The 57,255-nt window shown below is 61.6% G+C and carries 54 protein-coding genes (2 of these 54 running past the window's edge); 40 read left to right on the top strand and 14 right to left on the bottom strand.

The window, feature by feature from the left end:
• From AC244_RS19380 to AC244_RS19280, 21 genes are all read left to right on the top strand, one after another.
• Positions 1-218, top strand: the 3' end of a protein-coding gene (locus AC244_RS19380) for a flagellin (protein ID WP_053250457.1). Its footprint begins 703 nt before the window's first position; only the last 218 of its 921 coding nucleotides appear in the window; the start codon falls outside the window, past its left edge; the stop codon is at positions 216-218.
• A 333-nt stretch (positions 219-551) separates the two neighbouring features.
• A complete protein-coding gene (locus AC244_RS19375) occupies positions 552-1,520 on the top strand; it encodes a flagellin (RefSeq protein WP_053250456.1) in 969 nt (322 codons plus the stop codon).
• 451 nt (positions 1,521-1,971) lie between these two features.
• Positions 1,972-2,625, top strand: a complete 654-nt coding sequence (locus AC244_RS19370; RefSeq protein WP_053250455.1) for a hypothetical protein — start codon at positions 1,972-1,974, stop codon at positions 2,623-2,625.
• Positions 2,622-3,836, top strand: coding sequence for a MotB family protein (locus AC244_RS19365; RefSeq protein WP_053250454.1), 1,215 nt, complete (start codon positions 2,622-2,624; stop codon positions 3,834-3,836). Before AC244_RS19370 ends, AC244_RS19365 begins: the two co-directional genes overlap by 4 nt.
• Positions 3,837-3,841: 5 nt before the next feature.
• Entirely contained in the window at positions 3,842-5,152 is a 1,311-nt protein-coding gene (gene motC / locus AC244_RS19360; protein ID WP_053250453.1) for a chemotaxis protein MotC, read from the top strand.
• Positions 5,149-6,612, top strand: a complete 1,464-nt coding sequence (locus AC244_RS19355; protein WP_053250452.1) for a flagellar hook-length control protein FliK — start codon at positions 5,149-5,151, stop codon at positions 6,610-6,612. The genes motC and AC244_RS19355 overlap by 4 nt, the downstream gene beginning before the upstream one ends.
• Positions 6,563-7,120, top strand: a complete 558-nt coding sequence (locus tag AC244_RS19350) for a transglycosylase SLT domain-containing protein (RefSeq protein WP_053250451.1) — start codon at positions 6,563-6,565, stop codon at positions 7,118-7,120. Before AC244_RS19355 ends, AC244_RS19350 begins: the two co-directional genes overlap by 50 nt.
• A 270-nt stretch (positions 7,121-7,390) precedes the next feature.
• On the top strand, positions 7,391-8,062 hold the full coding sequence (rem, locus tag AC244_RS19345; protein WP_025425938.1) for a transcriptional activator Rem: 672 nt from the start codon (positions 7,391-7,393) through the stop codon (positions 8,060-8,062).
• 92 nt (positions 8,063-8,154) lie between these two features.
• The gene (locus AC244_RS19340) at positions 8,155-9,384 is read left to right on the top strand and encodes a flagellar hook protein FlgE (protein WP_053250450.1); all 1,230 of its coding nucleotides are present in this window, start codon (positions 8,155-8,157) and stop codon (positions 9,382-9,384) included.
• A gap of 23 nt (positions 9,385-9,407) precedes the next feature.
• Positions 9,408-10,823 carry a flagellar hook-associated protein FlgK gene (gene flgK / locus AC244_RS19335; RefSeq protein ID WP_053250449.1) on the top strand — a complete coding sequence of 472 codons (1,416 nt, stop codon included), beginning with the start codon at positions 9,408-9,410 and terminating at the stop codon, positions 10,821-10,823.
• Positions 10,824-10,825: 2 nt separating this feature from the next.
• Positions 10,826-11,878 (top strand): flagellar hook-associated family protein, encoded by a 1,053-nt coding sequence (locus AC244_RS19330; RefSeq protein WP_053250448.1) that lies wholly within the window; start codon positions 10,826-10,828, stop codon positions 11,876-11,878.
• Positions 11,879-11,913: 35 nt separating this feature from the next.
• Positions 11,914-12,261: a flagellar biosynthesis regulator FlaF gene (gene flaF / locus AC244_RS19325; RefSeq protein WP_025425942.1), complete on the top strand. Its 348-nt coding sequence runs from the start codon at positions 11,914-11,916 to the stop codon at positions 12,259-12,261.
• Positions 12,258-12,707, top strand: a complete 450-nt coding sequence (flbT, locus tag AC244_RS19320) for a flagellar biosynthesis repressor FlbT (RefSeq protein WP_034800746.1) — start codon at positions 12,258-12,260, stop codon at positions 12,705-12,707. The genes flaF and flbT overlap by 4 nt, the downstream gene beginning before the upstream one ends.
• A complete protein-coding gene (gene flgD / locus AC244_RS19315) occupies positions 12,698-13,108 on the top strand; it encodes a flagellar hook assembly protein FlgD (protein WP_053250447.1) in 411 nt (136 codons plus the stop codon). Before flbT ends, flgD begins: the two co-directional genes overlap by 10 nt.
• A 7-nt stretch (positions 13,109-13,115) precedes the next feature.
• Positions 13,116-13,382 (top strand): flagellar biosynthesis protein FliQ, encoded by a 267-nt coding sequence (fliQ, locus tag AC244_RS19310; RefSeq protein WP_025425945.1) that lies wholly within the window; start codon positions 13,116-13,118, stop codon positions 13,380-13,382.
• A 112-nt stretch (positions 13,383-13,494) separates the two neighbouring features.
• Positions 13,495-15,582, top strand: a complete 2,088-nt coding sequence (flhA, locus tag AC244_RS19305; protein ID WP_053250446.1) for a flagellar biosynthesis protein FlhA — start codon at positions 13,495-13,497, stop codon at positions 15,580-15,582.
• The gene (gene fliR / locus AC244_RS19300) at positions 15,579-16,331 is read left to right on the top strand and encodes a flagellar biosynthetic protein FliR (protein ID WP_053250445.1); all 753 of its coding nucleotides are present in this window, start codon (positions 15,579-15,581) and stop codon (positions 16,329-16,331) included. The genes flhA and fliR overlap by 4 nt, the downstream gene beginning before the upstream one ends.
• Before the next feature lie 4 nt (positions 16,332-16,335).
• On the top strand, positions 16,336-16,749 hold the full coding sequence (locus AC244_RS19295; protein WP_053250444.1) for a hypothetical protein: 414 nt from the start codon (positions 16,336-16,338) through the stop codon (positions 16,747-16,749).
• A gap of 113 nt (positions 16,750-16,862) precedes the next feature.
• Positions 16,863-17,414, top strand: coding sequence for a rod-binding protein (locus AC244_RS19290; RefSeq protein ID WP_053250443.1), 552 nt, complete (start codon positions 16,863-16,865; stop codon positions 17,412-17,414).
• Between the two features lie 14 nt (positions 17,415-17,428).
• Entirely contained in the window at positions 17,429-17,797 is a 369-nt protein-coding gene (locus AC244_RS19285; RefSeq protein ID WP_053250442.1) for a hypothetical protein, read from the top strand.
• On the top strand, positions 17,797-18,363 hold the full coding sequence (locus AC244_RS19280; protein WP_053250441.1) for a hypothetical protein: 567 nt from the start codon (positions 17,797-17,799) through the stop codon (positions 18,361-18,363). The genes AC244_RS19285 and AC244_RS19280 overlap by 1 nt, the downstream gene beginning before the upstream one ends.
• A gap of 16 nt (positions 18,364-18,379) precedes the next feature.
• Here the strand turns inward: AC244_RS19280 and AC244_RS19275 are convergent, their stop codons facing one another.
• On the bottom strand, positions 18,380-19,369 hold the full coding sequence (locus AC244_RS19275) for a glycosyltransferase family 2 protein (RefSeq protein WP_053250440.1): 990 nt from the start codon (positions 19,367-19,369) through the stop codon (positions 18,380-18,382).
• A 159-nt stretch (positions 19,370-19,528) separates the two neighbouring features.
• Here AC244_RS19275 and AC244_RS19270 point away from each other — a divergent pair, with 159 nt between their 5' ends.
• Genes AC244_RS19270 through AC244_RS19260 form a run of 3 tightly spaced genes read left to right on the top strand, consistent with a single transcriptional unit; the run spans position 19,529 to position 22,463 of the window.
• Positions 19,529-20,761, top strand: coding sequence for a glycosyltransferase (locus AC244_RS19270; protein WP_053250439.1), 1,233 nt, complete (start codon positions 19,529-19,531; stop codon positions 20,759-20,761).
• On the top strand, positions 20,758-21,573 hold the full coding sequence (locus tag AC244_RS19265; protein ID WP_234716982.1) for a WecB/TagA/CpsF family glycosyltransferase: 816 nt from the start codon (positions 20,758-20,760) through the stop codon (positions 21,571-21,573). The genes AC244_RS19270 and AC244_RS19265 overlap by 4 nt, the downstream gene beginning before the upstream one ends.
• Positions 21,567-22,463 carry a DUF6492 family protein gene (locus tag AC244_RS19260; RefSeq protein WP_234716981.1) on the top strand — a complete coding sequence of 299 codons (897 nt, stop codon included), beginning with the start codon at positions 21,567-21,569 and terminating at the stop codon, positions 22,461-22,463. The genes AC244_RS19265 and AC244_RS19260 overlap by 7 nt, the downstream gene beginning before the upstream one ends.
• Positions 22,464-22,476: 13 nt before the next feature.
• Here the strand turns inward: AC244_RS19260 and AC244_RS19255 are convergent, their stop codons facing one another.
• Complete coding sequence (locus tag AC244_RS19255; protein WP_053250438.1) at positions 22,477-23,772, bottom strand: lipopolysaccharide biosynthesis protein; 1,296 nt, start codon at positions 23,770-23,772, stop codon at positions 22,477-22,479.
• A gap of 141 nt (positions 23,773-23,913) precedes the next feature.
• Here AC244_RS19255 and AC244_RS19250 point away from each other — a divergent pair, with 141 nt between their 5' ends.
• Both AC244_RS19250 and folD read left to right on the top strand, forming a co-directional pair.
• The gene (locus tag AC244_RS19250) at positions 23,914-25,938 is read left to right on the top strand and encodes a GumC family protein (protein WP_053250437.1); all 2,025 of its coding nucleotides are present in this window, start codon (positions 23,914-23,916) and stop codon (positions 25,936-25,938) included.
• A gap of 197 nt (positions 25,939-26,135) precedes the next feature.
• Positions 26,136-27,035, top strand: a complete 900-nt coding sequence (gene folD / locus AC244_RS19245; RefSeq protein WP_053250436.1) for a bifunctional methylenetetrahydrofolate dehydrogenase/methenyltetrahydrofolate cyclohydrolase FolD — start codon at positions 26,136-26,138, stop codon at positions 27,033-27,035.
• A 49-nt stretch (positions 27,036-27,084) separates the two neighbouring features.
• Here the strand turns inward: folD and AC244_RS19240 are convergent, their stop codons facing one another.
• Positions 27,085-28,116: a substrate-binding domain-containing protein gene (locus AC244_RS19240; protein WP_053250435.1), complete on the bottom strand. Its 1,032-nt coding sequence runs from the start codon at positions 28,114-28,116 to the stop codon at positions 27,085-27,087.
• 290 nt (positions 28,117-28,406) lie between these two features.
• On the opposite strand from AC244_RS19240, the gene AC244_RS19235 reads away from it, so the two are divergent.
• From AC244_RS19235 to AC244_RS19210, 6 genes are all read left to right on the top strand, one after another.
• Positions 28,407-29,765, top strand: a complete 1,359-nt coding sequence (locus AC244_RS19235) for an ABC transporter substrate-binding protein (RefSeq protein ID WP_053250434.1) — start codon at positions 28,407-28,409, stop codon at positions 29,763-29,765.
• Between the two features lie 138 nt (positions 29,766-29,903).
• Positions 29,904-30,914 (top strand): carbohydrate ABC transporter permease, encoded by a 1,011-nt coding sequence (locus AC244_RS19230; protein ID WP_053250433.1) that lies wholly within the window; start codon positions 29,904-29,906, stop codon positions 30,912-30,914.
• A gap of 1 nt (position 30,915) precedes the next feature.
• The gene (locus AC244_RS19225; protein ID WP_053250432.1) at positions 30,916-32,064 is read left to right on the top strand and encodes a carbohydrate ABC transporter permease; all 1,149 of its coding nucleotides are present in this window, start codon (positions 30,916-30,918) and stop codon (positions 32,062-32,064) included.
• Between the two features lie 29 nt (positions 32,065-32,093).
• A complete protein-coding gene (locus AC244_RS19220) occupies positions 32,094-33,746 on the top strand; it encodes an alpha-glucosidase family protein (RefSeq protein WP_053250507.1) in 1,653 nt (550 codons plus the stop codon).
• A gap of 61 nt (positions 33,747-33,807) precedes the next feature.
• On the top strand, positions 33,808-34,896 hold the full coding sequence (locus tag AC244_RS19215) for an ABC transporter ATP-binding protein (RefSeq protein WP_053250431.1): 1,089 nt from the start codon (positions 33,808-33,810) through the stop codon (positions 34,894-34,896).
• A 134-nt stretch (positions 34,897-35,030) separates the two neighbouring features.
• Positions 35,031-35,441, top strand: coding sequence for a hypothetical protein (locus tag AC244_RS19210; RefSeq protein ID WP_053250430.1), 411 nt, complete (start codon positions 35,031-35,033; stop codon positions 35,439-35,441).
• A 124-nt stretch (positions 35,442-35,565) separates the two neighbouring features.
• On the opposite strand, the gene edd is transcribed toward AC244_RS19210, so the two are convergent.
• The 5 genes from edd to AC244_RS19185 form a co-directional block, all read right to left on the bottom strand.
• Positions 35,566-37,386, bottom strand: a complete 1,821-nt coding sequence (edd, locus tag AC244_RS19205) for a phosphogluconate dehydratase (protein WP_053250429.1) — start codon at positions 37,384-37,386, stop codon at positions 35,566-35,568.
• A gap of 178 nt (positions 37,387-37,564) precedes the next feature.
• Complete coding sequence (gene pgl, locus AC244_RS19200; RefSeq protein WP_053250428.1) at positions 37,565-38,263, bottom strand: 6-phosphogluconolactonase; 699 nt, start codon at positions 38,261-38,263, stop codon at positions 37,565-37,567.
• Between the two features lie 8 nt (positions 38,264-38,271).
• Complete coding sequence (gene zwf / locus AC244_RS19195; RefSeq protein ID WP_053250427.1) at positions 38,272-39,747, bottom strand: glucose-6-phosphate dehydrogenase; 1,476 nt, start codon at positions 39,745-39,747, stop codon at positions 38,272-38,274.
• A 98-nt stretch (positions 39,748-39,845) separates the two neighbouring features.
• Positions 39,846-41,132, bottom strand: coding sequence for an NAD(P)/FAD-dependent oxidoreductase (locus AC244_RS19190; RefSeq protein ID WP_053250426.1), 1,287 nt, complete (start codon positions 41,130-41,132; stop codon positions 39,846-39,848).
• A gap of 16 nt (positions 41,133-41,148) precedes the next feature.
• Complete coding sequence (locus tag AC244_RS19185; RefSeq protein ID WP_053250425.1) at positions 41,149-42,585, bottom strand: glutamine synthetase family protein; 1,437 nt, start codon at positions 42,583-42,585, stop codon at positions 41,149-41,151.
• 123 nt (positions 42,586-42,708) lie between these two features.
• On the opposite strand from AC244_RS19185, the gene AC244_RS19180 reads away from it, so the two are divergent.
• Both AC244_RS19180 and AC244_RS37605 read left to right on the top strand, forming a co-directional pair.
• Positions 42,709-43,893 (top strand): NAD(P)/FAD-dependent oxidoreductase, encoded by a 1,185-nt coding sequence (locus AC244_RS19180; RefSeq protein ID WP_053250424.1) that lies wholly within the window; start codon positions 42,709-42,711, stop codon positions 43,891-43,893.
• Positions 43,894-44,124: 231 nt separating this feature from the next.
• Positions 44,125-44,271 carry a hypothetical protein gene (locus AC244_RS37605; protein ID WP_202596096.1) on the top strand — a complete coding sequence of 49 codons (147 nt, stop codon included), beginning with the start codon at positions 44,125-44,127 and terminating at the stop codon, positions 44,269-44,271.
• A 105-nt stretch (positions 44,272-44,376) separates the two neighbouring features.
• On the opposite strand, the gene AC244_RS19175 is transcribed toward AC244_RS37605, so the two are convergent.
• On the bottom strand, positions 44,377-44,628 hold the full coding sequence (locus tag AC244_RS19175) for a hypothetical protein (protein ID WP_141690489.1): 252 nt from the start codon (positions 44,626-44,628) through the stop codon (positions 44,377-44,379).
• Between AC244_RS19175 and AC244_RS19170 the strand changes: the two genes are divergently transcribed.
• A complete protein-coding gene (locus AC244_RS19170) occupies positions 44,621-47,146 on the top strand; it encodes a methyl-accepting chemotaxis protein (protein ID WP_053250506.1) in 2,526 nt (841 codons plus the stop codon). The two genes, AC244_RS19175 and AC244_RS19170, sit on opposite strands and share 8 nt — an antisense overlap.
• A gap of 96 nt (positions 47,147-47,242) precedes the next feature.
• Here AC244_RS19170 and AC244_RS37195 read toward each other — a convergent pair whose 3' ends face one another.
• Positions 47,243-47,407, bottom strand: a complete 165-nt coding sequence (locus tag AC244_RS37195) for a hypothetical protein (protein WP_161807880.1) — start codon at positions 47,405-47,407, stop codon at positions 47,243-47,245.
• Positions 47,408-47,480: 73 nt separating this feature from the next.
• Here AC244_RS37195 and AC244_RS19165 point away from each other — a divergent pair, with 73 nt between their 5' ends.
• Positions 47,481-48,350, top strand: a complete 870-nt coding sequence (locus tag AC244_RS19165) for a LysR family transcriptional regulator (protein WP_053250422.1) — start codon at positions 47,481-47,483, stop codon at positions 48,348-48,350.
• A gap of 90 nt (positions 48,351-48,440) precedes the next feature.
• Here AC244_RS19165 and AC244_RS19160 read toward each other — a convergent pair whose 3' ends face one another.
• From AC244_RS19160 to aceA, 3 genes are all read right to left on the bottom strand, one after another.
• The gene (locus tag AC244_RS19160) at positions 48,441-49,463 is read right to left on the bottom strand and encodes a hypothetical protein (RefSeq protein ID WP_234716985.1); all 1,023 of its coding nucleotides are present in this window, start codon (positions 49,461-49,463) and stop codon (positions 48,441-48,443) included.
• Positions 49,464-49,736: 273 nt separating this feature from the next.
• Complete coding sequence (locus tag AC244_RS19155; protein WP_053250421.1) at positions 49,737-49,976, bottom strand: hypothetical protein; 240 nt, start codon at positions 49,974-49,976, stop codon at positions 49,737-49,739.
• Between the two features lie 82 nt (positions 49,977-50,058).
• Positions 50,059-51,348 carry an isocitrate lyase gene (gene aceA, locus AC244_RS19150; RefSeq protein WP_053250420.1) on the bottom strand — a complete coding sequence of 430 codons (1,290 nt, stop codon included), beginning with the start codon at positions 51,346-51,348 and terminating at the stop codon, positions 50,059-50,061.
• A gap of 228 nt (positions 51,349-51,576) precedes the next feature.
• Here aceA and AC244_RS19145 point away from each other — a divergent pair, with 228 nt between their 5' ends.
• Positions 51,577-52,986 carry a helix-turn-helix domain-containing protein gene (locus AC244_RS19145; RefSeq protein WP_053250419.1) on the top strand — a complete coding sequence of 470 codons (1,410 nt, stop codon included), beginning with the start codon at positions 51,577-51,579 and terminating at the stop codon, positions 52,984-52,986.
• Here the strand turns inward: AC244_RS19145 and AC244_RS19140 are convergent.
• Complete coding sequence (locus tag AC244_RS19140; protein WP_053250418.1) at positions 52,980-53,933, bottom strand: fatty acid desaturase family protein; 954 nt, start codon at positions 53,931-53,933, stop codon at positions 52,980-52,982. The genes AC244_RS19145 and AC244_RS19140 overlap by 7 nt on opposite strands.
• Before the next feature lie 342 nt (positions 53,934-54,275).
• Here AC244_RS19140 and AC244_RS19135 point away from each other — a divergent pair, with 342 nt between their 5' ends.
• The 3 genes from AC244_RS19135 to AC244_RS19125 all read left to right on the top strand — a co-directional run.
• Complete coding sequence (locus AC244_RS19135) at positions 54,276-55,370, top strand: polyamine ABC transporter substrate-binding protein (protein ID WP_053250417.1); 1,095 nt, start codon at positions 54,276-54,278, stop codon at positions 55,368-55,370.
• Between the two features lie 101 nt (positions 55,371-55,471).
• On the top strand, positions 55,472-56,614 hold the full coding sequence (locus tag AC244_RS19130) for an ABC transporter ATP-binding protein (protein WP_053250505.1): 1,143 nt from the start codon (positions 55,472-55,474) through the stop codon (positions 56,612-56,614).
• Positions 56,615-56,618: 4 nt separating this feature from the next.
• Positions 56,619-57,255, top strand: the 5' portion of a protein-coding gene (locus AC244_RS19125) for an ABC transporter permease subunit (RefSeq protein WP_053250416.1). 275 nt of this gene lie beyond the right edge of the window; the window shows 637 of its 912 coding nt (coding positions 1-637); the start codon lies at positions 56,619-56,621; its stop codon lies beyond the right edge, outside the window.

Genomic DNA, 57,255 nt, shown 5'->3' with positions numbered 1-57,255 from the left:
CAGACCTCGGTGCCATCAACAAGCGCGTCGACCTCCAGAAGGACTTCGTCGACAACCTGATGGACTCGATCGAATCGGGCGTCGGCAAGCTGGTTGATGCCGACATGAACGAAGAGTCGACCCGCCTGAAGGCTCTGCAGACGCAGCAGCAGCTCGGCATCCAGGCTCTGACGATCGCCAACACCAATTCGCAGAACATCCTGTCGCTGTTCCGTTAATCGGCGCACGGGACATGGTGGGCGAGCCTTCGCCCGTCATGATCATGACCTCCGGGAAGCCGCGTCGTCCGAACAGGACGGCGCGGTTTTTCGTTTGGGACGCGCCGCCTTTCGCAATTAACGCCTGCTTCATACTTCCTTATTTTTGTTCACCTTTGTTACCGACTTATGAATGGCGTTAACCGTTTGTTAACCAAACAATCGTTACACATTCGTTAAGAGCGAAGGGTCGCCCCCAGGGCAAAACAGGGGCGGTTCGCATGACGCTAGTCCCGTCGCTGCCGGTCATTCACTCCGGAATGTTCTCAGAAAATCTTTCGGGGCAAGTGACCAATGACCAGCATCATGACCAACACGGCCGCCATGGCCGCACTCCAGACGTTGCGCTCGATCAACACCAACATGGCCGAAGTGCAGGACCGGATCTCGTCCGGGTACCGCGTGCAGACCGCAGCCGACAACGCCGCCTATTGGTCGATCGCGACCACCATGCGCTCGGACAACGCCGCGCTTTCCACCGTTCAGGACGCGCTCGGTCTCGGTGCGGCGAAGGTCGATACCGCCTATGCGGCGATGAAGGCATCCATCGATGTCGTCACCGAAATCAAGACCAAGCTTGTCGCCGCGCGCGAGCCCGGTGTCGATAAGCTCAAGATCAACAAGGAAATCACCGAGCTGAAGAACCAGCTCATGTCCGCTGCGCAATCAGCGTCATTCTCGAGCGAGAACTGGCTCTACAACACCAATACTGCCGCCGTCGGCACAAAGTCGATCGTTGCCTCGTTCAACCGCGATGGCAATGGCAATGTTTCGATCACGACGCTCGACTTCGACACGGCGCAATCGATGCTGATCGACACGGGCAGCTCGGCGCGCGGCCTGCTGACCAGGGCCTACGATGCCGACGCGCTTCTGCAGACGCCGACGGGCACCGCCGATCCGTACTACCTGATCGCCGCCCCGCCCGCTGCACCGCCGACGGGCACCGAAATCACGCTGACTGCGACGACCTCACCTCTCAACATGGACGCGATGATCCGCGTCGTGGACAAGATCCTCGGGCAGTTGACCGATGCCGGTTCGACGCTCGGCGCGATTACCAAGCGCATCGACATGCAGGGAAGCTTCGTCGCCAACCTGATGGATACGATCGACAAGGGCGTCGGTCGTTTGGTCGATGCCGACATGAATGAGGAATCGACGCGGTTGAAGGCGCTGCAGACGCAGCAGCAACTCGGCATTCAGGCGCTGTCGATCGCCAACACCAATTCCGAAAACATACTGCGCCTCTTCCAGCAGTAAGGTTTTAAACCGGTGGCGCTTGCGTGTCGCCGGTTTGAGACCACCCGGCCAAATCCGCCGCAAAGGTGGATGCCGGAACGAATTGAGTTCTGCCACGTCGTCGGTCACGGCACCCGGTGGAAACGGTTGGACCGCGCTAATTGCCCTGGCGCGGTCCAACACATTCATTTTCGCACAAGTTTGACCGCATAGCCTTCCCTCGCAGTCCTGTCAGATGACTGCCGGCCAATATGAGATTTGCGCCGCCGCCTGCATCGGCCCGCCGCCGGAATGAAAATTCCCGCGCGGCCATTGTAAGTCAAAGAATGCAGGGTTCGCCGCTATCGGCGGCGGGACCCGAGGGAGACATTTCAGCAGTGTCAGGATCATCGGAATTCTGCGCCGTAAGGCGGCGCCTGTCAGGCAGACGGGGATCGCCTTCTATCGTGCTGCGCGCATCGAGGTTCCAGCCATGAGCGCGATGCTGTCCCGTTATCTCAAGGATTTCAGCGCGCCGAAAGTCGAATTGTCGATGATGCCGCCGAAGTATTTCCCCGATCTAGATGTCGATTATTCCGACAGCGAACGTCACGCCCCGCGCTCAGTTGCGCCGCAGATCGATGTCGAGGCCGAGCGTCGCGAGGCTTTCGAACAGGGTCGCGCCGAAGCGGCTGCCGAGCTTGCCTTCGAGCACGGCAACCAGATTGCCGACCTCCAGGCGGCCCATGCGGCCGAAATCGAAGCACTGACCAGGCGCCTCGAGGAAGAGGCGGCAAGCCGCATGGCCGAACGCTTTCAGGAAATGACGGAGCAACTGGCCGTGTCTCTGGGCGACCAGACCGCCCGTGTGCTGGCACCTGTCATGGAGGAGGCGCTCCTGCAGCGCGCCGTTGCCGATATGGCGCAGATGATCCGGCAGGGAATTATTGCCGGTGAAGGCTGCGCGATCACCGTCAAGGGTCCGCTTCCTCTGTTCGAAGCCCTGAAGAGCAGCCTCGGCGACAATATGCCGGTGTTCCGCCACGTTGAAACCAACGATATCGACCTCGCCATCGAAATGGACGAGACGATCCTCGTTACAAGAATGGCGGCTTGGGCCGACACTGTCCGGAAGGTTCTGGCATGAGCGACGAAAGCCACCACAACGGCAAGAACGAAATCATCATCGTCAAACGAGTGAGTGGGGGTCATGACGGTCATCACGGCGGCGGGTGGAAGATCGCCTATGCCGACTTCATGACGGCGATGATGGCCTTCTTCCTCGTCATGTGGCTGATCAATGCCGCCAACGAGGAAACCAAGGCGGCGATCGCCTCCTATTTCAATCCGGTGCAATTGACCGACCAGAAGCCCGCCGAGCGTGGCCTGAAGGATCCTGCCAAGGATGCGCAGGGCGAAGAGACGCAGCAGCGATCGAAGGTCGACGGCGAGCAGGAAAAGTCCGGTGGCTCGGCCAAAACAGGCGACCAGCTAACGGCGACCTCGGGCGAGGAAACGAAGTACTCCGACGCCGATTTCTTCGAGAACCCTTATTCGGTGCTTTCGGAAATCGCGCAGGAGGTCGGCCAGCAGGCAAACATCAGCGCCAAGGGTGACGGCGGCGCGGCGCAATCCGGGCCGTCGACCGGCGCGGAAGGCGGCGAGGCCTATCGCGATCCGTTCGACCCGGATTTCTGGACCAAGCAGGTCGAAGTCAAGGATGCCGGCAATACGACCGAGAAGGACGTCGCCTTGGCATCCAAGGCGGCCATGGAAAGCGGCGCAGCGCCACTGCAAAAGACCGCCGAAGAACAAAAGGCCGAAGGGGGGGCGAAGCCTTCCGATGCCGGCAACGCCGACGCTGAAAAGGCTGAGCTTTCGAAGCAGGATGCCGCGGCCCAGGCCGAAGAACTGAAGGCCGAGATCGAGAAGGCACTCGGCGGCGATGCCGGGAAACTGGCCGAGGGGCTCGTCGTGGCGCCGGCCGAAGGCGGTCTTCTGGTAACGATCAGCGAGCAGACGGATTCCCAGATGTTTGCCGTCGGCTCGGCCGTGCCGCAGAAGGAACTGGTCATGGCCATGGAGAAGATCGGCCGGTTGTTGTCTGAGCGCCAGGGCGCCGTCGCCATCCGTGGCCACACCGATGGTCGTCCATTCAAGGACGGTACCTATGACAACTGGCGCCTGTCGGCTGCGCGCGCCCAGAGCGCCTATTACATGCTCGCCCGCGGCGGCCTGAAGGAAGATCGCGTCAGTCAGATCAGCGGCTTTGCCGACCGACGACTGCAGACCCCTGGCGACCCCTATGCCCCCGGCAGCCGCCGCATCGAAATCCTGCTGCAGTCGGCAAAGGGCTAGAACCGATGCTGCGACGCTTGCGATCCACCTTGATGATGTCGGCGCTCGCCATTCCGCTTTCGGCGGGAATGGTTCACGCCAACGACCTCGGGGAGCTTGCACCATTCAAGATGATCCGGTCGCTGCAATATGTGCAGGACTCGGTGGTGCTCGGCGATCATTCGGCCATCGAGATGCAGCGCTTCATGCTCGGCGCGATCGACAAGCGGCTGCGGGCTGCGGATGCGTCCGTGTTCGGCGACCCGCGTAACGTCGATGCGGCGCTCGTCTACGCTATGAGCGGGGGCAACCCGGAGACGCTCAACTATCTCGCCGATCATGATGTCGCCGGCAATTTCGATTCGCGCGTCACCGATGCGCTGAGCCAATATCTCGGCGGCAAGGGCGGCCTGATCGTCGAGAGCCTGTCGAAGGCGGCCCCAGAGTACCGGAACTCCCGTATCGGTCCTTACCTGTTCCTGATCCTCGGCAATGCCACATCGCAGCAGGATCCGGTCGAGGCCATGAAGTTCTACGACTGGGCACGGTTGACCGCTCCGGGAACAATCATTGAAGAGGCCGCACTTCGTCGTTCAGTCTTCCTCGCGGTGCAGGCGAACCTGCCCGACAAGGGCTTTCGTTATGCGCTGAACTACGCCCGCCGCTACCTGACGTCGCCCTATGCCAGCCAATTCGCCGATGTCTTCGTCGAGCTGGCTGTGGGGCATTTCGACGAGGCGGCGCACGAGCGGATTTCCGAAATCCTGACCTTCATGGATGCGCCGCGTCAGCGGGAGGTCTATCTGCGCGTTGCGCGGCGTGCGGCCATCAGCGGCAAACAGACCCTGGCAAAGCTTGCCTCGGAGCGGGCCGAGCAGCTCGCTGCCGATGGCGCCTCCGAGCCGCATGTGCTCGCCAATTTTTACGCCGGGCTGGCGTCGGTACCATCGTCTGACGTCTTCGCCGCGACCCAAAGCATCGCGGCGATCCCGGACGCAGAACTTTCTCCGCGCGATCGCGCCTTGCGTGACGCGGCCAAGGCGGTTGCAGATGCTGTCGTCAGACCACCGGACGATGAAAGCCTCACGCAAGCGTTCTCCGCTAGACCGGTCAGACCAGCCACGCCAGAGGAGCAAATCGACGGCGCGGAAACGGGAAGCGGCATGAGCCCGTTCGGTGAACCGGCGGCACAGGCTGGCGCCCCGACGGCTGGCGAGACGACGCAAGCCAGTGCCGAGACTGCCGCCACCTCCGACCCATCCCATGACGGTTTCGTCGCAAAGGGCCGGTCCAAGGTCGAGGAGATCGATGCGCTGCTAAGGGGAGAAGGCAAATGAGAGCTCTCGACGAAAGCCTGCGTGCACCGCCTCCGACCCAGACGGCCAAGACGGGTGCGCGCGCGGGCGGCAAGGAGCAGGCCCCTGGCGCCTTCGAGGATGCCGTCGCAACCGCTGGGCGCCAGAAGGCAAACGGCCAGGGTGCACAAGGCTCGAGCGAGGGCACCGGCAATGCGGCCGATGGCGAAAACTCGGGAGCGGCGGGCTTGATCGGCAACGGCAGCATCAAAGGCGGAGAAGCCAAGGTCTCGATCACCAAGCCGGCGCACAATCGCGCGCCTGGAGATCTCGAAGATCCATCGCTCGAAAATCACAATGCTCAGAAGGAACGGTTCTCGCTTGCCGAGCGCGAAAGGGACGCCAAGCGTCTTGCTTCCGCCAAGGCGGCACAGGCGCGGGAACATGCGGGTGCATCCGACGCCGCGGGTGAAACGGCCGACCTAGCCGCGCGCATGGCGGCCTTGTCGCGCGGGTTGAACAAGACGCAGGCGAGCGGCGCGCAGGGCGTCGAAGGCAACGGCGAGCCAGCCGATGCGACCGCAGGTTCTGGTGGGAAAACCTCGCCAAGCGCCAGCGTGGACGATCTGCTGACGTTGCTCGGCGGCAACGCGATGCCGTCGACGCATGCAGATGCCCAAGGTGGCGCGGGTGGCGTTCATGCGCTCGGCGAACGCGGAGCGAAGGGCATCGCGCATGGCGAGATGATCGATGCCCATGGTGCAAACGCTGGGGGTGCCGACGGCGAGCAGGAAACCGACCGGCTGTTCCGCTTTGCCCGCGCCGATGGCAAGGGGCAGGCGATCTCGATGAGCATATCGAAGGATGGCGAACGCGCGACTGTCGACGCGGCTCGGTCATCGGCCAAGGCCGAAAACGTTACCGTGCTCGAAGCTCGCCGTTATCTCGGCATTTCGATGAACACCAATTCCACCAATGTCACCAACGCGATCACCGGCGACGCGGGCTTTGCCCAGTCGCTGCAGCCGAGCGCAGCACTCGGCCAGCCGGGCGCCTGGACGCAGGCCGGCAAGACCTTGAACACGCTCAAGATCCAGATGCATCCAATCGAGCTCGGCCTCGTCACCGCAACGTTGCGGTTGAAAGACGACGAGCTGCAGGTCGAACTGAAGGTGGAAAACGGCGAAGCCTTCCGTCAGTTGCGCGACGACCAGAGCGAAATGGTCAAGGCATTGCGGGCCCAAGGCTTCGCGGTCGATCAGATCAACGTCGTGTTCAATTCGGGCAGCGACGCCTCGACCGGCGGCAGTTCCCAACAGCAACAGCAGGCCCAGGCGGGCCAGCAGGGCCGCGAACGCGCCGAGGATGGTGGCGGGCAGGGGCGGCAGCGGCAGGATGGCGACAGCCAGGGTTCAGTGGCGGAAAGGCGGGTTGGCAATGGCGGTACGGATGATGCGGTTGCCGGCACTGAGCGTTCTCGCACTGGTCATGTCTACATGTAGCGCATTCGCCAGCGCTGGCTCTGGCATCTGCGAGCGTGAAATCATCTCGGCAGCGTCGAAATATGGCATCCCCGCCGGGATCCTCTATTCCGTCGGATTGACGGAAACCGGTCGCAAGGGGTCGCTGCAGCCCTACGCGATGAATATCGAGGGCAAGGCCTATTTCGGCACCAGTACGGAGGACGTTCTCGTTCGATTTGCCGACGCCCGGGCGCAGGGTGCCAAGCTGATCGATCTCGGTTGCATGCAGATCAATTACTACTTCCATGGAGATCAGTTCGCATCGCCGACGGAGATGCTTGACCCACGCAAGAATGTCGAATATGCCGCGCGCTTCCTGTCCAACCTTCGCGCGAAGCACGATAGCTGGACCATGGCCGTCGCGCGGTATCACGCCGGCCCGAACAACGACCCGGCGCAGAAGAAATATGTCTGTCGAGTGATCGCGAATCTGGTCGCGACGGGTTACGGCAAGTGGACGCCGAGCGCCACGCAGTTCTGCCAATAAACAACCATTGATTGCTTGATTGCAGGCCATGCCGCATTGTGGCGACAATGCGCAGAGAATGTGACGGCAAGTGGTTTTGTCGCAAGTCGTTAACTTTTCCACATTATTTTAGTGTGATCGTTAACGCTTAGCCACTAGATGTAGATCAAATCGGCGCGATATGGTTAATCAATTATTAATTCCACCCATTAACTTCCTCTAGTTGTTCATGAATCCCTCGATTCGTACCTCTCAATCAGTGCGGTGCCATACTGATTCGGAGGCGGACGAATGATCGTAGTGGTTGACGATAGAGAACTCGTAAAAGACGGCTATACGTCGCTTTTCGGGCGTGAAGGAATTCCCTCGACGGGCTTCGATCCCAAGGAGTTCGGCGAGTGGGTGAATGCGGCGGCAGACTCGGATATCGACGCGGTCGAAGCGTTTCTGATCGGCCAGGGCGATAGCACCTTTGCCTTGCCGCGCGCGATCCGCGATCGGTCGATGGCGCCTGTCATCGCCGTCAGCGATACGCCCTCTCTCGAAAACACGCTGGCGTTGTTTGACTGCGGCGTCGACGATGTCGTTCGCAAGCCGGTTCACCCCCGCGAGATCCTGGCCCGGGTGGCGGCGATCCGCCGCCGCCTGAAAGCCATCAACAACTACACCGACATCGGTCCGATCCGCGTCTTTGCCGATGGCCGCGATCCGGAGATCAACGGCGACGTGTTCGCATTGCCGCGCCGCGAGCGCCGCATTCTCGAATACCTGGTCTCCAACCGCGGGCGCCGGGTGTCCAAGTCTCAGATTTTCAACGCGATTTACGGCATCTTCGATGAAGACGTCGAGGAGAACGTCGTCGAAAGCCACATCAGCAAACTGCGTAAGAAACTGCGCAAGAAGCTCGGCTTCGACCCGATCGATTCCAAGCGTTTCCTCGGCTACTGCATCGACTGGAACTAAGGCGCGCTCAGGCGGCCGAAGGCGGCACCTAAGACAGGTTCACGCAAGGCCCGCTTCCTAGTGTCGCTGCAACGTGGAAATGAGGATACGATATGAGTCTCTATGGCAGCATGAGAACGGGCGTCTCCGGGATGAACGCTCAGTCGAACCGTCTCGGCACTGTGGCTGAAAACATCGCGAATTCGAACACGACCGGCTACAAGCGGGCCTCGACAGAATTCTCATCGATGATCCTGCCTTCGGGCGGCGGCAACTACAATTCCGGCGGCGTCGAGACTCAGGTGCGCTACAGCATCTCGCAGCAGGGCGGCACGAGCTACACGACGTCGGCGAGCGACCTCGCGATCAACGGCGGCGGCTTCTTCATCGTGCAGGGCAACGGCGGCGAGAATTTCCTGACGCGTGCCGGCTCTTTCGTTCCCGACAAGGACGGCAACCTCGTCAACACCGCCGGCTTCAAGCTGATGGGTTACGAATACAAGGCCGGCGCCGACCCAACGGTCGTTGTCAACGGCTTCGACGGCCTGACCGAAGTCAAGCTCAAGGACGAAGGCCTGGTGGCTTCCGGTTCCACCAAGGGCGCGATGGAAGCGAACCTGCCTTCCGGCGCTGCCGTCGGTGACGAGAAGCCGACCTCGCTCGTCGTCTATGACAGCCAGGGCAACACTCGCATCCTCGACTTCGTTTACAAGAAAACGGCTGCCAACAACTGGTCGCTCGAAGTGCGCGACCGTGCCACCTATACTGTCGGCCCGCCGGTGACCGGTGTCATCGGTTCGCAGAGCCTGGTCTTCGACGGAGCCGGCAAGCTGACGACGACGCCGACGACATTGACGACGGCGGCGATCAACAACCTGCCCGGCACCGGCGCAAATCTCGGCGCGCTGACGATCGACTTTACCAAGACATCGCAGCTCGGCGGCGACTTCACCAGCAGCGGTGGCGGCATCGACGGCAGCAAGCCGAGCAAGATGTCGGGCTTCGAGATCGACAAGGAAGGGATCGTCTACGTCAAATACGGCGACGGCAACCTCATTCCGAAGTTCCGCATCGCGCTTGCGACCGTGCAGAGCCCGGACAAGCTCTTGCCGCAGTCGGGCAACGTCTATTCGCAGGGCACCGATTCCGGCGTCATCGTCACCGGTTTTGCCGGCTCCGGCGCTTTCGGCAACATCCAGTCCAAGGCGCTCGAAAACTCGAACGTCGATATCGCCAACGAGCTGACATCGATGATCGAGGCGCAGCGCAACTACACGGCAAACTCCAAGGTGTTCCAGACCGCTTCGGATCTGCTTGAAGTTCTGGTCAACCTGAAACGGTAATTGAAAGAGATACGGTCCGCGTCATGTCGCTGTCCTCCGCAATATCCATCGCACAACAGGCCTTCAGCAACACGGCGCAGCAAACCGCAACCGTGTCGAAGAACATCGCGAATGCGGGCAACGCGGACTACTCGCGTCGGCTTGCTCTGCTTGGGAGCACGGCCAACGGCGCACAGGTCGTATCCATCTACCGTGCCCAGAACGAGGCGCTGCTCAAACAGAGCATCGCCGGCATGGGCGAGGCTTCCGGTCAGGCAAGGCTCCGCGAGGGCCTTGAACTGATGAAGTCGGCGCTCGGTGGCAACAGCTACGAAACGGCGCCATCGAAGCTGCTCGCCGATTTCCGCAACAGCCTTCAGACCTTCGCCGCGACCCCCGGCAACAAGACGATCGCCGCCACCGCGGTCTCCGACGCCGGGGACCTGGCGGATTCGCTGAACAAGGCCTCCAAGTCCGTCCAGGACATGCGCGAGGATGCCGACAAGGAAATCGCGTTGGAGGTTGGCAAGCTGAATGGCTTGCTGGCGGAGTTCGAAAAGGCGAACAATGCCGTCAAGGCGGCAACGGCCCAGGGCACCGATCCGAACGACGCGCTCGATCAGCGCGACAAGATCTTGAAGCAGGTTTCCGAGATCGTCGGCATTTCGACGACCACGCGCGCCAACAACGACACCGTGATCTTCACCACGGATGGTACCGTTCTGTTCGAGACCATCCCGCGCTCGGTCACCTTTGCCCCGCAGACGGTTTATGATGCTTCGACCGTCGGCAACAAGATCTATGTCGACGGCGTGCCGATCGCAGCGGGGACCGGCGCCGACACCACGGCGAAGGGTAAGCTTGCGGCGCTCGTGCAGTTGCGCGACGACGTCGGGCCGAAATTCCAGTCGCAGCTCGACGAGATTGCCCGCGGCCTGGTGACCCTGTTCCAGGAAGGCGGCCAGCCCGGCCTGTTTACCTGGGGAAGTCCCGGTATTCCGCCCGTCGGCATCGTGCCTGGCATGGCGTCGAAGATCACGGTCAATGCGCTTGCCAAGGCAAACCCGCTGATGCTGCGCGACGGTGGTTTCGACGGCACGTCGAACAACCCGACAGGCAACGCAGGCTATACCGATCTGCTGGACGGCTTCATCAACAAGATGGGTGAGAACATGGCGTTCGACCCAGCGTCCGGCCTCGATAACAACAGCAGCATTCTGAATTTCGCCACCAGTTCGGTCGGCTGGCTCGAGCAGTTCCGCAAGACAGCATCGACGGCCGACGACAGCAAGTCGGCGCTGCTGTCGCGCACGGCCGAAGCTCTGAGCAAGCAGACCGGCGTCAGCATCGACGAAGAACTGTCGCTGCTGCTCGATCTCGAACAATCCTACAAAGCATCGGCCAAGCTGGTCAGCACCGTGGACGCCATGATGGCGGCCCTAATGGAAGCTGTGAGGTAATCATGAAGACATCCTTCGTTTCAAACCTGGCGATTCAGACCGCCATGCGCCTGACGATTCAGCAGACTCAAGCCGAGTTGCTGCGACGGACCCAGGAGAGCACGAGCGGCATTCACTACGACGTCGGCCTGACGCTTGGCGCGTCGACGTCGCGATCACTCAACCTGCAGCGCGAGCTGGACAGAATGGGCGCCCTGAAGGGCACCAACGCCGTGGTCACGCAAAGGCTTTCCGCGTCCCAGGGCGCGCTCGAGACGATGCAGAAGGCCGCCGAAAAGGTGCGCGACACGCTTGTGACCTACAAGGGCAACGACAGTGTCGACGCGATGAAGATCCTGAAGTCCGAAGTGAACGGCGCGCTTCAGATCTTCACATCGGCGGCGAATACCTCCTTCAACGGCGAGTTTCTGTTTTCCGGCATCAACACCGACGTCAAGCCGCTGGCCGACTACAACTCCGTGCCCCCGTCTGCGGCCAAGGTCGCATTCGATGCGGCGCTCAGCAGCTACATGTCGGCGAACGGCCTCGCCGACATGAGCCAGTTTACGCCGACCCAGATGCAGGACTTCATCACGACCGAACTCGAGCCGATGTTCATGGGCACGGATTGGGATACCAACTGGTCTGATGCGTCGAACCAGAACATGACAAGCCGCATCAGCGCCAGCGAGGTCATCGAAAGCTCGACCAACGCCAACACCAAGAGCTTCCGGATGTTCGCGCTTGCGAGCGTCATTTCGACGGAACTGATGGACAAGAACGTCAATTCGCAAGTTCGCAGCACGCTCAACAACGCCGCCTTCGGCTACATGGAGCAGGCTATTGCCGGATTGAACGGGGAACGCAGCTCGCTCGGTATCTCCGAGTCGCGCGTCAAGAAGGCGACGACTTCGCTGGAGGCGCAGGAGAAGCTCGTCAAGACCCACATCACCGACATCAATGGCATCGATCCGGAAGAAACGGCGACGCGTGTGAACATGTTGAAGACCCAGCTCGATACATCCTACGCGCTGACGTCGAGACTGCAGCAGATGAGCTTGCTCAACTACCTCTGAGAAGAGGCGACCGGACAAACATGAAGGATGTCTGAATGTACCAATTTTCCTATGCCGAGATCATGGAGGATGGCGTTGCCGACTCCAAGAATCGAGAGCGGCAGGTACTCGATCGCTCGATTGCGCTCCTTGAAGCCGCAAGACAGCAGAACGGGTATTCGCGAGAAGCCATAGAGGCGATCTATTTTACCCGGCGCGTCTGGATCCGCTTCATCGAGGATCTTCGCGCTCCGGAAAACCAGCTCAATGAAGAGCTGCGCGCCAATCTGATTTCGATCGCCATCTGGATACTCAACGAGACGGAAAAGATCCGCAAACGCGAATCCTCCAACTTCCAGGGCATAATTGACATTACCACCATCATCAGGGATGGACTGAAATGAAGAGCACACTGCGTATCTCGCTGAAGTCGGGCGAAAGAATTTTTGTAAACGGCGCGGTGCTTCGCGTTGACCGCAAGGTCGCCGTCGAATTCCTGAATGACGTGACCTTCCTTCTGGAAAACCACGTGCTTCAGCCGGAAGATGCGACGACGCCGCTGAAGCAGCTCTACTTCATCGCCCAGATGATCCTGATCAACCCGGAAGGCGCCGAGCAGTCGACCGCCATGTTCCGCAAGTCGATCGTCATGCTGCTCAACTGCTTCAAGAACGAAGAGATCCTCGCTGAGCTGAAGCGGGTCGATGGCCTGGTCACCAACGGCCGCGCTTTCGAGGCGCTGAAGGCGATCCGCGGGCTCTACGCCATCGAAGACCGCATCCTCAACACGCAGGAAATCACGCCGGCCACGGTCGAGCAGATTCGCAAGGAGATCGCACCATGGCGGTAAGCGGCGTCAGCAACAACGACTACACCCCGATCGTCTCGGGTACCGATTCGGGCAACGACGCCAGCAAGGCGTCGCTGAACTACGAGAGCTTCCTCAAGCTGCTCGTGGCCCAGATGAAGAATCAGGACCCGACGCAGCCGATGGACGCCACGCAGCAGATCGCGCAGCTCGCGACCTTCTCGCAGGTCGAGCAGACGATCAAGACCAACAAGAATCTCGAGAGCCTGCTGCAACGCACGTCGCTCAGCGAGGCGGATGCGGTGATCGGCAAGACTGTCACCAATGCCGACGGTACGGTCACTGGCGTTGTCAAGGAAGTCAAACTATACTCTGACGGAATCATTGCAGTGCTCGATAACGGCAAGGAGCTCGTTATCGGCCCAGGCGTCAAGGTAAAGTGATACCCGTATGAATGAGGCGGATGCCCTCGATATTGTACAGGCTGCGATCTGGACCGTGATCGTGGCCTCGGGGCCTGCCGTTCTTGCCGCGATGATCGTCGGCGTCGTCATCGCCTTCATTCAGGCGCTGACCCAGGTTCAGGAAATGACCCTGACCTTTGTCCCGAAGATCCTTGCCGTGATGATCACGGTCGCCGTTTCCGCGCCCTTCATCGGCGCTCAGATCTCGATCTTCACCGACATCGTTTTCTCTCGAATCCAGTCCGGATTCTGAGCGCGCTTTCGCGCTACCACCTTCGCGCAAGCTTGGGCCTCTATCTCCAGTCTTAAGATTGGGGCAGCGCGTGTGAATGCTGCCCGACCTCTCATGAAGAGACGGAAGAGACATGGCACTGCAAGCAGCGTTGATCATCCCGAAAGTAGCACCAAAGGGCCGGGATATCGGCTTTGCGCTCGGGATCGTCATGATCCTGGCAATTCTCTTCCTGCCGATCCCGCCGTTCCTGATCGATATGGGGCTGGCTTTCTCGATCGCCTTTTCGGTTCTGATCCTGATGGTGGCGCTGTGGATCCAGCGGCCTCTCGAATTCTCGTCCTTTCCGACGATCCTGCTGATTTCGACCATGGTTCGCCTGGCGTTGAACATTGCAACTACGCGCGTCATCCTCTCCCACGGTCACGAAGGCCACGGTGCAGCCGGCGGCGTCATCTCCGGCTTTGCCAGCCTCGTCATGTCCGGCGATTTCGTCATCGGTCTGATCGTCTTCCTGATTCTGATCACGGTGAACTTCATCGTCATCACCAAGGGCGCGACGCGCATCGCCGAAGTCGGTGCGCGTTTCACCCTCGATGCCATTCCCGGCAAGCAGATGGCGATCGACGCCGACCTTTCGGCCGGCCTGATCGACGAGAAGGAAGCGCAGCATCGCCGTCGCGAATTGGAGCAGGAAAGCTCGTTCTTCGGCGCAATGGACGGTGCGTCGAAATTCGTGCGCGGCGACGCGATCGCCGGCCTGATCATCACCGCGATCAACATCTTCGGCGGCATTATCATCGGCTATCTGCGCCACGACATGCCGATCGGCGAAGCCGCCGACGTTTTCGTGAAGCTTTCGGTCGGCGACGGTCTCGTCTCGCAGATCCCGGCGCTGATCGTTTCGCTTGCTGCCGGCCTGCTCGTGTCGCGTGGCGGAACGGCCGGCTCTACCGACCAGGCCGTTGTCGGGCAGCTCGGCGGCTATCCCCGCGCTTTGATGGTTGCTTCTGGACTGATTATCCTGCTTGCGCTGGTTCCGGGCCTGCCGTTTTTCCCGTTTGCCGTTCTCGGCGGCGGCATGGCATTCCTGAGCTGGCTCATTCCGCGGCAGATCGAAGCGGAGAATGCGGCGCGCCGGGTGCAGGAGGCTGCCACGGCGCAGCAGACCAAGGACGGCGAGGCGGATTCGGTCAAGTCGGTGCTGAAGACGGCGGAGATCGAATTGCTGCTGGGCAAGCAGGTGTCGACCCGACTGCTCGGCGCCCACCAGGAACTGGCCTTCCGTGTCGGCAAGATGCGCCGCAAGTTCGCCGGCCAATACGGCCTCGTCATTCCGGAAATCAAGGTTTCCGACGATATCAGCATCCCGGACAAGGCCTATCACGTGCGCATCCACGGCACGACGATCGCCTCCAACACGGTGCGCGTCGGCGAAGTTCTTGTTGTCACCGGCGGCGGCCGTCGTCCGAGCGTGCCGGGAGACGAGATCCGCGAACCCGCCTTCGGCATGCCGGCGGTTTCGATCCTCGAGACATTCACCGAAGACCTGAAACGCGAAGGCTTCCACCCGATCGACAACGTCTCCGTCGTGCTGACGCATCTTTCCGAGGTCATCCGCAACAACCTGCCGCATCTTCTCTCTTACAAGGACGTGAAGGTGCTGATCGATCGGCTGGATCCGGAATACCGCAAGCTGGCCGACGAAATCTGCACGTCGCACATGTCCTATTCCGGGTTGCAGGCGGTCTTGAAGCTGCTGCTGGCGGAGAGGGTATCGATCCGCAACCTGCACCTGATCCTCGAAGCGGTTGCCGAACTGGCGCCGCATGTCCGCAAGACCGAGCAGATCGTCGAGCACGTGCGCGTGCGCATGTCGCAGCAGCTGTGCGGCGACCTCGCCGACAACGGCATCCTGCGCGTCCTGCGCCTCGGCAACAAATGGGACATGGTGTTCCACCAGGCGCTGAAGCGCGACGCCAAGGGTGAGGTCGTCGAGTTCGACATCGATCCCCGGCATCTCGAAGAGTTCAGCGAGCAGGCAACCAAAGTTATCCGTGAACATCTCGATCGGGGCATGCCCTTCGTACTGGTAAGTTCGCCCGAATCCCGCTCTTATGTCCGCATGATCATCGAGCGTCTTTTTGCCACTTTGCCCGTGCTCTCGCATGTCGAGCTTGCCAAGGGACTCGAGATCAAGATCATCGGCTCGATTTCATGATAACCGACCCCGAGGGCACGGTGCTCGCGCTGTTTGCGGCATTCTGCCGGATCGGGGCGTGCATCATGATCATGCCGGGGTTCTCGACCGCACGCATTCCCATGCAGATCCGGCTGTTTACCGCGGTCGCCATCTCCATGGCGATCCTGCCGGTCATGTGGACCGATATCTATCCTGAGGTGACCGGCAAAGGGCACACCTATATCTACCTGATCGCCGCCGAAACCGCCGTCGGCGCGGTCATCGGCCTGGTTGCCCGCTACTACGTGCTTGGCCTTCAATTCGCCGGCACGACGATAACGATGCTGATGGGCTTCAGCCCGCCGCCGTCGTCTGATGTGCTCGAAGACACGGCGGAGAACCAGCTCACCAGCATGATCAGTTTTGCCGGGCTGATGATCCTGTTCATGCTCGACTTCCATCACGTGATGTTCGAAGCGATCGTCCAGTCCTATCGGGTCATGCCGGTCGGCAGCGCCTTCGATCCGCAGGGCGTGCTCATCACCCTGACGGATTCGCTCGAGCAGACCTTCATGATCATGCTCAGGCTTGCGAGCCCCTTCCTGATCTACGGGCTTTTGTTCAACGTCGCGATCGGCATGGTCAACAAGCTGGCGCCGCAGATCCCGATCTACTTCATCTCGCAGCCCTATCTGATCATGGGCGGCATGTTCTTGCTCTATCTCGGTATCGCCGCGATGCTGCGCCTGTTCGGCGACGGTTTTGCACCGGTCATGCAAGGGGGATAGCCAGGTGAAGACGCGGTCGGAAAAACTCAAGCGCCTGGTCGCCGTTCAGCGCCATCTCGAACAGATGGCCGAGGCCGACTTCGTCGAGATGGTGCGACAGCGCGAGGTGCTGGCCGAGACGATCGACGTGGTCGTCGACGCCATGGGCTCGGCGCATCCGATGCATCGCATGTTTTCCGGCCACTATTCCTCGCAGGTCGGGCGCCTCGTGCAGAAGGACCAGATGCTGTTCGGCATCCAGCAGACGCACGAAGCGCGCATGCTGAAGGAGCGGGCCAAGGCCGACCGGCTCGAGGAAAACATGAAGGACGCCCGGCAATGGGAAGACCGGGAAGAGGCCGACAATTCCATCTATGACCTGATCGATCAACACGTTGCCGGCCACGCGCCAGCTTCCGGTAAGGTTGAAGGGCGATAGTGCGGCATCCGGAACGCTCCCCCATGGGGTGGGACGTTCGGTCGAGATGTTGAACGCGCCATTGCGCCGGCCCGATTGGGGTCGCTGCAATGCCGTTGTCGAGAGGATTTGTCATGGCTATCTCTCCGCCCAGCGATCTGGTGATGGACGTCGTTCGCGCGGCCGATCCGGCCGAGGTGCAGGAAGCGCAGGCCCGGCTGAAAGCCAACCGGGCCGCCTTCCAGGCGACGAGCCTTGCGGAAAACGGCAACGGTTTCGCAGCCGCCGTCAACGTTCTCAATTCTTCGGAGGGATCGAGCGGCCTCGGCGACATCAACAATCGGGTCGAACAGAAAAAGGTCCCCGAGACCTATCGCAAGTTCGAAGCGATGATCTTGCAGAATTTCGTGAAGTCCATGCTGCCGAACGACAGCGAGAACGTTTTCGGCAAGGGCACATCCGGCGACATCTGGAAAAGCATGATGGCCGAGCAGATCGGCGATGTCATTTCCAAGAGCGGCGGCATCGGCATCGCCGACCAGCTGGCCGCGGGCGATGCGCGCGAGCGCGTCAATGCCTCGCTCGATGGCAACAGCCGAAACCTGGCCGCAAGCCTCGTGCAGGAATACGAGCGCAAAACGCTCACCGGCTATACGACTGACGACGATAAAAACAAACAAGCTTAATTGGGAGTTCATTTATGGAAGCTGTGGCATCCAACGACGTCCGGATCCAGAACGTGCTCGGCCGGCTGGAAATGATCATCGACAATGAGAACAGCCGCATTGGTGTCGATCCGGAGTTCGATATCAAGACGTCGAACGCGCACAAGAGCCGTTGCCTCTACGAACTGACGATGCTGCACCGCGATACGCTGCCGGGCGAGTTTTCGCCGGCCTTCGCGTCGCAGACCCGTCACCTGCGCGACAAGCTCGAGGTCAATTCGCAGAAGGTCGAAGCCCATCTCGACGCCGTGCGATCCGTCGTCGATCTGCTGAAGGCCGCCGCCCAGGACGCCGATGCCGATGGCATCTATTCCGAAGCGCAGTTCCGCTATAGCGATTTCTAATGCTGAAGCTCATTCTCACCGGTGTCTGGGTCTGCGCCGTCACGCTCGGATCCGTCTATTATTCCATGCAGAGCGCCTCGGCGCCCGTCGTCTCGGATGCAGAAGCAACGCGGCGTGCATCGGAGCAATATGTTCCGGGAGAAATGATCACGGTCCCCGTCATCAAGGACGGGGCCGTACAGGGCTATTTCCTGACCAAGCTTTCCTTCTCCGCAACGAAGGAAGGCATCAACAATCTGCGGGCGCCGCTTCGCCAGATGGTCACCGACGAGCTTTACGACATGCTGGTCGGCTCGCGGTTCATCAACGTCAGCGACACCGGCACGTTCGACCTTTCGACCTTCAAGTCCACGGTCAAGGACGGGCTCAACAAGAAACTTGGCGGCGAAGTGATCACGGAAGTCCTCGTCGAACAGCTCGAATATCTCACCAAGGACGACGTCAAGCGCGTGGCCAATGGCCAGAACGTGCCGCGGCAGAAGCCGGTCGCCATCGTCGACAAGAACGGCAACGTCGCCAACGACAAGCTGCCGGAAGGCGGCGTCAGCGCGAGCAGCGCCCACTGATCGCCGATCGGTAGTCTCAGTTCTTTTCCGGGTTGCGATATTGTTCGTTCACGAAGCCGAACTCCGCCATCAGCCGGCCCACTGCTACATAGAAATGGTAGAGCCCCGCGGCTGCAAGACCGGTCCTTCTCCATAGTTTGACGCCGCGCGGGATGGCGGTGCCAAGCAACGCAAGCGACTTGCAGAAGGTTCTCAACCGCCCAGCGGCGCTTGGATCCCGACGGTGCTCGAGCATCGTCGAAATCGCCCCGTTTCTGAGGCTGCGCGCGCGGATCCATGATGCACTGGTGCGCCGCGCCGGCACAGTTTCTGCCACCCACGCCTCCTTGGCCCAGGCGAACGAGAAACCCTTCTCCTTGCATCGGCTGTAGAAGTCGGCGTCACCGCCGCCGATGAAGTTGAAGGCCGGGTCCAGAAACGGCCGCGGCATGGCGTCGAGAACCCGGCGCGTCACCAACACGTTGCCCGAGGAATAGAGGATCGGTACCGGCCCGGTCGTCTCATAGTGAGGCGTAAACACCGGGTGCCGCTTCCACTTCTGCCCGGTCATATCCTCGAAAACCGGCAGCTGCGGTCCGCCGACCATGTCTGCCTCGGTTGCTTCCTGTGTGGTAATGAGGCAATCGAGCCATTCGGGCGCGGCGATCTCGTCGTCGTCAATGATGGCAATGGCACGCAGGTTGGGATAGTTTTCAAGGGCAGCCGCCCAGCCGGCATTGTAGGCGTAGCAGTTTCCGCGCCGGTGGGCGATGATGACGAGGGAGTCGGACGGGCGTCCGAGAAAGAAATCCTTCGCGGCCGCGGCACCTGCCAGACCCTCATCGTCGTTCTCGACGACGATGGTCGCAAAGGCAACGTCAGGCCGTTGGGAAGCAATGGTTTTCAGCGTTTTGATGACATGTTCCGGCCGGCGAAAGGTCGGTAGCACCACGACGAGTTCGATGTTACCGGCATCTTCCAACTCGGTCCGGAAATAGACGGAAATATCCTGGCCGATAGACGTCATGGTGAAACCTGTGCAAGCGGATTGCTGGCAAGCACTAAAGCAAATCTTCCTAAACAGATACTGAACCGTGAAAATGACTTTTGAAAGAGTGCTTTAAGTGGTCCTTCACCCCACGCTGCTAAAGAAAAGGGCAATGCTCCATCCATGACGTGTGGCAAAATGCATCTGGTCCTGGTTTCCTCGCTCGTACCCGTAGACAATCCCGCCTCCGGTTTCGATATCGCCAATCGTGCAGTGCTTGACGGTCTGCTCGCGCTTGGCCATCGGGTCAGTGTCGTCGGCTTTCTGCAGCCCCGACACAGGCCGGCACCCGGCTGCGAGATGCACCTGCTTGGCGAGCTGGAAGTCACCAATGCCAAAGTCGGTCGCCTGCAAAAGCTGAGCTGGCTCGCGGCCGCCTTTCTCAATCGCACGTCGGTGTCGTCAGCCAAGATGCTCGGCGTGTCGGCAGGTCGGGTCCAGTTGATCCTCGACGGTCTCGCACCTTTCGACGGCGTCGTGCTCAACTCCGTGCAGCTGCCCGCGGCCTTCGCGCAGATCTTCCGTCCCTATCCCTCGATCTACGTTGCCCACAACGTCGAAGCCGATTCCGCTCTGGAGAATGCCGAGCGCGCCAAGGGCGCGATCGAACGGTTCCTCTTTCGGCGCGAGGCATCGTATCTCGAGCGTTACGAGCAGCAACTGGCGCAAAACGCCGTCGCGCTGTGGACCTTCGCCGAGGCGGATCGTCTCGGTTTCGGACGTTCCGTTTCCGATCGTGCATTCGTTCTGCCGCTGGTCACCGGTTGGGACGCGCCGGTTTTCCCGCAAACGGAGCGTCAGCACGACCTCGGCCTGATCGGCACCTGGAGCTGGCGGCCGAACCGGCTCGGGCTGGACTGGTTCCTGGATCAGGTCGTGCCCCATCTTCCCAAGGATATGTCGATCTCGATCGCCGGACAATTGGATGGAACGCCGGTGGTTTCACATCCCGGGATTCGCTTCGTCGGTCGCGTCCCGGACGCCCGCGCGTTCGTTGCAGCCAGCGCCGTCGTGCCGCTCGTCAGCCGCGGCGGGACGGGCGTGCAGCTGAAAAGCATCGAGACATTCGAACTCGGCATGCCGTCGGTTGCCACACAGGCTTCGCTGCGAGGCATCGAAACGATCCCGGAAAATTGCGCGCCAACCGATGATCCCCGGGAGTTTGGCCGGCTGCTGGTTGAGAAAGTCGGCCGCGCGCGGGCCGGCCTTTCGCAGCGCCTGGACGGAGCGGTGTTCCACCAGGCTCAGAAGGCCAGGATGATGCAGGTCATGCGCGACGTGTTGCCCGCGCTTGCCGCAAATGGCGCAAGCGCTGAGGAACGGTTGCAGGTGCGACCACGATTGAAGATCCACGGCGGAGGGCGGTCGTGACCAGATCTGCCGTCGCTTTGAACAGCGCCGTATCGCAGCGCATGATCTTGGGCATGCCGGTCGTCGATCTCGGCTGGGCGAATGCCTTTGCTTTTGCCAGCGAAGCCGTTTCGCGCGCAAGCGGCCAGGTGAGCCTCGCCTTCCTCAATGCGAACAACGCCAACCTGATGATGAAGGACGCCGAATACCGGGAGGTGCTGCACCGCCAGGTCGTGTTTCCCGATGGCCACGGCGTCGATATCGCCTCCTACCTGTTCCATGGGCGCATGTTTCCAGCCAACCTGAACGGGACCGATTTCGTTCCGGCCTTGCTGACCTACATAGAGCGGCCGATGCGGGTCGCGATGATCGGCGCGCGGCCAGACGTGTTGGCGCGGGCGGCCGAGAACTTTCGCAAGCATGCGCCTTGGCATGAGTTCCTGCCCGTTTCGGACGGCTTCTTCGATCGCCGCCGGTCGCGCGAGGTTCTCGCCGACGTGCGGGCTCAGAAGGCTGACATTCTCCTCGTGGCAATGGGCAGCCCGATGCAGGAGAAATGGGTCGATGCCTATGTCGGCCCGCAGGATGCACGGCTGGTGATTACCGTCGGCGCGCTGTTCGATTTCGTCGCCCAGGAATTCCCGCGTGCGCCGAAGCTTCTGCGCAGGCTGAGGCTCGAATGGTTCTACCGGCTGGCAATGGAGCCGAAACGCATGTGGCGCCGCTATGTCCTCGGCAACCCCTTGTTCCTGCTGCATGTCTTTCTCCACAAGCTGACGGGCCGCGCTCGAAAAAGCGTCGGCAGTGCAAGCCTCGGAGCGCGGAAATGCTGACCGGGCCTTCCATGCGAACCGCAATTGTAACGGCATCCTACGCCAATGATTTCGAGCGCTGTCGGCTGATGTGCGAAAGCATGGACCGCCGCTTGCAGGGCGATTGGGTGCATTACCTGCTCGTCGCCGATTTCGATGTGGCGCTGTTCCGGCAGCTCGAGGGCGCGCGGCGGCAGGCCATCAGCGAGCGCGATCTCTTGCCCTGGTGGTTGCGCCCCATCACCGACCCCTTGTCGGGCGGGCGGCGCAAGGTCTGGCTCAGCCCCTTTGGCCTGCCGCTTCGCGGCTGGCACGTTCAGCAGCTTCGGCGTCTGGCGCTTGCCCGCCACATCGATGAGGCGGCGATGTTCGCGGTCGATTCCGATGTCGTATTCCTCCGCGATTTCGACCCCGCCACGCTCTGGCAGGGCGACCGGCTGACGCTCTATCGCAAGGATGCGGCGATTGACGCAAATATGCGTTCCAATCATCTCGCGTGGCTTGCGCATTCCGATCGGCTTCTCGGCATCGGCCCCTACACGCTGCCCGCCAACGACTACATCAATACCTTGATCGCCTGGCGCAGTGACACATGCCGCAAGCTTGTCGACCATGTCGAAGCGCTGCACGGCCGCAACTGGGTGCGTGCCATCACCAAGACCCGCGCCTTCTCCGAATGCACGATCTATGGCCGCTTCGTCGATGAGGTGCTGGGCGGGCAGGGGCACAAGCCGTCACCCGATGCCCTCTGCCACGTGCTCTGGTTCGACGACAGCTATCGGCAGGGCATTGCCGGCCTCAGGGACTTCCTTGGGGATATGGCGCCGCACCAGATCGGTATCGGCGTGCAGTCGTTCGTCGGCCATGATCTGGACGATATCCGCAAGGCGGTCGTTGAGCTCGCGGCTTGATACCGACCGCGCGTCAGATGACCCGGTTGGCCGGTTTGCTTAGCGCGGTATAGGTCAGGCCGACGGATAGCAGGTACAAAACCAGGAAGATCAGGTTGAGCGATGGCGCCCATTCTGCGACATCCGTGGTCGTCGTCAGCAGCAGTGCAAGCAGCCCCACTTTCACCACGCCCGCGACCAGCAGATTGGCCATGCGCCGCACGGTGCGTCCGGTCGCATAAAGCAGTTCCGAATGATACTCGATCAGATTGCGGAACGATGGCACCAGCAGGATCATCGCCATGATCGGTGCGGCGGCCGAGACATTGCGGCCGAGGCCATTCGGGAAAACGTAGAGATAGACCGCCATTGCAGAGATGGCGACGAACGATGCAGCGGCAATCGCAAGCTCGATCGACAAGCGAACCGGCCAGCGGGCGACCGCATCGGGCGTGCGCATGATCCGCTGGACGAGCAGCGTGTTGAACGAGCGCACCGGCAGGGCTGTCAGGTCGGCAAGCCGCATCAGGATCGCATAGATGCCGGAAACGGCGGGCCCGCCGATCGCCAACACCGCGATCTTGTCGAACTCCGACTGGATGTAGAAGAGGATTTCGGCGCCCGCGACCGAGACCGAATCCGCCCAGCGGCGAAAATAGAGCCGTGGCTGCCAGCGAAAACGCACCCTCGGGTAGAACAGCCCAAGTGCCACGACGAGGCTGATGGCGTTGGCGACGAGATAGAACTGCGACCAGGCGCCAAGCGTCTTGACCTGCAGCAGAGCAAACAGCAGCGCCGCTGCCGTGCGGATCGCCGTGGCGATGACGACGAGCAATGCGCCGCGACCGAACCGTCCGAGGCCGTTGAGAACGATGACCGCCGTTTCGAGCCCACGCCAGCAGATGATTTCAGCGGCCATGAAGGCTGCAAAGGTGCCCGCCGACATGTCGCGTGAAAAAAGTGCGATGAACGTGCCGGCGCAGATCAGTGCGATCAGCGGCAGGGAAAGCAGCGCTCCGACGAGAAACCCGGCGCTGTAGGTGCCGACGAGCAGCGGCTTGACCGTCGCCACGCGATAGAGCGGCGACATGAAGCCGAAGGCAAGCGCCCGTGAGATCATGATGCCGGCGGCTGACGCCGTGGCAAAGAGGCCGAAATCGGAAATGGAGAGCGTGTTGGCGACAGCGATGAAATAGGCAAGCGACAACACCAGCCGCCCCGCCGAGCCCCCGGTCATCGAGAGATAGGCGTGAACAAGCGCCCTGTGGCGAAGATAAAGCGCTTTGATGCGGTGGAACACGGTTGAACTTCCAGTCGTCTCTTCCGTCATAGGCGGGAATGTTTAATAAGGCGTGAGATCGGCCGCTCCCATGGCTGTTTCTTTCGCCAAAATTAACGATTTGTTTTCCCTGTTTCCTTAGGTTGAATTCACTATTCGGAATTTGCCGTCTCGGCAGCCGCGGGATAAGTCATGTTCAACGTCGACGACGAAAAACGCCCGGTTCCGCGTGCATCGTTGCTCGATATCGCAGCAGGGAGCCCGCGGGTTTCCGCGCGCACGCAAAAGCCCGCCGCCAAAGGCCGCGGATCCTCCGGCTCGTCGTTGCTCGACCGCTTCGCCGAGGCAGATCAAGCGGCTGCTGAGCCGGGTCATGCCGCGCCGCGGCATGCAGTCCGTCCGGTATCCCAACCCAAGACACCATCGGCATTGAGCGGTGCGGCTGCCAGGCCGCAGCCGAAGCGCGACCTTGGCGGCGCAGACGGAAAAATTGCCCGGTGGCTGGCTGGCCGGGACGCAGACGACGCGTCCGGTCGTTCGCGTGGCGACGCGCCGCCGCCGGGCGATAGGCCGCTCGTAGACATCAAGGCCGTGCTTCGCTCCGTCTGGCAGGTTCGTTTCGTCATTGCCGCCACGACGATACTCGGCGGCGCCGCCGGCGTCGCGATCGCCCTGTCGACACCCAGCATATACCTCTCGGAGAGCAGGCTCTATATCGACCCGCGCGAGGTTCGGCTGACGGATTCCGATCTCTCCAAGCAGTCGCTTGCGACGGAAGGCATTCTTGCGCTTGTCGACAGTCAACTCGAGGTTCTGCGCTCCCGCACCGTGATGGAAAAGGTCGCGCGCGATCTCGATCTGCAGAGCGATGCCGAATTCTCTGGGACCGGGGCGGCGGAAGGCGAAGTCTCTCCACGCACGCTGCAGAAACTGAGCGACGCCATCCGCGTCTGGCGCGACCCCAAGACATTCATCGTCATCGTCGAAGCGCAGAGCAGAAGTCCCGAGAGATCCGCGCTGATCGTCAACCGCTTGGTCGAAACCTTTCTGGGCGAGGAGACGGCGGCACAGTCCGGCTTTTTCCAGAAGACCACGGCGGCGCTCGACCAGCGCCTCGCAGAATTGAAGGCCGAACTCGATACCGCGGAAAAGGCCATCGAAGAATACAAGGCGCGCAACGATATCGTCGGCGCCGGCGGCGAGCTCATCGCCGACAAACAACTGCTCAGCCTCAGCGACCAGGTCGCTGCAGCGCGCAACCGGATTGCCGAGGCAAAGGCGAAGGCCGACGTCTCCGGCAAGGTCCGGCTCGATGACGTGCTGACCGGCGCCTTTCCCGAGGAAATCGGCTCGATGGCGCTCGCCGAGTTGCGTAAGCAGCATGCCGCGACCAGGGCGCAGCTGAGCTCGCTGGATGCAAGCCTTGGTCCCCGTCACCCGCAGCGCATCGCCGCCGTACAATCGCTCGAATCCTCTCGCGCCGAGATCGCCAACGAATTGCGGCGCATCGCGGCCACCGCCCAGACCGAACTCGACCGCGCCGAGAGTGCGGAGCGAGACCTGGTGCGGCAGTTTGCGGCGCAGAAGGCGCGCCAGATCAATTCGTCCGGTGAAATGGTCGAACTGCGCGAGCTGGAAAGAAACGCCGCCGCAACCCGTGAAATCTACGAATCCTTCCTGAAGCGCGCCAGCGAAACGCGTGAGGAAGAAAAGCTGACGGCGAAGAACATCCGTGTCGTTTCGCGGGCAGAGCCTGCGCTGCAGCCCAAGGGGCCATCGCGCAAGATCATCGTCATTGGCGCCACGTTGGCGGGCTTCTTTGCCGGTTTCGGTCTCGGCATCCTGCTCGGGATCTACCGCAGCCTGAATGGGCTGTTTGTCAGCCCGAGGGGCGCGCCGCCCGAAACTGTCGACCCGGATCCGCCGGAGCCGGGCACCGATCCGGATCCGATGCCCGGCACGCGCAGCGAGCAGGAACAGAAGGTGCGCGAAGCAGACCTTCCGCCACCATTCTCCCCGGCCGCCCATCATGCGCAGTCGCTGGCAGCCGCCTATCTCGCCTCGCGCGAGCTGGCAAAGCAGGCCCCTCCGGCAAGACTTTCGTCCCGGAGCATCGAACCGGAGGACGATCTCGGCATCGCCAGGGTGCAGGACGATCTTCGTGCGCTCAGGTCTCGGGTCGAGAGCTACTCCCGGCAGAAAGTCGCGCGCCGCTGAACCTCAGGAATTACGGGAGCGATCGAGGCAGCCTTTCAGCGATGAGAGGAAATGTCGCGGCCCGCTCTGCAAACGTGTGTCTGGCCATGCCGACCTCTTGCATTTATGCGTTTGGGACAGCATAGGGCGCTTTGAGGCAATCGCCTTTCCCGAGGCGAATTAGAGTGTGCCGCGAACAGGAAGCCAGGAGGAATGCCGTGACGACTGTGATTGATGGCAAGCAGGTCGCCGCTTCGGTCATCGAGGCCGTGAAATCCGCGACGCAAACGCTCGAAGCGGATGCAGGCGTTCGCCCCGGTCTGGCGGTCGTGATCGTCGGCAACGATCCGGCAAGCCATGCCTATGTCTCCTCGAAGAGCAAGATGGCCAAGGAATGCGGCTTCCAGTCGATCCAGCACACCCTGCCTGAGGAAACGACCCAGGAAGATCTTGCGGCACTGGTTGCGACCCTCAACGCCGATCCAGCCATTCACGGCATTCTTGTGCAGCTCCCGCTGCCGAAGCATCTGAACTCCGAGCCGATCATCCAGTCGATCCTGCCGGAAAAGGACGTGGACGGCCTGCATGTCGTCAACGCGGGAAAGCTGGCGACCGGCGATCTCGAAGGCGGTCTGGTCTCCTGCACGCCCGCCGGTGCGATGGTGTTCGTGCGCCAGACCCATGGCGAGGACCTTTCGGGCCTGAGCGCTGTTGTCATCGGCCGCTCGAACCTTTTCGGCAAACCGATGGCGGCTTTGCTTGTTGCCGCCAACGCGACGGTGACGACGGCGCATTCGCGCACCAGGGATCTGCCGGCTGTCTGCCGCAATGCCGATATTCTCGTGGCGGCGGTCGGACGTGCGGAGATGGTCAAGGCGGATTGGGTCAAGTCCGGCGCGACCGTCATCGATGTCGGCATCAACCGTGTGCCGGCGCCGGAAAAGGGCGAAGGCAAATTCAAGCTCGTCGGCGACGTCGCCTTTGGCGAAGTGGAGAAGGTCGCCGGCGTCATCACGCCGGTACCGGGTGGCGTCGGGCCGATGACTATTGCGATGCTGATGGCAAATACCGTGATTGCCGCCTATCGCAAGGCTGGCCGCAAGCCGCCGCGCTTCTGATCGGTAAAAGCTCGCCCAACACACGACGCGCCGCTTCCGTGGCGCGTTTTCATTTTTGCGGGGCGGGACCGGTTGAGGCGCGAACGATCAATTCGGCGCGCCAGAGTTCCTGGTCGGGATAATCGCCGCTCTTGAGGATGCCGGCGATCAGCCGGGTTGCGATGCGCCCGCCGGCAGCCCTCAGTGATGACCGTGTCGTCGTCAATGGCACGCTGAAATTCTCCGGTTTCAGCATCGGCAACACATCGTCATGCGCAATCAGCGAGATGTCGCGACCGATTGCCAGTCCCGCCTGGTTGATGGCCCTGACGGCGCCGAGCGCAAGTACCGTGCTCGAACACAGAACGGCGGTCGGTGCGTCCGGCTGCTGCAGGAAACGCTGCATGCTGCGATAGCCGTGCTCGTCGGTCATCAGCGAGTGATGGACGAGCGCCTCGTCGAGGTTGAGGCCATGCTCGGCCAGCGCCCGGGCCATGCCTTTCATCCGGCGGATGGAAAAGGTCAGATAGTCCGGCCCATTGATCAGCGCGATCCGCTGGTGGCCGAGCTGGATCAGCAGCCGTGTCGCGTCGTAGAAGGCGCCGGTGTTGTCGATGTCGAGGAACGGATAGTCCCGCGTCTCGCCGATCGAGCGTCCATGCACGACAAAGGGGATGGAGAGCGATTTCAGCATCGCGATGCGCGGATCGTTGGCGCGCATATAGGCAAGGAACAGCGCATCGACATTGCCGCTCGCGGCCAGGCGCTGGAAGGTCGCCTCTTCGTCCTCCGGCGCACTCGGATTGAGCACGAAATGGAAATCATGCTTGACGGCTTCCTCGCCAAGGCCGGCAAGGAATTCGCCGAAATGCACGTCGGAATCGATGCCGGCCGCGATCGGCATGACCATGCCGATCGAGTAGGCCTTGCCGGTGGCGAGCCGCTGGGCCGCCCGATTCGGCCGATAGCCCGTCTCACGCACGGCCTGCAATACCCGTTGGCGGGTTTCCGCATTGACTTCCGGATAGCCGTTCAACGCCCGGCTGACTGTCGTTTGCGACAGGCCGAGCAGTTCCGCGAGCTGCTTGAGATTGACCGCCATGGTCAACTTTCCTCCCAAAGCGCTTTGGATATCCGTTTGATTTTTGTGGTTTCATCCAGCGCCTTGGATTTCTGTAACACTCGTTTTTCATCATACAAAGCGGAATTAGCCGGCTTTGCGCTGCAAAAAGTTGCCGCAGAGCAAAATGCTGTCGCATCGAGGCCGATGAATCGAAAGCTCTTGACACCTGGAGTGTCGCAATGGTTTGTTAGCAAACTCAAAGCGCTTTGAATTTTGCGCGTTGATGATCTGCCCGGCGGGATCCGGGTTCATCTTGGGAGGAGAACAACGTGAAGAGATCATTTCTGTTGAGCGTGGCTGCGCTGGCGCTGTTTGCGGGCGCTGCCGGCGCTGCGGATTTGAAGTTCAAGCCTGGCGAAGATTCCAAATTCAACTGGGCGAGCTTCGAGGAATTCAAGAAGGGGCACGACCTCAAGGGTCAGACGCTGACGATCTTCGGCCCCTGGCGCGGCGAGGACGAGGCGCTCTTCAAGAGCGTCTATGCCTATTTCGTCGAGGCGACCGGGGTCGAGATCAAATATTCGTCCTCTGAAAACTACGAGCAGCAGATCGTCATCGACACCCAGGCCGGCAGCCCGTCCGATATTTCCATCCTGCCGCAGCCGGGTCTGATCGGCGATCTGGCGTCCAAGGGCTATCTGACGCCGCTCGGTGACGAAACACAGAAGTGGCTGCTCGACAATTATGCGGCCGGCCAGTCGTGGGTCGATCTTTCGACCTATAAGGGCAAGGACGGCAATGCCGCCCTTTACGCATTCCCCTACAAGATCGACGTGAAGTCGCTGGTCTGGTATTCGCCGGAAAACTTTGAAGACGCCGGCTACGAAGTGCCGAAGACCATGGAAGAGCTGAAGGCGCTCACCGAGAAGATCGCCGCCGACGGTCAGAAGCCCTGGTGCATCGGCCTCGGCTCGGGTGGCGCGACCGGTTGGCCGGCCACCGACTGGGTGGAAGACATGATGCTGCGCACGCAGCCGGCCGATGTCTACGACAAGTGGGTCAAGAACGAGATCCCGTTCAGCGATCCGGCGGTCGTCGGCGCGATCGACGAATTCGGTTGGTTCGCCAAGAACGACAAGTTCGTCGATGGCGGCGCGGCAGCGGTTGCGTCTTCCGACTTCCGCGACAGCCCGAAGGGCCTCTTCGCATCGCCGCCGAAGTGCTACCTGCATCACCAGGCTTCGTTCATTCCGTCCTTCTTCCCGGAAGGCACGGTGATCGGCGAGGATGCCGACTTCTTCTACATGCCGCCTTACGAGAGCAAGAAGGATCTCGGCAATCCTGTTCTCGGCGCCGGCACGCTGGCGATGATCACCAAGGACACGCCGGCGGCGCGCGCCTTCATCGAGTTCCTGAAGACGCCGATCGCACATGAAGTCTGGATGGCACAGACGAGCTTCCTGACGCCCTACAAGAGCGTCAACGTCGATGCCTACGGCAACCCGCCGCTGAAGAAGCAGGGCGAGATCCTGCTGAACGCGACGACCTTCCGTTTCGACGGCTCCGACCTGATGCCCGGCAAGATCGGCGCGGGCGCCTTCTGGACCGGTATGGTCGATTTCGTCGGCGGCAAGTCCGCCTCCGACGTTGCCGACAGCGTTCAGAAGGCCTGGGACGCAATCAAGTAAAAATGGACGGCGGGCGGCGATTGCGCCGCCCGTCCTTCCTTTGGGTCCGTTGAACGCTCGGCGCTGCGAGGCCCCAACGAGAACGGCGACAATCGCCACGCCCTGCACGCAAAGTGCTTTTCAGGGGAGGGACATGTCATGCAACAGCTCGTCTTTGCGGTAGGAACGATGCTGGCCGGGGTGCTCGGCTGCGCCGCCTACTTCTGGGGAACCAGCTTCATTCTCGATCTGATCTTCCCGTCGAAGGGGCGATCCGGTGTCGAAGCGTCGCGCAACCTGCGCATCACCAATGCCATCCGGCCATGGTTGTTTCTCGCCCCGGCGCTGTTTGCGTTGACGATCTACCTCATTTACCCCGTGGCCATGTCGGTCTGGTTCAGCCTGCATGACCGCGCCGGACAAAACTTCGTCGGCGCCAGCAACTACGTCTGGATGCTGAACGACGGTGAGTTTCGCCAGTCGATCTTCAACAACTTCCTCTGGCTCTTGGTGGTGCCGGCACTCGCGACCTTCTTCGGGCTGGTCATCGCCGCTTTGACCGACCGTATCTGGTGGGGCAACATCGCCAAGACGCTGATCTTCATGCCGATGGCGATCTCTTTCGTCGGCGCTGCCGTCATCTGGAAATTCATCTACGACTATCGCGCTGAGGGCACCGAGCAGATCGGCCTCCTGAACGCGATCGTCGTCGCCTTCGGTGGCGACCCGCAGGCCTGGATCACGCTGCCCTTCTGGAACAACTTCTTCCTGATGGCCATTCTGGTCTGGATCCAGACCGGCTTTGCCATGGTCATCCTGTCGGCCGCGCTCCGCGGCATTCCGGAGGAGACGGTCGAGGCCGCCGTGATCGATGGCGCCAACGGCTGGCAGATCTTCTTCAAGATCATGGTGCCGCAGATCTGGGGCACGATCGCCGTCGTCTGGACGACGATCACCATCCTGGTCCTCAAGGTGTTCGATATCGTGCTCGCGATGACCAACGGCCAGTGGCAGAGCCAGGTGCTCGCCAACCTGATGTTCGACTGGATGTTCCGCGGCGGTGGCGACTTCGGTCGCGGCGCGGCGATCGCCGTCGTCATCATGGTCCTCGTCATCCCGATCATGGTCTGGAACATCCGCAATGCGGCCAAAGAAATGAAGGGGCACTGAGATGAACCCGGCGACGCGCTCCCCTCTCACCTGGGCCGTACACCTGTCGGTCCTTCTCCTGGTCGCGCTCTGGACGCTGCCGACCGCGGGCCTGCTGATCTCGTCGCTGCGCGACAAGGATCAGCTCGCAGTCTCCGGCTGGTGGACGGCATTGTCGACCTCGACCCAGAATATTGTCGCCCGCGCACCTGGGGCCGATACCCAAATCGAACGGGACGGCAAGTTCGTGATCTCCGGCGACGTGCTCGAAGGCACCGCCGCCGGCGAGGTTTCCGCCTTCGGCTTTTCGAGCCGCGAGCCGACGGCGTTCAAGGCCGGCGAAACCGCCGAACTGAACGACGGCGAGAAACTGACCGTGCAGGCGGATGGCAGCTTCGAGATCGTCTCGGACACGAAAATGGAAGGCTCGCGCGGCCAGCGCATCTTCTTCACCGCCGCCGTTCCGCCGCGCTTCACCTTCGACAATTACGTCGAGGTTCTGAGTGCCGAAGGCATCGGCGCTTCCTTCATCAATTCGCTGACGGTCGCCATCCCCTCGACGGTCATACCGATCCTGATTGCGGCCTTCGCCGCCTATGCGCTCGCCTGGATGCCGTTTCCGGGACGCGCGATCCTGATTGCGGTCGTCGTTGGCCTGCTTGTCGTGCCGCTGCAGATGTCGCTGATCCCGCTCTTGAAGCTCTATAATGGTGTCGGCGCCTTCTTCGGCGTGCCGGCCAAGACCTATGTCGGCATCTGGCTCGCCCATACCGGCTTCGGTCTGCCGTTGGCGATCTATCTCCTTCGCAACTATATGGCCGGCCTGCCGCGCGAGATCATGGAATCCGCGCGCGTCGATGGCGCCAGCGACTTCGACATCTTCGTCAAGATCATCCTGCCGCTGTCATTCCCGGCACTGGCGTCCTTCGCGATCTTCCAGTTCCTGTGGACCTGGAACGACCTGCTGGTCGCCATCGTCTTCCTCGGCGCTGGCCAAGATGAGCTGGTCCTGACCGGCCGGCTGGTCAATCTTCTGGGTTCGCGCGGTGGCAACTGGGAAATCCTCACCGCCTCCGCCTTCATCACCATCGTCGTCCCCCTGATCGTGTTCTTCAGCCTGCAGCGCTACCTCGTGCGCGGCCTGCTGGCGGGATCGGTCAAGGGCGGCTGACCTCACACGGACTTCTGAACGGAATGAGCATGACTGAAATGAGCGAATCCATCTTGCAGGTCGACAAGGACTGGTGGCGCGGCGCGGTGATCTACCAGATCTATCCGCGCTCCTATCAGGACTCCAACGGCGACGGCATCGGCGATCTCAGGGGCATCACCGCCCGGTTGCCGCATGTCGCCTCGCTCGGCGCCGATGCGATCTGGATCTCGCCGTTCTTCACCTCGCCGATGAAGGATTTCGGCTACGACGTCTCGAACTACACCGACGTCGACGGGATCTTCGGCAATCTCGCCGATTTCGATGCGCTGATCGCCGAGGCGCATCGGCTCGGCATCCGGGTGATGATCGACCTCGTGCTGTCGCACACTTCGGACCAGCATCCCTGGTTTGTCGAAAGCCGCGCCAGCCGGACGAACGCCAAGGCGGATTGGTATGTCTGGGCGGACTCCAAGCCCGATGGAACGCCGCCGAACAACTGGCTGTCGATCTTCGGCGGCTCGGCCTGGGCGTGGGATCCGACGCGCCTGCAATACTACCTGCACAACTTCCTGACCTCGCAGCCGGACCTCAATCTGCACAATCCGGATGTGCAGGAGGCGCTGTTGGGCGTCGAGCGCTTCTGGCTGGAGCGCGGCGTCGACGGCTTCCGCCTCGACACCATCAACTTCTATTTCCACGACAAGCAGCTGCGCGACAATCCCGCGCTGGCGCCGGAGCGCCGCAATGCCTCCACCGCGCCGGCCGTCAACCCGTACAACTATCAGGAACATCTCTACGACAAGAACCAGCCGGAGAACCTGGCGTTCCTGAAGCGGTTCCGTGCCGTCATGGACGAGTTTCCGGCAATCGCGGCCGTCGGTGAGGTCGGCGACAGCCAGCGTGGTCTCGAGATCGCCGGCGAGTACACCTCCGGCGGCGACAAGATGCACATGTGCTACGCCTTCGAGTTCCTGGCGCCCGACGCTCTGACACCGGCGCGTGTCGCCGAGGTCCTGCGTGACTTTCACAAGGCGGCGCCCGAGGGATGGGCCTGCTGGGCCTTCTCCAATCATGACGTCGTTCGCCATGTCAGTCGCTGGGGCGATGGCGTTGCCGATCACGATGCGCACGCCAAGCTGCTGGCAAGCCTTTTGATGTCGCTGCGCGGCTCGGTCTGCATCTATCAGGGCGAGGAACTGGCGCTGACCGAAGCCGAGCTCGCCTACGAGGATCTGAAGGATCCCTACGGCATTCAGTTCTGGCCCGACTTCAAGGGGCGCGACGGCTGCCGCACGCCGATGGTCTGGGATAGCGATGCGGTCCATGGCGGCTTCGGTGCCGCCAAGCCCTGGCTGCCGGTGCCGGCCGAGCACCTGAAACGGGCGGTCTCCGCCCAGAAGGGCGATGAGGGTTCCGTCATGGAGCACTATCGCCGCTTCCTGCAGTTCCGCAAGGCGCATCCGGCCTTTGCCAAGGGCGAGATCGAATTCCGCAGCACGGATGCTCCGGTCCTGGCTTTCGTTCGCAGTCACGGCAACGAGAAGCTCTTCTGCCTTTTTAACATGAGCAGTGCGACTGCTACGGCTGATTTGCCGAAGGAGCCGGTGGAAGCGCTTGACGGTCATGGCTTTACGGCCGAGATCAAGGACAACAAGGTCAATCTTCCGGCCTGGAGCGCATTTTTCGCGCGCCTGGTTTGACGCGTGCGGTAGCGCGGGTGAAGAAGAACGACAGGCAAAAAGAGACGAAGGGGAGGCTGCGATGACAGGTCTGACGCTTAAAGATATCCGCAAGTCCTACGGTGCGGTCGATGTCATTCACGGCATCAATCTCGACATCAAGCAGGGCGAGTTCGTCGTGTTTGTCGGTCCGTCCGGCTGCGGCAAGTCGACGTTGCTGCGCATGATCGCGGGTCTGGAGGAGATCACCGGCGGTGACATGTTCATCGACGGCGAACGCGTCAATGATGTGCCGCCTTCCAAGCGCGGCATTGCCATGGTGTTCCAGTCTTATGCGCTCTATCCGCATATGACTGTCTACGACAACATGGCCTTCGGCATGCGCATCGCCAAGGAGACGAAGGAGGAGATCGACCGGCGCGTGCGCGCGGCAGCCGATATCCTGCAGCTCACCAAATACCTCGATCGTCTGCCGAAGGCGCTTTCGGGCGGTCAGCGCCAGCGCGTCGCGATCGGTCGGGCGATCTGCCGCGACCCCAAGGTCTTCCTGTTCGACGAGCCGCTGTCGAATCTCGACGCCGCCCTGCGCGTCGCCACCCGCATCGAGATCGCCAAGCTCAACGAGCAGATGGCCGACACGACGATGATCTATGTCACCCATGACCAGGTCGAGGCGATGACGCTTGCCGATCGTATCGTCGTGCTGTCGGCCGGTCATATCGAGCAGGTCGGTCCGCCGCTTGAGCTTTACGAGCGCCCGGCGAACCTGTTCGTCGCCCGCTTCATCGGTTCGCCGGCGATGAACGTCATTCCTGCGACGATTACGGACACGGGACCGCAGACGACGGTAAAGCTTGCCGGCGGCAAGTCGGTGACGCTCGATATCGCCACCAACGCTTCCGAGAACGGCAAGACGGCGAGCTTCGGCGTGCGTCCCGAAGATCTGCAGACGGCGTCCGGCGAGGACTTCCTGTTTGAAGGTACGGTCGCGATTGTCGAGGCGCTCGGCGAAGTGACGCTGCTCTACATCGAGGGGCTGGTGGAGAAGGAGCCGATCATCGCCAAGATCCCGGGCATTCTGCCTGTTCATCGCGGCGAAAAAGTCCGGTTCACCGCCGACAAGACCAAGCTGCATCTCTTCGACGTTGACGGCAAGAGCTATCGCGCCTGACAAACACCACCGCTGTTTCCTCATCAACCCGTCCGATTTTCGGACGGGTTTTTCTATGCCAAGGCTCTCAATCTACCCTCTGTTAAATTTCTTCCTTTAGCCTGACGGGCAGGGGATATTAAGAGGCCTGTTGAATGACGACCGCGGCACCGGCGATGCAGCAACACTTCCTGAACAAGGAAGAATCTTTCATGTACGATCGCGAAACCATGTTCCCGATGGAGGACACGAGGAACGAGGCGCGCATCGAATATACCGAAAAAGGCATGACGCAGCTGAGCTCGCGCCGTTGCGAAATCATCAAGCTGTCGAAAAGCGGTGCGGTCATCGGTATCCTGACGAAGTACCAGCTGCCGCAGAATTTCTACCTCGACATTCCAAGCGCCCGGATCCAGATGGTCGGCTGCCTGCTCAAGCGCGTGCACGCCGACAACATCATCGAAGCGCGCTTCCTGCGGCTTCTGACCGACCGCGATCTCAATCGCATCTTCGTCTACAGCACGCATCCGAACCACCGGAACCGCACGCTCGACATCTATCGCTGACAAGTCTGCCCGCTCGGCCGAAAGGGGTGGTGGGCGCTGCATCGTTGGACCAAATCGGCTGTTGCCACGCAAAGCTTGACTTGGAATGGAGGGCAGGGCTTCGGCGTTGGCGCCAGGGCCTCGGTCAGTTGAACAGCACGCTTGCGCCATGGTCGGCCGAGCCGGCAATCGCGCGGAACGGTGCGAACAGTTCGCGCCCCATCCCGAACTCATTGTCCGAAAGGTCGATATGGGCGGGAATGCGCGTCTTCAGCGCGATGTCCTCGACCAGCACTTCGATCGTGCCGGTGACGGCGTCGATGCGCACGATGTCGCCTTCCTGGATGCGCGCGATCGGCCCGCCGTCCTTGGCCTCCGGCGTCACGTGAATGGCAGCTGGAACCTTGCCCGAGGCGCCAGACATGCGGCCGTCGGTGAGGATCGCCACGCGCTGGCCGCGGTCCTGCAGGATGCCGAGCACGGTGGTCAGCTTGTGCAGTTCCGGCATGCCGTTCGCCTTCGGGCCCTGGAAGCGCACGACGGCGACGAAGTCACCTTCGAGCTTGCCGGCCTTGAAGGCGGCATTCAGCTCGCCCTGGTCGTGGAAGATCTTCGCCGGTGCCTCGATGACGTGGCGGTCCGGCTTGACGGCGGAGATCTTGATGACCGCCTTGCCGAGATTGCCGGTCAGCATCTTGAGGCCGCCCGAGTGCTGGAACGGGTGGTCGATCGTCGCAAGCACCTTCGGGTCGGCGCTTTCGGCCGGCGTCGGCACGCGCTCGACGCTGCCATCGGCGCCGAGCCGGACGTCGATCTTGTAGGCGTCGAGACCTTGGCCGACGACGGTGCGTACATCGTCGTGCAGCAGGCCGCCCCGAAGCAACTGGCTGATCAGGAAGCCCATGCCGCCGGCGGCATGGAAGTGGTTCACGTCGGCAAGGCCGTTCGGGTAGACGCGGGCAAGCAGCGGCACGATATCCGACAGCTCGGAAATGTCCTGCCAGGTCAAAAGGATGCCGGCGGCGCGGGCCATGGCGACGAGATGCATGGTGTGATTGGTGGATCCGCCCGTGGCATGCAGGCCGACAACGCCGTTGACGATCGAGCGCTCGTCGATCATTTCACCGGCCGGCGTGAATTCGTTGCCCATGGCGGTAATCGCCAGCGCCCGCTTCGCCGCTTCCTTCGTCAGCGCGTCGCGCAGCGGCGTGCCCGGATTGATGAAGGAGGCACCCGGCAGGTGGAAGCCCATGATCTCCATCAGCATCTGGTTGGAGTTGGCAGTACCATAGAAGGTGCAGGTGCCGGGTCCGTGATAGGATTTGGATTCCGCCTCAAGCAGCTCCTCACGGCCGACCTTGCCCTCGGCGAAGAGTTGGCGCACCCGCGCCTTTTCGTCGTTCGGCAGGCCCGAGGTCATTGGCCCCGCGGGCACGAAGACTGCAGGCAGGTGGCCGAAGGTCAGCGCGGCGATGACAAGGCCTGGCACGATCTTGTCGCAGACACCGAGATAGACGGTCGAATCGAACATGTTGTGCGACAGGCCGACGCCGGCGGACATGGCGATCAGGTCGCGCGAAAACAGCGACAGTTCCATGCCGGGCTGGCCCTGGGTGACGCCGTCACACATGGCCGGCACGCCGCCGGCAACCTGGGCGACGCCGCCTGCCTCGTGCGCCGCTTCGCGGATCAGCGCCGGATAGGTCTCGAACGGCTGGTGCGCCGAAAGCATGTCGTTATAGGAGGTGATGATGCCGAGGTTGGCGACGCGATCGCCGGCGAGCGCCACCTTTTCGGCGGGGGAACAGACGGCAAAGCCGTGAGCGAGATTGCCGCAACCGAGGACGCTGCGATGTGGTCCGCTGGACGCGGCACGGCGCACCCGATCGAGATAGCGCTCTCGGTGCGGTTTCGAGCGCTCGACGATGCGGGCGGTGATTGCGGCAATGCGGGAATCGGCGGACATGGCAAATCCTGTTCCGGAGTCTTGGGACTCCTCATCTTCATCCAGTCATCGGTCCGGAGCGTAACGTGCCTGGGAGAACGTGCAGGCCACGCCCCGGTATGAGCTCTTTCAACACCTTCGCGTTCCGGTGGGGCGCCACCGGTTGAAAGCGTTTTTGAACCGGCCGGTTATCCGGCCGTTATGGCGCCCAGTATATCTGCAGCGGCGAGGCTGCACGGCGCAGCATGGTGCGGATCGGCATCTCGGCCTCATCGCCGGAGCCTTCCGCCTTGGCAAGCACCACCTTCTTGCCCTCGCCCTCGATGTGCAGGACCAACAGCCTGGCATCGTTTAGGCTGGAGAAGGTGAAGGTCAGCCGTGGTTCGCCGGCGCCTTCCGCTTCCATGCTGATCACGCCGCGCGGCGTCGTCGCGTCGATCGCTCTCGAAAGCTGCGTGCCGCCCGGGAAGAACGATGCGGTATGGCCATCCGTTCCCATGCCGAGCACGACGACGTCGAAGGGCGCACCGATCCTTGCCGTCTCCTTGCTCGCCAGCAAAGCCGCATCTTCTGCCGAAGCGGCGGCGTGGTAAAGCGGCAGGAAATGCGCTTTCGCTGCAGGGCCCTGCAGCAGGTTGGCAGTCACCAGCGCGTGGTTGGAGCGATCGCTTTCCGGCGGAACGAAGCGCTCGTCCACCAGCGTGACCGTGACCTTGTCCCAGGTGATATCCTTCCTGGCGAGCGCCCGGAAGAATGCCTTGGGGGTGGAGCCGCCGGAAACGGCGATGCTCGCCGCACCGCGGGCGGCAATGCCGGCAGCAAGTGCTGCGCTGACGGCGTCGGCCAGACGCTCGGCCAGAGCGGCGCCATTGTCGAATGTGTGAAGCGTCGTGCTCATTGCTTTGCCTATATCGCGTCGTGCCAAGTGCGGCCGTCACGCTCGATGAGCGCTATCGACTGGCTCGGACCCCAGGTGCCGGCGGTGTAGCCCTGAACCTGCTGCCCGGTCTCTTCCCAGGCTTTCAGGATCGGATCGATCCACTTCCACGCGGCCTCGACCTCGTCGCGGCGCACGAACAGCGTCTGGTTGTTGCGCACGACGTCGAAGAGCAGGCGCTCATAGGCATCGGCATTGCGCACGTCGAAGGCCTCGGCGAAGCTCATGTCCAGCGAAACATTGCGAAGGCGCATGCCGCCCGGGCCGGGATCCTTGATCATCAGCGACTGCTTGACGCCTTCGTTCGGCTGCAGGCGGATGACGAGCTGGTTGGCCGAAATGCGACCGGCACTGTTGTCGAAGATCGAGTGCGGGATCTGCTTGAAGGTAATGACGATTTCCGACATGCGCCCGGCAAGCCGCTTGCCCGTGCGGATGTAGAACGGCACGCCGGCCCAGCGCCAGTTGCTGACCTCGGCCTTGATCGCGACGAAGGTCTCGGTGTTCGAGACGCCGCCTTCAAGCTCTTCCAGGTAACCCTTGACCGGGCCGCCGGCAGAGGCCCCTGCACGATATTGGCCGCGCACCGTCACCTGCTCGACATTGGATGCGTTGATCGGCTTCAGCGCGCGCAGCACCTTGAGCTTTTCGTCGCGCACGGCTTCCGCGTCCATCGAGGTCGGCGCTTCCATCGCGACGAAGCAGACGAGCTGCAGGATGTGGTTCTGCACCATGTCGCGCAGCGCCCCGGCCTTGTCGTAGTAGCCGGCGCGGTTCTCCAGGCCCACGGCTTCCGAGACGGTGATCTGCACGTGGTCGATATGCGCGGAGTTCCACAGCGGCTCATAGAGCGCATTGGCAAAGCGCAGCGCCATCAGGTTCTGCACCGTCTCCTTGCCGAGATAGTGGTCGATGCGGAAGATCTGCTCTTCGCGGAAGACCTTGCCGATCGTGTCGTTGAGCTCGGTCGCCGACGCCAGGTCGCGTCCGATCGGCTTTTCGACGACGATGCGGGTGGTCTTGGTGATCAGCTTGTGGTCGCGGATCTTCTCGGAGATATCGCCGAAGATCGCCGGCCCGACGGCGAGATAGAAGGCGCGGATGCGGTCCTTGCCCTCCTCGAGGATCTTCTTCAGCCCATCCCAGCCCTGGTCGGACTTGGCGTCGACGGAGACGTAGAAAAGGCGCGCGGTGAACTTCGCGACTTCCTCTTCGTTGTATTCGGCCGGCTTCAGGTGTTCCTTCAGCGCATCGGCGGCGAATTTGCGATATTCTTCATGCGTCAGCGCGGCGCGCGAGGCGCCGATGATGCGGGTCGGCTCGGTAATCTGGCCTTCCATCTGGCGGTGATAGAGCGCTGGCAGCAGCTTGCGCTCCGCGAGATCGCCGGTGCCCCCGAACACGACATAGTCAAACGGTTCGACGGGAATGATCTGGCTGCTCATGGGATAATCTCGATCTTGTTCAGGTCAGGGACACATATAATCTAATCGATTTAAAGGCGCTAGGGTGCAACGCAATAAAATGCCCCTCAAAGCACTTCCTAGAGCCTGTCGCGCAAAGCGTACCAGCTGAGCGCCAGGAACAGAAGCGCCGAACGGAAGCGTGTTCCGCCTGGAAAAGCCGGTATTTTCAAGGCCTTCAACAGGTCGAGTTCCGTCGGTTTGCCAAGCACCAGGTCAGCGTAGAGCTTGCCGCAATAGTTGGAAAGCATGACGCCGTGACCGGAATAGCCGCCGATCGAGGTGACGCCCGGCATCACCTCGCGACAGAAGGGCGTGCGCGGCATGGTGATGCCGACGGAACCGCCCCAGGCATGGGTGATCTCGACGTTGCCGAGTTCCGGATAGATCTCGCTGATCTGCCGGCGGATATGGATGGAAATGTCGCGCGGATTGTCGGCGGTGTAGGCTTCGCGCCCGCCAAACAGCAGCCGTCCATCCCGCGACTTGCGAAAATAGCGCACGACGAAGCGCGAATCGTCGACCGATTCGCCGCCGGGCAGCACATTGGGGTAGGCGGAGAGAACCTCGGTCGCACCGATGAAGGAGCGGATGGGCATGACGTGGCTGGCGCTCACCGGCTCGAGGTTGCCGATATAGGCGTTGCAGGCGACAAGCACCCGGTCGGCGGTGATCGTGCCGCGATCGGTGGTGATGACGATCGCCGTTCCCTTGCGCTCGATCTTCTCAGCCTTCGTCTGCTCGAACAGATTGGCCCCGGCAAGGGCTGCCTGCTTTGCGAGCCCCACCAGCAGTTTCATCGGATGGATATGGCCGGTGCCGGCGTCGCGGATGCCGAAGTGATAGCGGGACGATCCGATGCGGCTTGCCGTCTCCTCCCGCTCCATGAACGAGAGATGCGGGTAGCCGAAGCGGGTTGCCATCGCTTCGACGTGGTCGCGATAGTCTTTCTCCAGGCTCTTCTTGTGCCCGACCGAGAGCTGGCCCGGCATGAACTCGATGTCGATATTGTGTTCGGCGGCAAAGTCGAGCACGTGCCGCTTGGCGTTTTCGGCCATGTTGAAGAGCAGCTGCGCGCGTTCGTGGCCGAGTGTTTCCTCGGTTTCGTCGGCCCAGGCGCGCTGGCCGGTGCCGAACTGGCCGCCGTTACGCCCCGACGCGCCATCGCCGAAGCGGCAGGCGTCGATGAGTGTGACATCGACGCCCTGTCGGGCAAGATTGTAGGCTGCCTGAAGCCCGGTATAGCCGCCGCCGATGACGGCGACATCCGCCTTGCGCGATCCCGGCATCTGCGGGTATTCGGGTCGATCCGGAACGGTTGCCTCATACCAGGAGAAACCGGGCGAGATCGGGCTTTGCCAGGGCATTGGACGGCCTTTCAGGTCAGACGTTCAGCAGCAGGAACTCGCGTTCCCACGGGCTGATGACCTGCATGAAGGTTTCGAACTCGCCACGTTTCACCCCGGCATAGATGGCGATGAATTCGGGGCTGAGCACCTCGGCAAGCGAGGGCGCCGACTCGAGCAGGGCGACGGCCTCGAGCAGCCCGCGCGGCAGATCGATTTCGCCTTCGTTGGCCGTATCTTCCGTCGGTGCCGTCGGATCGTGGCCTTCGATGATGCCGAGATAGCCGCAGGCAAGCGAGGCGGCGAGCGCCAGATAGGGGTTGGCGTCCGAACTCGGCAGCCGGTTCTCGATCCGCCGGGCAACCGGTTCGGAAACCGGAATGCGGAAGGCGGTCGTGCGGTTGTCGTAGCCCCAGGCCGTATTCACCGGCGCCGACATATCGGGCGTCAGCCGGCGGAAGGAGTTCACATAGGGCGCCATCATCACCAGCGTGCGCGGCACATAATGCTGCATGCCGCCGATGAAGTTGAAGAACTCCTTGGAGGGAGAGCCGTCCGGATTGGAGAACAGATTGCGCCCGGTATTGATCTCGATCACCGACTGGTGGATGTGCATGGCTGAACCCGGCTGGCCCTGCATCGGCTTGGCCATGAAGGTTGCGTAGATGCCGTGCTTCAGCGCCGCCTCGCGGATGGTGCGCTTGAACAGGAAGACCTGGTCGGCAAGTTCGATCGGATCGCCGTGACGAAGGTTGATTTCGAGCTGCGCCGGTCCCTCCTCGTGGATCAGCGTGTCGATCTCCAGACCCTGCTTCTCGGAGAAGTGATAGATGTCGTCGATCAGTTCGTCGAACTCGTTGATGCCGGCAATTGAATAGCCCTGGCCGCCGAGGATCGAGCGGCCGGAACGGCCCTTCGGCGGATGCAGCGGATAGTCGGGATCGTCGTTTGTGGCGACAAGGTAGAATTCGATCTCGGGTGCGACGACCGGCTTCCAGCCCCTCTGACCATAAAGATCAACCACGCGCTTCAGCACGTTGCGGGGTGTGTAGCTGATCTGTTCGCCCTGCGAGCCGACAATGTCGCAGATGACCTGCGCCGTCGGGTCGGTTTCCCAGGGGACGACCGAAAGCGTCGAAAGATCGGGGACGAGCTTGATGTCGCTGTCGCGGGAATCGTAGCGGAACTGTCCGGTCTCGTCAGGATATTCGCCGGAGATCGTGTGGCGGTAGACTGCGGAAGGCAGAGCCAGCGAGGTGTTGGAGGTGAATTTGGAGGCCGGCATCATCTTGCCGCGGGGAACGCCGGCAAGGTCGGGGGTGATGCATTCGATGTCTTCGATCCCGCGGATCTTCAGCCAATCCGTTGCTTCCTTCCAGGTCTTGACGCCTCGGAGGGAATGCAGGGCGGCGGGTATTTTCGAGGTTTTGCTGATTTTCGTTGTTTGTTGGGCAGCACTTCTCTTGGAGGGCATAAATCACCGGTTTTGGCTTCGGATGGCGCATCATAACCGCAGATTGGCAATTGGCTAGAGCGTGACGATTGACTTTCGCCTCCGTGACCGGAATGGAATGCGCAAAGAACTCAAAGGTGTTACGTGGCTGAGAAGAAGGATGTGGTGATCATTGGCGCCGGTGCCGCCGGCATGATGTGCGCCATCGAAGCCGGCAAGCGCGGCCGGCGCGTGCTCGTCATCGACCATGCCAGGGCGCCGGGCGAAAAGATCCGTATCTCCGGTGGCGGCCGCTGCAACTTCACCAACATTCACACGGGGCCGAAGAATTTCCTCTCGGCCAACCCGCATTTCTGCAAATCGGCGCTGGCGCGCTACAGCGCGCGCGACTTCCTGGCTCTGGTCGAAAAACACGGCATCGCCTGGCACGAGAAGACGCTCGGGCAATTGTTCTGCGATCATTCGGCCAAGGACATCATCAGGATGTTGCTGTCCGAAATGCGCGACGCCGGCGCCGAGCTTCGGCTTGAGACGACGATCGAGAGTGTCGAGCGCCATGGTGCAGGCTTCCGGGTGATGACCGACGATGGACCGGTTGACGCCCAGTCGCTGGTGGTTGCGAGCGGCGGCAAGTCCATCCCCAAGATGGGCGCGACGGGGCTTGCCTATAAGATCGCAGGGCAGTTCGGCTTGGCTCTGGTCGAAACCCGTCCCGGGCTCGTGCCGTTGACGCTCGATCCGGCGCAGCTTGAGACGATCGGCGAACTGGCCGGTGTCGCCGCCGACACCGAGGCGCGTTCCGGCAAGACTGCGTTCCGCGAGGCGGTGCTGATTACCCACCGCGGTCTCAGCGGCCCGGCGATCCTGCAGATCTCGTCCTATTGGCGCGAAGGGCAGGATATCGTTCTGAGGCTGATGCCCGATATCGACATCTCCTCGATCCTCAAGGGCTTGCGCCGCACCAACGGCAAGCAGGCCGCGCAGACGGCGCTCGCAGACATTCTGCCACGTCGGCTGGCGCAATTTTTTGCCGATGGGGCCAAGCTTACCGGCAGGCAACTCGCCGACCTCTCGGACAAGGCCATCGATGCGCTGTCGACCTCAATCCAGGCGTGGACGATCAAGCCGGCCGGTTCCGAAGGTTACCGCACCGCTGAGGTGACGCTTGGCGGCGTCGACACCAGCGGCCTCGATTCAAAGACGATGCAGGCGAAGGCCGTTCCCGGCCTCTATTTCGTCGGCGAATGCGTCGATGTGACCGGCTGGCTCGGCGGCTACAATTTCCAATGGGCCTGGGCATCGGGCTTTGCGGCCGGCCAGGACGTCTGATCCGCGGTTTTGTGGCGTGTCGCTTCAGCCATTGTTAACGGATATGTCCGAACCTCTTCTAATGTCGGCACAGCCGGCGGTTGGCCAGAAAGAACTGTTCCGCAAGCGGAAACAACACTGTTTCCATTTTTAGGGCTTTTCTCTGCCGCGGCATGGCTGCAATATGATCTCGACTGGCAAGCCGGTTTATCCGGGCCGATCGTTGCCGGTCAGTGAGAAGGACAGGATGCCATGAACCAGCCACGTCGTCGTCCCCGCGCCATCGCGATCGCTCGCACCGATGAGAGCCGCGCCCAGAGAGCAGCGTTGACCCGCATTGCTCTGATCGCCTTCTTTGCCGTTGCTGCCCTCGCAACGCTTCCGGCCTACTGGCTCTGATGCTGCCCGCCGGCCGCTGACGGCCGGACCTCGAGCCCGTCATCAGCGCGAGCGCCTTCGGAAATTCGTCGGCGAGTGCTCGGCGCTTATACAATTTTTAATCGTTCAAAATGAATATTGCGACGAAGTGAGTTCCGTCAGGACTTCGCTACCGGGGAGGTGGCGCGGTCCCGCAATGATTGCTGACGGACTGGCGGTGTTGCGCCGCATGATTTTCCGAAAAACATCAGCCTGTTTGCGCATCGGGTGGCTCTCGATCGTTTCGTCCTTTTTGCCGTTGCGCGGAAGGTGAAACATGCTTCGAGCCGCCGGGGGAGGCGAATGCGAGCTGCGAGCCAAGGTGTTTTCCATGTTCATTGACAGAATTCTTGCCCGCTTCAAGATCCAGACGAAGGTGCTGTTTTTCATTCTGCCCTTCGTCGTCAGCATCTGTGCCGTCGGCATTACCGGCCTTTACGCGTCCGGCCTGCTGCAGGGCCGGATGGAGATTTCAAACAGCGTCCTGCAGACGCTGAGCGGCTTCAAGGATGTCTATGCGGGGATGAACAACTTCCTGCACTCGACCACCGAGGAAACCCGTAACGCCTTGCAGGGCACGATTTCCGCGCAGAAGGAAGTCCTTGCCGGCACCGCCGCGCAGGTGGCCGGCCAGAGCGGCCAGGACGAGCTGACTGCTGCGATCGCCGCAACCAACGACATCGAAGCCCGCATCGACGGGCTCTGGAAGCTGCATGTCGGCGAGCAGGAAATGCGCGCCACGATGACGGCGAACCTCGATGCGCTGCTGGTGGAGCGCGCCAAGATCAACGACGAGTCGAACCGTCTGCAATATGCCGTGCGCAAGAACGAGAACGCCGCCAAGACCATGCTGCGCGAAGCCGAAAAGCTGATGCGCGCCAGCCGCTTCTTCAACGAGTTCGGCACCGAAGTCGCCAAGGCGACGACGATCGACGACAAGCTCAAGGCCGTCAAGGAACGGTTCCCGATGATCGGCCGCACCGAGCGCGACATCTTCCGCCTGTTGCCGAAAGACGAGAAGTCGCTGACCGAGACCATCACCTCCGCATCGAGCGAGGTCGGTGCGCTTTTGAAGGCGCCCGCCGGTCCTGAGACGCTCGCCGGCATCTCGAAATATGTCGACCGTTTCCGCACCGCGAGTTTCCGCCTGGAAGCGGCCTCGGTCGGCAAGATGCGAGATGCCACGCGGATTTTCGCCGAGCTCGATCAGCTTATCGTCAGCACCGAATCCGTTCTGACCGCCACCCGCCGGCTTTCGACCTCGATCACCGACATCCAGATCTCCGCCGCGACCTTCATGGGGTCGACCACGGAAAGCAATCGCCAGAAGCTGCTCGACAAGTTCCTGGCGGTTCAGCAGAACATGGCAACCTTGCGCGGTGTTGCAAGCGAAGGCGCATCCTTCGATGCGATCGCCGACACGCTGATGCCGATCATCACCGTGATGAAGAAGGACGCGGCGTCGCTGGTTGAAATCACCGTGAAACGGACCGTCGATTTCGATGCCGCCGGCCAGTCGATCAACCAGATCTGGAGCGATCTGACCGGTTTTGCCGAGCAGCAGAAGGTTGCCGCCGGCACCGAGCGCCAGGAAGCAAACCAGATCTCCGTGGCCGCGACCGTTGCAGGCGTCGTCATCGCCTTGCTTGCCGGCATCGCTCTGACGCTGACGCTGAAAAAGCCGATCGGCCAGATCACCGCCGCCATGCGACGCTTGGCAGACGGCCGCCTCGATACCTCGATCGACGGCGACGCCCGTCAGGACGAGATCGGCGACATGGCTCGCGCCCTTGGCGTCTTCAAGGAAAACGCGCTCTCCAAGGTGCGCATCGAGGCCGAAAGCGAAGAACAGCGTGCCCGCGCTGAAATCGAACGGACCCGCAACGATGCGGAAAAGCAGGAACTCGATCGCCAGATCGACCTTGCGGTCAGCGAACTTGCCGCCGGCCTCGGCCGTCTGGCGCAAGGCGACCTGTCGCGCCAAATCGACATTCCGTTCCATGGCCGCCTCGAACAGCTGCGCATGGACTTCAACGGCTCGCTGATCCGCCTGCAGGACACGTTGGCGCAGATCCGCGCCAACGCGCAGGCGATCCAGAAGAGTGGGTCGGACATGCACCATGCGGCGGATTCGCTGTCGAAGCGCACGGAAGCTCAGGCAGCCTCGCTCGAAGAGACGGCTGCGGCGGTCGACCAGATCACCGTGACGGTCCGTTCTTCGGCGGAGCGTGCGAATGAGGCCAACGTCGCCGTGACGCAGACCAAGAAGAGCGCCGACAGCTCAGCAACGGTCGTCACCAACGCGATCGCCGCCATGGGCCGCATCGAAGAGGCGTCGCGGCAGATCGAGCAGATCATCGAAGTGATCGACGACATCGCCTTCCAGACCAACCTGCTGGCACTCAACGCCGGCATCGAAGCAGCCCGCGCCGGCGAAGCCGGCAAGGGCTTCGCGGTGGTGGCGCAGGAAGTGCGCGAACTGGCACAGCGCTCGGCCGAAGCGGCCCGTGAAATCAAGGGCCTCATCAACAAGTCGACCGACGAGGTCAATTCCGGTTCGCACTTGGTCAAGGAGACCGGTGCGGTGCTTGCCTCGATCAGCGCCCAGATCGTTACCGTCAGCCAGCATGTCGAAATGATCGCGACGGCCAGCCGCGATCAGGCGGTGGCGCTCAACGAGGTCAACGGATCGGTCAACCAGATGGACCAGATGACCCAGCAGAACGCCTCGATGGTTGAAGAGGCAACGGCCACAAGCCTGGCGCTTTCCAACCAGGCCGACACGCTGATGATGCTGGTCGAGCAGTTCCGGCTGGAACCGGAAACGTCCGATATCCGCGCTTACCGCGCGGCCTGATTGCCAGCACCACGACGGTTTCGTCCCTGTAGCATAGCGCCGCGCGACCGACCGGTTGCGCGGCGCATCTCGTTTATGAGGGCTGCTCGACGGTTTTCAGCTTAGCTTTCTGCGTGCCGCAAGCGTAGCAATACAGCGGCGAAACGTCCGCCGCAAAAGTCCCGGCGGCTTGGGGGCGAAGTGTTCGTCCCAGCCGCAGCTCTTCATTGTCATATGGGCCATATAGGCCATTGCCATCATGTCCATGGTGATGCTCCTCATTCGGTGGCATCTCCTCTTCTATGCAGCAAAAGATGTTTTACATACACAAGATATCGGCTTATGTTTTTCACTGATGAAAGACATGGATTGGGACATCTATCGCTGTTTCATGAGCGTCGCGCGCACCGGCGGCCTGACGGGCGCCGCACAGGCGCTTGGGCTAAGCCCGGCGACCGTCGGCCGGCGCATGCTCGAAATCGAGGAGCGCACCGGCCGTACGCTGTTCGTGCGCAGCCAGACCGGCTATCAGCTGACCGGCGACGGACAGGTTCTATTTGAACAGCTTGAAGAGATGGAGGCGGCGGCCCGCCGCGTCGAGAGCTGGCGACGGGAGGGCGAGGGGGCGGTTGTTCGCATCACGGCCGGAACCTGGGTGTCCTGGCTGCTTGCCGAAAACTTTCCGGCGCTTTGCACCGAGCGCGACGGCTTCAGCCTGGCGATCACCATTGGCGAGACCCGCGCCAACCTTGCCTATCGCGAGAGTGATATCGGCATCCGGGCCTTCGAGCCGGAGGAGAGTTACCTGGCGGCTCGCCCGGTGGGAGAGGTCGCCTATGCCGCCTACCGGCGGAAGAATGCCCAGCCGGCGGCAAACGGCCGATGGGTCGCCGTCAGCGAGGAGGATGCGATCTCCTCCTATCTGCGGTGGCCGCACAACCACGCGCAGGGGCGCATCGTTGCGACGGTGACGCGCCCTCGCTCATTGCTCGATCTCGCCCGGGCCGGTGCCGGCTGTGCCGTACTCCCCTGTTTCGTCGGCGATCTCGATCCCCTGCTGGAGCGGGCGGGCGAGGAGATCCCGGCGCTTATGCATCGGCAATGGGTCGTGATGAACAACGAGGATCGCCACCGCACGGAAATCCGCACGGTTGTCGACCGCATGACAAAATTGCTGAAAAGCCATGCCGACATCTTCGCCGGCAAACGCCCGCGCCGCAGTTGAAGCGGTCAGCGCATCAGCAGGCTGACGAGCGCTGCCTGCGAGTTCACCGCGGTCTTGGCGTAGATGCTCTTCAGTTGCGTGCGGATGGTCTCATAACCGACTCCGTTCGCCTGGGCGATTTCCCTTAACGACAGCCCGGCCGCAAGGCTGGATGCAATCCGGATCTCGGCGGGTGTCAGGCCGTGTATTTCCTTCAGATGTGCGCGCCGCATCTCCGGAAGCAACGACGTTGCTGGTTCGATGAGGACCGCCACCGTCGGACCGTTCAAGAACTCGGTAAAGCTGTCGGATTTCAGCCGCACCAGCGTGACGCGGTAAGCCGTTCCGTCGTCGGTTTTGACAATGGAGATGTGTGGTCGCGCCTGGGTGTTGGCGCGCAAGCTCATATGATCGAGCGCCGCGCTTGTTTGCGGGCAAATCCAGGCCAACACGTCCGTTCGGCGTGATGCGAACAACTGCGCCGGCGGCTGCCAGACGCTGCGCGCTTTCATTCATAGAGCGGATGCGGCCATTCTCGCCCGCGTATATCAAGCCCACTCCGATGGCGTCGAACAACGATTGCCCGGAGTGCTGGTCGGCGGTCATGACGTCGCGCTTGCGAACAAAGTCGAACGCGCGTTTGAGATGCGGGGCAAGTGCCGTGAGCTGGCTGGCGGCGCGCCCATTTAGATCGGCGTCCGTCGACGACGTATATGTCGACAGAATGAAGCTGCGGCCCTTTTCGCGGATGATTGTCATGCCCACGCTGGTCTCGCAGCCGGTTTGGCCTTTCAGGACGTCATTGTAGAACTCTGAGCGCACGAGCCGGTCGCGTGCGACCATGTCTTCGCCTTGTACACCCACGCCCAGCGGCACCAGCATTGCCTTTGCCATCCATGGGTTAACGGCAAAGAAGTGCGCGTGGTACCGATCGATGTCATCGCCGGTGAACCCGGACGAATAGGGAACGTGCGCGTTCGGGGAAATCACGTCCTGATAATGAAGCGAAGACTTGCCGTTTGGCATTGTGGTCGCCAGCCTGTTCAGAAAATCCTGCCAGCTGCATTCACCGAATACGCTGCCATAGATCAGATTTGTCAGCTCTTCCGTACTCGCCTTTCCTGCCTGGAACATGCGTGCCCCCGCTGGTAATGGTCTTGGCCAATATAGGCAGGGGCTGATGAAGGAAGCAACTTGAAATGGTATTTCTTCGAGAAGCATTGGCTCGAAATGCTACAGGCCGGCATTTCTGCCGGCCGTATTCTCGTTAAGGTTGTCGCAGATGAATGCGCTACGCGTTTGGCAGGCGGCGGCCGGCGACTGCCGACGCAGACTGCAGTGCCATCGTGCCGGGTCGTGCTGTCGTCAAGAACAGCATGATTGCAGCCGCTATCGCCAACAGCGACATCAAGACCGTCCCTGGGTGACGATAACGGGGATCAGCAGATCGCCCCAGTTGCCTTCGCCGCCATGGTGGCGAGCCGAGCGTACGAGTTCGACCGATACGCCGGCATCGACGGCTTTCATGACGGCCTGGTTGAGGCGGTGCAGGTCGTTTGCGACCATGCGGATTGCTGCCTGCTGGTCCGGGGTCATGGCCGAAGACTGTTCCTCGGCCCGTTCCTTGACGCGTGTCTGAACTGTCATTGGAGTTCTCCTTGAGCTCAAAGGTTTCTGGTCGGTTGCCCGGGGAGCGTGGCGGGCAGGGATTGCCACGCTCCCCGATCCTTCATTCTGCGGCCGGGCGGAACTGGTCGTGCTCGGTCGATTCCTTCATGGCGGTTGTCGGGGGTTGGCCGCCGGTGATGGCCAGCGACACCGCATCGAAATAGCCGGTGCCGACTTCGCGCTGGTGCTTGGTTGCGGTGTAGCCGTTGACCTCGGCGGCGAACTCCGCCTCCTGCAGCTCCGAATAGGCCGCCATCTGCCGCGCCTTGTAGCCACGGGCGAGTTCGAACATGCCGAAGTTCAGCTGATGGAAGCCGGCAAGCGTGATGAACTGGAACTTGTAGCCCATCGCACCGAGTTCCCGCTGGAACTTGGCGATCGTCGCGTCGTCGAGGTTCTTTTTCCAGTTGAACGACGGCGAGCAGTTGTAGGCGAGCAGCTTGCCCGGATGCGCCTTGTGCACACCTTCGGCGAACTTGCGGGCCTGCTCCAGGTCCGGCTTGGAGGTTTCGCACCAGATGAGATCGCAATGTGGCGCGTAGGCGATGGCGCGCGCGATGCACGGCTCGATGCCGTTCTTGACCTGGTAGAAACCTTCGACCGTGCGTCCGGCGTCGTAATCGACGAAGGGACGATCGCGCTCGTCGATATCCGAGGTCAACAGCTTGGCGGCCTCCGCATCGGTGCGGGCGATGACGAGTGTCGGCGTGCCCATGACGTCGGCCGCAAGCCGCGCCGCGTTGAGGTTGCGGATATGCGCTGCCGTCGGGATCAGAACCTTGCCGCCGAGATGGCCGCACTTCTTTTCGGACGCGAGCTGGTCCTCATAATGGACGCCTGCAGCACCGGCCTCGATGAAGGCCTTCATGATCTCGAAGGCATTGAGCGGGCCGCCGAAACCGGCTTCGGCGTCGGCAACGATCGGTGCGAACCAGGTGTCGACCGAAAGCCCTTTGCCTTCCGAGGTCTCGATCTGGTCGGCGCGCTGGAGCGTGCGGTTGATACGCTTTGCCAGTTCCGGAGCGGCGTTCGCCGGATAGAGCGACTGGTCGGGATACATCGCGGACGCGGTATTGGCGTCGGCGGCGACCTGCCAGCCGGAGAGATAGATCGCCTTCAGGCCGGCGCGAACCATCTGCATGGCCTGGTTGCCGGAAAGCGCGCCGAGCGCGTTGACGAAGTCCTCTTCGTGAATGAGCTTCCACAAGCGGTTGGCGCCCATTTCGGCCAGCGAGTAACGGATCTCGACCGAGCCACGCAGCCGCTTCACGGTCTCAGTGGTGTAGGGACGTTCGATACCATCAAAGCGGCCTTGCTGGGCACTTGGAACGAGCTTGTAAAAATCAGTCATTACTTCCTCCTGCTGGAAATCATCCACCATTCGACTTTTGTCTTATGGTCTTCTTCGTCTCGAGTTGATGTGACAGTTTTTACATTGCGCTGCGCTATAGGGCCACAAGAATTGGAGTCCCGTGTCTTTCAAAAGGGTTATCTTGTCTTGCCTTTGACAGGTGCGCTCAGTAAATCTGTAAAGGATGTAAATTCGCGATCGGCGCGAGACTTGTAAAGGTAGTGACAAATGGCTGAGAACAAGATCTTTGCCGGCCCGCGTGTGCGGCGGATCCGCAACGGGCTCTCGCTGACGCAGACGGCCATGGCTGAGGCGCTTGGCATCTCGCCGTCCTACCTCAACCTGATCGAGCGCAATCAACGGCCGCTGACCGTGCAGCTGCTTTTGAAACTCGCGTCGGTCTATAAGGTCGACCTTGAGGAACTGCAGGGCGAGACGGGTGGTGGGCTGGCACAATTGCGGGAGGTTTTTGCCGACCCGCTGCTGGCGGCGGAGTTGCCGGGGGATCAGGAGCTGATCGAAGTTGCCGAAGCGGCACCGAACGCCGCAGGCGGCGTCGTCAAGCTTTACCGTGCCTATCGCGAGCAGGCGGCGCGGCTGAAGGACCTGGCCGACCTCCTGGCCGGGCAGGGTCATATGGAGGCGCTGTCGGGAACGCGTCTGCCGATGGACGAGGTGCGCGAGACGCTTGAGGCGCGGCCCAATCATTTTGTCCGGATCGAGGAGGCCGCTGAGGCCTTTTATGACGCTCTTGCACCCGGCGACGATCTGATCGGCGCGCTCAAGGCCTGGCTGAAGAAGGAGCACGGCCTGGTCGTGCGCAACCTGCCGGTGCACGCCATGCCCAATCTGCGCCGCCGCTTCGATCGCCATTCCATGCGGCTGTTTATCTCCGAGCGCCTGTCGCCCTATGACCAACTGCGCGAGATTGCCATGGAGGCAGCTTCGATCGCCTGTCACGAGGCCATCGTCCAGGAGCTTGAGCCGTTGCGCTTGTCGACTGCCGAAGCGCGCCGCATCGGCCGCTTCGAACTCGCCCGTTATGCGGCCCACGCGCTGATGATGCCCTATGGAGCGTTCCATGCTGCCGCCCAGCGGGCGAAATACGATATCGATATCCTGCGGGCGCGCTTTCAGGTGTCGTTCGAGCAGGTCGCCAACCGGTTGACCATGCTGCAGCGGCCAGGTGCTGCCGGTGTTCCGTTTTTCCTGATGGAGATCGACAATGCCGGGCACCGGCTCCGTCGTTCCGGCGCATCGGGCTTCCCACAGGCCAGATTCGGCGGCGGCTGTCCGAAGCTCAATATCCATGCCGCCTTCTCCGTGCCGGGGCAGATCCTGGTGGATCGTGTGGAGACGACCGAGGGATTGGCGTTCCTCACCGTGTCGCGCACGCTCGATGGCCCGCAGGCGGGCTTTGAGGAGCGGGTTCGCCGCACCGCGTTGCTGATCGGCTGCGAGGCTTCCTTTGCCGACGAGGTGGTCTATGGCGCGGTGCGTTCACCCGCGATCGCCATCGGCGCGGCCTGTCGTCTCTGCGAGCGGCAGGGCTGTCTTGCCCGCGCCGAGCCGCCCGTCACACGCCCGCTTGGGCTCGACGAGATGGCGACGGGCCTCAGCGTTTTTGATTTTCAGTAGCTGATCGGATGCTGGCTCGGCAGCAGCGGTGCGTTGGCGGAGAAGCATTCCGCCGGCAGCCCGGTCGTATAGCCGCGGGTGATGTGCGCCTTGTCCGCATAGGCCTTGTCGCGCATCAGGATCGCATGCAGTTCCGGCAGATTATAGAACGGCACGCCGGGATAAAGATGGTGTTCCAGATGGTAGTTGATGTTGTGCGGAGCAAAGAACAGCTTTTCCCAGGCATGCGGATAGACCGTGCGTGAACTGGTCAGCTCGTCGCTATAGTCCATGCGGCCAAAATGCTCAGCGACGCTGCGCACATAGAGGAAGAGGCAGAAGAAGGTGAAGAACGGCACCAGCCAGTAGAGCGCGAATTCGCGCCAGATGCCGGTGAGGCTGAGGATGGCGGCCGCCGCGACATAGAAGCCGAGGCGCAGCATCTTGTAGCTTCGCGTCGACCGGTCGTTCTTCGACATGCGCTTGGCCATGTGTACCATGTCGCGGATGGAGTTGACGGCTATGAGATAGCCGAGCAGCTGCATCACGCCGCGCGCCACCTTTTGAGGAAAGGTGAACTGCCTCATGCCGAGCTTGGCCGTCCAGTCCGGGTCGTCGTCTGTGTTGGCATGCTGGTGGTGTGCCAGGTGGTTTTGCCGATAGCCGTCGACGGTCGCCAGCATCGGCCAGGCAAGCAAAAGATCGCTCATCCAGTCGCTGAGCTTGCGGTTCTTGATGATGCGGTAGTGCGCCGCTTCGTGAACGAGGCAACCGAACGCATGGATGCGCCCGGCAATCAGGATCACGGCCAGGAGGTAGATGACAACATTGCCGGCGTACTCGCTAACGGCGATGGCGGCGGCGATGATCGCCCAGTCGAGGGCTATTGCGCCAAGCGTTTTCTGTGGCTCGAGTATCGAAAGGCGCTTCAGCTCCCTCGGATCGATCCTGCGGTTCCGTCCACTCATCACACGCTGCCCAGACCCTGATGCACAACCGCAGGAAAAATCGCATGCCCGTTATGGTTAATCAATCGTAAACGAGCGCGTGTGTCGGCTGGTTGGCGCCATGGTTAACGCCGGCCGCCGGACTGCCGGTCGATGCACGAGATCGTGCGCGCCGGCATAAGTGCCCGATTTTCCTTGGCTTGCTAAAACGAGGGTGGCGGAGAATGTCCGCCTCTTTCCGGCACGAAAGCGCTTGAGGTTGTCGAGAAACATGCCTAACCTCGCCTCCGGAGCGATCCAGAATGGGCCTGGATCCGTGTCACGGGGCGGCCTTGTCCGGACCGATAATAACGAGGGAACTGTATGTCCAAATTCATCGTTACAACCATGGCGACGGTCATGCTGGCCGGTTCGACCATGCTCGCTTCGGCGCAGGAGCGGGTGGTCAACGTCTATAACTGGTCGGATTACATCGACAGCAGCATTCTGGAAGACTTTACCAAGGAAACCGGCATCAAGGTCGTCTACGACGTCTTCGATTCCAACGAGATCCTTGAAACCAAATTGCTCGCAGGCGGCTCGGGCTATGACGTCGTCGTCCCGACGGCGACGTTCCTGCAGCGCCAGATCGCGGCCGGCGTGTTCCAGAAGCTCGACAAGTCCAAGCTTCCGAACCTTGCCAACATGTGGGACGTGATCATGGAGCGTACGGCCAAGTACGATCCGGGCAACGAATACGCCGTCGACTATATGTGGGGCACCACTGGCATCGGCTACAACGTCGACAAGATGAAGGAAATTCTCGGCACCGCCGAGAAGCCCAGCTGGGACGTCATCTTCAAGCCGGAACTGGCCGCCAAGTTCAAGGATTGCGGCATCCATGTTCTCGATTCCCCGACGGATGTGATGCCGTCGGCGCTCGCTTATCTCGGTCTCAACCCGGACAGCCACGAAACGGCGGACCTCGAAAAGGCGGCTGAACTGCTTGCCAGCGTTCGTCCCAATATCCGCAAGTTTCATTCGTCGGAATATATCAACGCCCTTGCCAACGGCGACATCTGCCTCGCAGTCGGCTTTTCCGGCGACGTCTTTCAGGCCCGCGACCGTGCGGCCGAAGCCAAGGCCGGCGTGACGGTCGATTATGCGATCCCCTCGCAGGGCGCGCAGATGTGGTTCGACATGCTCTCCATTCCGGCAGACGCTTCGCATGTCGCCGAGGCGCATGAGTTCCTCAACTATATGATGAAGCCGGAGGTCGTCGCCAAGGCGTCGAATTATGTCTTCTACGCCAACGGCAACAAGGCCTCGCAGCAGTTCCTCGACAAGGCGGTTCTCGAAGACACCGCCATCTATCCCACTGATGATGTGATGCAGAAACTGTTCACTGTCACGCCGTTCGAGGCGAAGGAGCAGAGGGTGCTGACCCGGCTCTGGACAAAGGTCGTCACCGGCCAGTAAGAGCGAAACGAATTGCCCGGACCTCAAATCCGGGCAATTTTCTTAAAGGGGCACCGGGGAAAACGAGAGTGCCCATCGGCTGTATCATTCGGGGATAGATGATGAAGTCACTCGGCAGTATCAGGCGCTCTTTCGCCCCCTGGGCGGATCCTGCGTCCAAGCCATTCATTTCCGTCAAGAACGTCACCAAGAAGTTCGGCGATTTCACCGCCGTCGACGATCTTTCGCTCAACATCTATACGCGCGAATTCTTTGCGCTCCTGGGGGCCTCGGGCTGCGGAAAGTCGACGCTTCTGCGCATGCTGGCCGGTTTCGAGCAGCCGACCTCGGGCGAAATCATCCTCGACGGCCAGAGCCTTGCCGGTATTCCGCCCTACCGGCGGCCCGTCAACATGATGTTCCAGTCCTATGCGCTGTTTCCGCATATGACCGTTGAGACCAACATCGCCTTCGGCCTGAAGCAGGACGGCATGCCGAAGGCCGACATCGCCGAGCGTGTCGGCCAGATGCTCAAGCTGGTGAAGCTCGAAAAGTTTGCCAAACGCAAGCCGCACCAGCTTTCCGGCGGCCAGCGTCAGCGCGTCGCGCTGGCGCGCTCGCTCGCCAAGCGGCCGAAGGTGCTGCTGCTCGACGAGCCGCTGGGCGCGCTCGACAAGAAGCTGCGCGAGGAAACCCAGTTCGAACTGATGGACCTGCAGCAGGAGCTCGGCCTGACCTTCGTCGTGGTCACGCACGACCAGGAAGAGGCAATGACGATGGCGGATCGCATTGCCGTCATGAGCCATGGCAAGGTCGTGCAGGTGGCAACGCCGGCTGAAATCTACGAGGCGCCGAACTCGCGCTTCGTCGCCGACTTCATCGGCGACGTGAACATCTTCGACGGAACCGTCTTTGCCGCCGAAAACGGCTATCTCCGCATTGAAACCGGCAACGGCTTTCCCATCCGCATGGCATCGCCGGAGAAGCCGGCCATCGGGGCCAAGGCTGCGGCCGCCATTCGCCCGGAAAAGATCCGTGTCAGCCGCCAGCCGCCGGCGCATGCGCCGATCAATGCCGTCGAGGGTGAGATCTGGGACATCGGCTATCTCGGCGACATGACCGTCTTTCACGTCAGGCTGAAGGATGGAAGGGTCGTCAAGGCGTCCTCCCTGAACGCAGTGCGCGCTGTCGAAGACCCCTTCGGCTACGACCAGCAGGTCTGGATTTCGTTCGGCGAAGACGCCGGCGTCGTCTTGAAGGATTGAAGCCATGGCGAGAGTTGCATCAGCCCTCTTCAGCCGCCTGGTCATCATCATCCCCTATGCCTGGCTGCTGTTCTTCTTTCTCATTCCCTTCTTCATCGTCTTTCGCATTTCGTTGTCGCAGACTGCGGTGGCGATGCCTCCCTATACGCCGGTCTTCGATCTGTTCGGCGGCCTTTCCGGCGTCATGGAGAAGGCGCGAGAGTTCTCATTCGACAACTATGTCTGGCTGACCGAGGACGCTCTCTATTTCAACGCCTATGTCTCGAGCGTCATCATCGCCGGCATTTCGACGATCCTGACGCTGATGATCGCCTACCCCATCGCCTACGGCATGGCGAAGGCGCCGAAATCGATCCGCCCGACGCTTCTGATGCTGGTGATCCTGCCGTTCTGGACCAGCTTCCTGATCCGCGTCTACGCCTGGATCGCCATCCTGAAGCCGGAAGGACTGCTCAATCAGTTCCTGATGAGCATCAATGTTATCGACCAGCCGCTGATCATCCTCAACACCAATTGGGCGATCTATATCGGCATCGTCTATTCCTATCTGCCTTTCATGGTGCTGCCGATCTATTCGTCGCTCGAGAAGATGGATCACACCCTGACGGAGGCGGCGCTGGATCTCGGCTGCACGCCGTTCT

The organism is Ensifer adhaerens (genome assembly GCF_001270265.1).
Classification (GTDB): domain Bacteria; phylum Pseudomonadota; class Alphaproteobacteria; order Rhizobiales; family Rhizobiaceae; genus Ensifer; species Ensifer adhaerens_B.
Note: the sequence above shows the minus strand (reverse complement) of the source record. Positions and strands in the feature narration are given on the sequence as shown.

Bases quoted from the DNA above. Each gene is read 5' to 3' on its own strand.
- AC244_RS19175 (WP_141690489.1), bottom strand. From the start codon at position 44,628: ATGAACATGGAAAACACCTTGGCTCGCAGCTCGCATTCGCCTCCCCCG.
- AC244_RS37195 (WP_161807880.1), bottom strand. From the start codon at position 47,407: ATGAGGAGCATCACCATGGACATGATGGCAATGGCCTATATGGCCCAT.
- AC244_RS19225 (WP_053250432.1), top strand. From the start codon at position 30,916: ATGAACCCGGCGACGCGCTCCCCTCTCACCTGGGCCGTACACCTGTCG.
- AC244_RS19185 (WP_053250425.1), bottom strand. From the start codon at position 42,585: ATGCCCTCCAAGAGAAGTGCTGCCCAACAAACAACGAAAATCAGCAAA.
- AC244_RS19350 (WP_053250451.1), top strand. From the start codon at position 6,563: ATGCGGTTGCCGGCACTGAGCGTTCTCGCACTGGTCATGTCTACATGT.
- flgD (WP_053250447.1), top strand. From the start codon at position 12,698: ATGGCGGTAAGCGGCGTCAGCAACAACGACTACACCCCGATCGTCTCG.
- aceA (WP_053250420.1), bottom strand. From the start codon at position 51,348: ATGACTGATTTTTACAAGCTCGTTCCAAGTGCCCAGCAAGGCCGCTTT.
- zwf (WP_053250427.1), bottom strand. From the start codon at position 39,747: ATGAGCAGCCAGATCATTCCCGTCGAACCGTTTGACTATGTCGTGTTC.
- AC244_RS19220 (WP_053250507.1), top strand. From the start codon at position 32,094: ATGACTGAAATGAGCGAATCCATCTTGCAGGTCGACAAGGACTGGTGG.
- AC244_RS19160 (WP_234716985.1), bottom strand. From the start codon at position 49,463: ATGTTCCAGGCAGGAAAGGCGAGTACGGAAGAGCTGACAAATCTGATC.
- fliQ (WP_025425945.1), top strand. From the start codon at position 13,116: ATGAATGAGGCGGATGCCCTCGATATTGTACAGGCTGCGATCTGGACC.
- AC244_RS37605 (WP_202596096.1), top strand. From the start codon at position 44,125: ATGAACCAGCCACGTCGTCGTCCCCGCGCCATCGCGATCGCTCGCACC.
- flhA (WP_053250446.1), top strand. From the start codon at position 13,495: ATGGCACTGCAAGCAGCGTTGATCATCCCGAAAGTAGCACCAAAGGGC.
- AC244_RS19340 (WP_053250450.1), top strand. From the start codon at position 8,155: ATGAGTCTCTATGGCAGCATGAGAACGGGCGTCTCCGGGATGAACGCT.
- rem (WP_025425938.1), top strand. From the start codon at position 7,391: ATGATCGTAGTGGTTGACGATAGAGAACTCGTAAAAGACGGCTATACG.
- AC244_RS19370 (WP_053250455.1), top strand. From the start codon at position 1,972: ATGAGCGCGATGCTGTCCCGTTATCTCAAGGATTTCAGCGCGCCGAAA.
- AC244_RS19285 (WP_053250442.1), top strand. From the start codon at position 17,429: ATGGAAGCTGTGGCATCCAACGACGTCCGGATCCAGAACGTGCTCGGC.
- AC244_RS19275 (WP_053250440.1), bottom strand. From the start codon at position 19,369: ATGACGTCTATCGGCCAGGATATTTCCGTCTATTTCCGGACCGAGTTG.
- fliR (WP_053250445.1), top strand. From the start codon at position 15,579: ATGATAACCGACCCCGAGGGCACGGTGCTCGCGCTGTTTGCGGCATTC.
- AC244_RS19170 (WP_053250506.1), top strand. From the start codon at position 44,621: ATGTTCATTGACAGAATTCTTGCCCGCTTCAAGATCCAGACGAAGGTG.
- AC244_RS19190 (WP_053250426.1), bottom strand. From the start codon at position 41,132: ATGCCCTGGCAAAGCCCGATCTCGCCCGGTTTCTCCTGGTATGAGGCA.
- flaF (WP_025425942.1), top strand. From the start codon at position 11,914: ATGTACCAATTTTCCTATGCCGAGATCATGGAGGATGGCGTTGCCGAC.
- AC244_RS19330 (WP_053250448.1), top strand. From the start codon at position 10,826: ATGAAGACATCCTTCGTTTCAAACCTGGCGATTCAGACCGCCATGCGC.
- pgl (WP_053250428.1), bottom strand. From the start codon at position 38,263: ATGAGCACGACGCTTCACACATTCGACAATGGCGCCGCTCTGGCCGAG.
- motC (WP_053250453.1), top strand. From the start codon at position 3,842: ATGCTGCGACGCTTGCGATCCACCTTGATGATGTCGGCGCTCGCCATT.
- AC244_RS19210 (WP_053250430.1), top strand. From the start codon at position 35,031: ATGACGACCGCGGCACCGGCGATGCAGCAACACTTCCTGAACAAGGAA.
- flgK (WP_053250449.1), top strand. From the start codon at position 9,408: ATGTCGCTGTCCTCCGCAATATCCATCGCACAACAGGCCTTCAGCAAC.
- AC244_RS19355 (WP_053250452.1), top strand. From the start codon at position 5,149: ATGAGAGCTCTCGACGAAAGCCTGCGTGCACCGCCTCCGACCCAGACG.
- AC244_RS19375 (WP_053250456.1), top strand. From the start codon at position 552: ATGACCAGCATCATGACCAACACGGCCGCCATGGCCGCACTCCAGACG.
- AC244_RS19215 (WP_053250431.1), top strand. From the start codon at position 33,808: ATGACAGGTCTGACGCTTAAAGATATCCGCAAGTCCTACGGTGCGGTC.
- AC244_RS19140 (WP_053250418.1), bottom strand. From the start codon at position 53,933: ATGAGTGGACGGAACCGCAGGATCGATCCGAGGGAGCTGAAGCGCCTT.
- AC244_RS19270 (WP_053250439.1), top strand. From the start codon at position 19,529: ATGCATCTGGTCCTGGTTTCCTCGCTCGTACCCGTAGACAATCCCGCC.
- AC244_RS19260 (WP_234716981.1), top strand. From the start codon at position 21,567: ATGCTGACCGGGCCTTCCATGCGAACCGCAATTGTAACGGCATCCTAC.
- AC244_RS19155 (WP_053250421.1), bottom strand. From the start codon at position 49,976: ATGACAGTTCAGACACGCGTCAAGGAACGGGCCGAGGAACAGTCTTCG.
- AC244_RS19280 (WP_053250441.1), top strand. From the start codon at position 17,797: ATGCTGAAGCTCATTCTCACCGGTGTCTGGGTCTGCGCCGTCACGCTC.
- AC244_RS19365 (WP_053250454.1), top strand. From the start codon at position 2,622: ATGAGCGACGAAAGCCACCACAACGGCAAGAACGAAATCATCATCGTC.
- flbT (WP_034800746.1), top strand. From the start codon at position 12,258: ATGAAGAGCACACTGCGTATCTCGCTGAAGTCGGGCGAAAGAATTTTT.
- AC244_RS19290 (WP_053250443.1), top strand. From the start codon at position 16,863: ATGGCTATCTCTCCGCCCAGCGATCTGGTGATGGACGTCGTTCGCGCG.
- AC244_RS19165 (WP_053250422.1), top strand. From the start codon at position 47,481: ATGAAAGACATGGATTGGGACATCTATCGCTGTTTCATGAGCGTCGCG.
- AC244_RS19145 (WP_053250419.1), top strand. From the start codon at position 51,577: ATGGCTGAGAACAAGATCTTTGCCGGCCCGCGTGTGCGGCGGATCCGC.
- AC244_RS19240 (WP_053250435.1), bottom strand. From the start codon at position 28,116: ATGGCGGTCAATCTCAAGCAGCTCGCGGAACTGCTCGGCCTGTCGCAA.
- AC244_RS19250 (WP_053250437.1), top strand. From the start codon at position 23,914: ATGTTCAACGTCGACGACGAAAAACGCCCGGTTCCGCGTGCATCGTTG.
- AC244_RS19135 (WP_053250417.1), top strand. From the start codon at position 54,276: ATGTCCAAATTCATCGTTACAACCATGGCGACGGTCATGCTGGCCGGT.
- AC244_RS19230 (WP_053250433.1), top strand. From the start codon at position 29,904: ATGCAACAGCTCGTCTTTGCGGTAGGAACGATGCTGGCCGGGGTGCTC.
- AC244_RS19130 (WP_053250505.1), top strand. From the start codon at position 55,472: ATGAAGTCACTCGGCAGTATCAGGCGCTCTTTCGCCCCCTGGGCGGAT.
- AC244_RS19255 (WP_053250438.1), bottom strand. From the start codon at position 23,772: ATGACGGAAGAGACGACTGGAAGTTCAACCGTGTTCCACCGCATCAAA.
- edd (WP_053250429.1), bottom strand. From the start codon at position 37,386: ATGTCCGCCGATTCCCGCATTGCCGCAATCACCGCCCGCATCGTCGAG.